The following is a 55,205-nucleotide window of genomic DNA, read 5'->3' on the forward strand; positions in this document are numbered from 1 at the left end:
TGCGTACCCTGGGCCCCAAGGCCGAACTCCAGGCCGGCCACCTGCAACCCTGCGACGCCCGCGAGCAGCTGCAACGGCTGTCACGCAACCTGCGCCAGCTGCACCTGCAGGCCGAGAAGCCGCTGGAAGCCTTGAAAGACGCCGAGCGGGTGCTGGAACTGGGCGTTGCCAACCTGGTGGACCACCTGGCCCGCGCCGATATCTACAAGCAGCTGGAGTGCCCCCAGGCCGAACGCTTCGACCTGCAACGCGCCCTGCTGCTCTGCGAAGACCCGGCCCAGCGCCTGCTGCTGACCCAGCGCCTGGAACAGCTGGGGCACGAGGCGACGCCGGCCTTGCATTGACGGCGGGCTGTCGCTTCGGGGTGATGGGTTTCGCTTCGCTCTACCCATCCTACGAACTGCATGCCGCTTGGCGACTGAAGTCGCCCCTACAGAAAGCAGCGGTGGGCTGAAGCCCACCCTACGCCCCCCTACTCCACCCTGTGCGCTGAGTAGGATGGGTAGAGCCCCATCTCCCTTCTCCAACGACCACGCGGCCGGGCTACATCAAGCCCATTGCCTTGGCGTGGGCAACCGCCTGGGTACGGCGCTTGACGCCGAGCTTGCCGTTGATGCGCCGGGCATGGGTCTTGACGGTGTGCAGGGAGATGAACAGGCGCTCGGCGATTTCCTGGTTGGAGCTGCCCTGGGCGATCAGCCCGAGCACTTCCAGCTCGCGCTGGCTCAACGGGCCACCGGCGAGGCTGTCGTCGGGCGCCTCGCCCGGGTCCATGTCCAGCGCCTTGAGCATGGCCGGCTGGCGCAACTGCAGCTCGCGCAGGGGCTGTTGCAGGTTGAACTGTTCGGCCAGGGTCAGGCCGTCGCGCAGGGTGGCGGCGGCCTGGGCCAGGTCGCCACCGAGGTATTCCGCCTCGGCCAGGGCCAGGTGGATTTCCACTTCCAGGGCGTGCATGCCGTTCTCCCGGGCCTTGTGCAACTGGCCCAGCAGGCGCTGGCGGGCGTTGAAGGCCTCGCCTTCGTAGAGCTCGGCCAGGGCCAGCTGCCACTCGATGCGCGGGATCAGGTCGAGGGTCGCCGGCGGTGGCTGCACCGCGTTCTCGCCACGGAAGTGCCGCAGCACCCGCAGCAGCGCGTGGCGGGCCTGGCCGGCACGGCCCTGCATCAGCAGCAGGCTGCTGCTGACCTGCAGGAGCACGGCACGGTAGACCCGCTCGGGGATGTGGCGCATCTGCATCAGCCGCTCGGCTTCGCGCAGGCGGTCGAAGGCGCGGTCGAACTCGCGGCGGTTGGCGTCCAGCGTGGCCAGGCCGAGGTAGCCGAACAGGGCACGGTAATCGCCGCAGTTGCGCGCTTCCTGCAGCCCGTACTGGTAGTGCTTGCGGGCCTCCTCGTCACGCCCCTGGCGCAGGGCCAGGCGCCCGCGACGCAAGGCCAGGCGGCCGAGCAGCGGGCTGGCGTTGCGGCCCTGCCCCATGAGGAATTCCTGGGCGCGTTCGAGTACCGCGTCGGCGCGCAGCAGGGCGCCGCGATGCTCCAGCAGCTGCGAGTGGTCCAGTTCGAGGAAGGCCTCCAGCAGCAGGCTGCCGTGGCTGCGCGCCAGCAGCAGGGCTTCGCGGCTCAGTTCCTGGGCGGCGTCCAGGTCGCCGGCCAGCAATGCCTGCTGGGTGAGGCCGGAATAGCAGATCAGCTTCTGCTCCCAGGCGTCGTCGCCCAGGGTCGCCAACGCCTCGGTCAGGTGCAGGCGCGCGCCGGGGCCGTCGCCCTGCAGGTGGGCGAGCAGGCCGTACTGGGCCTGCCAATAGGCCACCAGCTCGCGCTGCCGCTCGGCATCGGGCTGGGGCAGGAAGCGGCCCTGTTCGGCGATGCACTGGGCGGCCTCGTCGAGCTTGCCGGAGAACAGCAGCGCACCGGCCAAGAGGCGCAGGGAATGCGGGGAGACCAGCAGCAGCCCCTCCTCCACTTCCTTGTGCAGGCGCAGCAGCAGGGCGACGTTGCGCCCCTGGAACAGGTGCTGGACGCCGAAGTGCTGCAGCAGGCTCACGGCGGCTTCGGGCTGTTCGGCTTCCAGCGCATGCTCGGCGGCGGCCTGCCAGTCGCCTTCGGCGGCGAACCACTGGCAGGCGCGCAGGTGCCAGCCGCGCCCGGAGTGGGCGTCGCGGTTGCGCATCTGCATGGCCAGCGGGGCGAAGATGCGGAACCAGCCGGGGGCGTCGCCCAGGGGCTCGACGAAGCTGCCCAGGGCGTCGAGGTCGCGCAGCAGGCGGGCGCCTTCGCCGGGGCCGAAGAGGTGTTCGCACAGGGCGGCATTGAAGCGCGGCAGGTGCGCGAGGGCGAGCCAGGCCTCGGCCTGCTCGGGGCCGAGGCCGGCGAAGAGTTCGTGGTCGAGGTAGGCGGCCAGGGTGGCGGAATGGCCGCCGCGCTGCAGCGGGTCGGCGAAGCCCCAGTCCACCGGTTCCAGCAGCGCCATGCGCACCCCGGCGCACCAGCCGCCGGTGCTTTCCAGCAGGCGCGCCGGTGCATCGTTGGGCCAGCCGTGGCGCGACGGCTCCAGCAGCCGGGCCAGTTCCTCGGCCTCCAGCGCCAGGGCGGCGGCGTCCAGCTCCAGCAGCTCGCCGTCGATCAGGAGGCGCGGCAGGTTGCAGGCCGGGCGCCGCCGGCCGCTGATCCACCAGCGCAGCGCCGGGCTGCTGGTGGTCAGCAGGCGGTCGAGGCAGGCATCGAGTTCGGGGTTGGGCTGGCGGCAATAGTCGTCGAGGATGATCCAGCCGGGCGTCGTCCACTGGGCCAGGGCGCGCTGCACGCTGGTCTCGTCCGACTCCTCCAGCCCCATGACCGCCGCGAGGCCGGCACACAAGCCCGCCGGCGAGAGGGCCACGCCTCCGAGCGGCAACCAGTGCACCGAATGATCGGCTGGGCAGCGCTGCACGCATTCCATCAGCAACACGCTCTTGCCACTGCCGGCGGGGGCGCAGAGCAGGCGCAGGCGCGCCGAGGAGGCGACCAGGGCGTCGCACAGGCGCGGCCGCGGGACATGCAGCGCAGGCAGGCGCGGCAGGTAGGCGTGGGAATCGAAACGGGTCATGGCGGACATGCGGCACGCCTCAGTTGTTCTTGTTCGGGCTGCTCGGGGCGCCAGCCTAGGCCTCTGCGGCGCGCACCTTGAAGGATCATTCAGGGCACTGATCCACGCTCATAAAAAAGGCGGCCAAAGGCCGCCTCGCAAGGGAGCGTCACGACAACAAGATAGGAACACGCACATCCCTGTGCGTGTGGGGCATCAGCGCACGCCGGCGTTGCGCAGGGCGGCCGGGGTGTAGTCGGCGGCCTTGCCGACGAAGCCGAATTCGAAGCTGTGCTTCTCTTCGTTCTTCATGCCCAGGGCCAGGTAGCGGCCGGCGATGATGTCGTACAGGGCTTCCAGGGTGTAGGCCGGCACCTGCTGGTTGTAATAGAACTGGGCGTGCCCCTCGGCGACGCGCCACAGCTGGCCACGGCCGTCGTAATGGTCGACCAGGGCGACCTGCCAGCTGTCTTCGTCGATGTACATGTGGCGCTTGGCGTAGATGTGGCGCTCGCCGCTCTTCACGGTGGCGACCACTTCCCAGACGCGATGCAGCTCGTAGCGGGTCAGGTCCTGGTTGATATGGCCGGCCTTGATCACGTCGTCGTACTTGAGCGAGGGCGAGTCCAGCTTGTAGCTGTTGTAGGGGATGTACATCTCCTTCTTGCCCACCAGCTTCCAGTCGTAGCGATCCGGGGCGCCGGAGAACATGTCGAAGTTGTCGGAGGTGCGCAGGCCGTCGGAGGCGGTGCCCGGGCCGTCGTAGGCGACCTGGGGCGCACGGCGCACGCGGCGCTGGCCGGCGTTGTAGATCCACGCCAGGCGCGGTTCCTTCACCTGGTCCAGGGTCTCGTGCACCAGAAGGACGTTACCGGCCAGGCGCGACGGCGCGGTCACCTGCTGCTTGAAGAACAGCAGCACGTTCTCGCCCTTGCCTGCCGGCAGGTCCGGCATCTCCTGGGGCACGGCCACTTCTTCCTCGAAGCGGATCGGCGTGTAGGAGCCGTTCACCTGGGGCGTGGCCTGGGTGATGATCCGGCGCAGGTTGCCGCCACGGTAGCGGGTGATGTGGTTCCAGATCACTTCCACGCCGTTCTTCGGGATCGGGAAGGCGTAGTAGCGGCTGTCGGCGAAGTTGGCCAGGCCGTTGCCGTCGTTGATCGGCTGCACGGTGACGGCGCTTTTCTTCGCCGCCTCGTTGACCGCGGCGGGTACGGCGACGGTGCGGTGGGTCGGGTAGACCGGGATCTTGTAGGTCTCGGGGTAGCGCTTGAACATCGCCACCTGGCCGTCGGACAGCTTGTCCTTGTACTGGTCGAGGTTGGCGGCGGTGATGGTGAACAGCGGTTTCTCGCTGGCGAAGGGGTCGGCGAGGAAGCCCTTGGCGTCCACCGCGCCGGCGTCCCTGCCGATGCCACCGGTCCACTCGGGAATGCTGCCGTCGGCGTTGCCGGCCTTCTCCGCACCCAGCGGGGTGAGGCTGGTGCCGAGCTTGGCCGCTTCATCGGCGGACACGGCGGCCATCACATTGGCGGCGAGCAGGCTGAGGACCAGGGCGGTGCTGTGCAGGATCGTCTTACGCATAGTCATGTTCTCTGTTCACTCAGAAGTTCATGCCGAAGCTGAGGGCGAGGAAGTCGCGGTCGACCAGGGTGTTGTACTTGCCACCGAAGAAGTCCGTGTAGCTGAGGCTGGCGGTGTAGGTGTTCTGGTAGTCGGCATCGACACCGATGCTGAGCGCCTTGGCACCCTCGTTGAACAGGCCGTTGGGGCCGTAGCCGTCGACGTCATGGGACCAGGCCACGTTCGGCTTCAGGTTGATGCCGGCGATGACGTTGCTGTAGTCGAGGATGGCGCGGGTGCGGTAGCCCCAGGAGGTGCTGGTGACGAAGCCGTGGGTGTCGCCGCCGAAGCCGTAGGCGCCATACACCGAGTCGCGGCCGTAGCGCAGCTCGCGGGCGTTCTCCAGGCCGCCGACGTGCACCACGCCGACCTCGCCCACCAGGGTCAGGCGCTCGGCACCCAGGACCTGGTCGATGAAGTGGGTCAGGGTGGTCTGGGCCTGGGTGATTTCCTTGCGCTTGTAGCCGGTGTTGTCGGCGCCCGGCGCAGTGGCGATGGGCGACGCGGTGCCGCCGGCGATCGGGTTGACCAGGGCCAGGGTCACGTCGTTGGTGTTGAGCTGGATCGGCGCGTTCGGGCGGTAGCTGATCTCGCCGCTCCAGGCCGTGCCGGTGGGCAGGGTGGTGGAGAAGCTCAGGCCGTAGAGCTGGATGTCCTCGGGGTATTCCAGGTAGTAGCGGCCATTGCCCAGCATGGTGCTCTGCGCCAGGCCCGCACCGGAGCCGGGGACGATGCCGTTGGCGGTGCCGATGATGCCGGGCAACGCGGCGAGGGTCGCGGCGCCAGCCGTCTTGGTGCCCACGAACGGCGTGCGGCTGTGGTAGTTCATGAAGTACAGGCCGTACTCGGTCTCGTCGCCCAGCCAGCGCAGGGCCGCGCCGAACTGGCCGCTGTCACGGGCGTCGCGGTCGCCGGCCCGGGGCAGGATCACGCCCTCGGAGGTGACGTCGAAGCCCTGGCCGAAGGCGGCGGCGATGGGTTGCAGCGGGGCGATGGCCGGGGAGCCCACGGTGTAGCCGGTTTCGCAGCCGTCGGCAGCCACGTCGCCACCGAAGAAGGTGCCGCAGTTGTCCAGGACGGTCTGGTCCCATTCCAGTTGGTAGAAGGCCTCGACGCTGAGCTGGTCGGTCAGGGTCTGGGACAGGTAGAACATGTTGACCGGGATCAGGCCCTCCTTGATCTCCGCGCCGGGGCGGCGGAAGGCGGAGACGTCGACCGGGTTGATCGAGTTGATGCTGTTGCCGATGAAGGTGCTCTCGCCCCAGCTCACCACCTGCTTGCCCACGCGCACGTTACCCGGCAGGTCGGCGATGCTGTAGTTGTGGTAGACGAAGGCGTCGAGCAGTTGGGCGCCGGCGGATTTGGAGCCTTCCTTGCGGTTGTGGTCGCTGATGTCCTTGAACTGGCGGTTCTCGTCCTTCAGCTCGAAGTCGTACCAGTACTTGCCACGGACGAAGACGCCGGTGTCGCCGTACTTCAGCTCCAGGTCGTGGATGCCCTTGAAGATCTTCGAGAAGGTCTCGCCCTTCTTGAAGTTGAGGCGGCCATCGTCACCGGTGGACGACTGGCCCTTGCCGCCGTTCACGGTGCTGACCAGATCCGGGTCGGCGCCGCGCATGGACCAGCTGGCACCCACCGACAGCGAGGAGTCGAACTGCCCTTCGATCTCGCCGATGTTGAAGTTGACGGCGTGGGCCTGGGTGGCAAATCCCATGGCTACGGCGGCGGCCAGCGCGTGCGGCCGGAAAACTGCGCGCATTGTTGTTTTTGTCATGCGGCTTTCCTGGTTGGTGAAGGAGGAGCACACCCTAACCAGTCACCCGCACAGGCGATAAGCGCACCAAGGAGGGATTCATCCTGTAGCTCGAAAGAGTGAATCCACGCTCTGGAACACTCCTTGCCGGCCCATTATCCGGCGGCGCTATGGCGCACCATCGAGAGCATGGATGGAACTTCGGTCTCCCCCTACCCTCGCGGCCAGCGCTTTGGCATCCTGAGCCACTTGCCGATTCCCGAACGACCATGACCGAGCACGATCACGAAACCGCCGCCACCCGCGAAGTGGTGATGCGTTACCACCTCAGCTGGAAGGACCGCGACATCGATGCGGTGCTGGCGCTCTATCACCCCAACGTGGAATACAACGACTACTTCCAGAACCGCTGCCTGCACCTGGCGGAGCTCGGCGACTATGTGCGCGCCACCATGCCCAGCGGGCCGGACGAGTTCCTGGTGCACAGCGACCGCATCCGTGTCGACGGCGACACCGCGTTCATCCAGTACAGCCTGCGCCTGGGCCATAGCGGTACCTTTCGTACCAGCGAGGCCATTACCGTGCGTGACGGCCTGATCTGGCGGATCAACGAATACGCCCTGCTGATCCAGGCCAAGGCCGAGCCCGGCGACCGCGTGCAACGCCCCGCTGCCAGCCGCCTGGGGCTCTCGGCCCGCCAACTGAGCCTGCTGGCGCGGGACCTGGAGGACTACTTCCAGCACAGCCAGCCCTACCTCGACCCGGCGCTGGACCTGCACCAGGTGGCCGCCGCCACCGGCTATACGCGCAACCAGATCTCCTACCTGCTCAACCAGATGCTCGGCCAGAGCTTCTACCAGTACGTCAACCAGGCACGCCTGCAGCATCTGCTGGCGCAGCTGGAGCAGGGGCCGGCCTCGCCGCGCATCGACGAGATGGCCTTCGCCGCCGGGTTCAACTCGCTGTCGGCCTTCTACCGTTGCTTCCGCCAGCACACGGGGCTGTCGCCGAAGGCCTACCTCAAGCAGCTGCGCGAGGACGGCTAGGCGCCGCTCGCCGCACCGTGCGCCATTCGCCTGCGCATCGAGTCCCGGCGTGCACGCACGCACGACAACGCCCGCGCCAGCTTCTAGTCTTGCCGCCATCCGAACCTTTCCAACTGGGAGCCCCGCTATGCCGGCCTGGCAATCGATCAGCCTGTGGATGGACCAGCTCGACGAGCCGCTCACCCCACGCCCCGCCCTGGGCGGCAGCCTGGAGGTGGATGTCGCCATCATCGGCGCCGGCTACACCGGCCTGTGGACCGCCTACTACCTCAAGCGCCAGGCCCCCGAGCTGCGCATCGCCATCCTCGAGGCCGAGATCGCCGGCTTCGGCGCCAGCGGGCGCAACGGCGGCTGGCTGATGGGCAACCTGCTGGGCGAGGACCGCGCCCTGGCCAAGCTCTCCCGCGAGGAGCGCCGCGCGTCCTTCGACCTGCTCCACGGCATCCCCGACGAAGTGGCCGAGGTGCTGCAGCGCGAAGGCATCGACTGCGACTACCGCAAGGGCGGCGTGCTCTATTGCGCAGCCCGCTACCCCGAGCAGGAAGTGCGCCTGCGCCAGCAACTGCGCGACCTGCACGCCGAAGGCCTGGGCGAGGACGACTACCGCTGGCTGACGCCGCCCGAACTGGGCCGGCAGATCCGCGTGGCCGGCGCCCTGGGCGGCATCTTCACGCCCCATTGCGCCACCATCCAGCCGGCACGCCTGGTGCGCGGCCTGGCCCGCACCGTCGAGCGCATGGGCGTGCAACTGTTCGAGCAGAGCCGCGTCACCGACTGGCAGCCCGGGCGCATCACCACCCTGCAGGGCGAGGTGAAGGCCCACTGGGTGGTGCCCGCCATCGAAGGCTATGCCGCCGCCCTGCCCCCCCTCGGTCGCTACCAGTTGCCGGTGCAGAGCCTGCTGGTGGGCACCGAGCCGTTGCCGGAATCCACCTGGGCCGAGATCGGCCTGGAACAGGGCCAGGCCTTCAGCGAGAACAGCCGGCAGGTGACCTACGGCCAGCGCACCGCCGACAACCGCCTGGTCTTCGGCGCCCGTGGCGGCTACCGCTTCGGCGGCAAGCTTCGGGAGAACTTCCAGCTCGACGACGACGAGATCGCCCTGCGCCGCTACCTGTTCGGCGAACTGTTCCCGATGCTGCGCAACGTGCGCCTGACCCACAGCTGGGGCGGCAACCTGGGCATGGCGCGGCGCTTCCAGCCGCACATGCTGGTGGACCGCGCCAGCGGCATCGCCCTCTCCGGCGGCTACGGCGGCGAAGGCGTGGGGGCGACCAACCTCGGCGGTCGCACCCTGGCCGACCTGATCCTCGGCCGCGAGACCCAACTCACCCGCCAGCCCTGGGTGCTGGGCGACGGGCCGCTGACGCGCCTGTCCGCCTGGGAACCGGAGCCCTGCCGCTGGCTCGGCTACAACGCCATCATCCGCAGCTTCGTCCACGAGGACCGGGTGCTGGCCAACCCCCAGAGCGCCCCCTGGCGCCGCGCCCTGGCCAGCCGCCTGGCCGGGTTCATGGAAAGCCTGATGCGCTGAGCCCGGCAATGCCGGCCCCCGCGCACCGAAACGACCACCAGACTGGAAGCCCTTGCATGAAAGCCACCCTGCTGAAGAACACCCACGACCTGCAACTCTCCGCACCGGCGCCGGTACCCGTGCCGGTCGGCGAGCCCGTGCCGCACACCCGCGTGCACTCGGTGGAGCGCACCGACGGCGTGGAAACCGGCGTCTGGGAATGCAGCCCCGGCCAGTTCCGCCGGCAGATCCTCGAGCAGGAGTTCTGCCACTTCACCCACGGCAGCTGCACCTTCACCCCGGACGGCGGCGAGCCCATCGAGATCAAGGCCGGCGACGCCCTGCTGCTGCCCGCCAACAGCCTGGGCATCTGGGACGTGAAGGAAACCCTGCGCAAGACCTACGTGATCATCAGCCGCTGAGCCTGGCGGCGTGGCCCGGGAGTGCTGCGCGCTCCCGGGCGAATGAATTCGCCCCGACAGGGGAAGCGCCGTGGCAGATGCCAGGCGTAGAGTGGGCAGGTCGCTCTTTACCTCCACCAAGCGAATGCCATCGGTCACACCGAGCCTGCCAATTCGCGGTTGAAACCGCTCCCACGGACGGTGTTCAGCGAACGGATCCGTGCCCACAACCCGCCGTCAGGAAAACTGCCCGTGGCGCCCCTTGCCGCCGCTGAACGCCTGGGCGCCAGCGCGGGTTTCGCCGCTGTGGATAACCGCGAGGCCGCCTTCGAACTCATTGGCGATGGCCGCCTCGAACGGCAGTTGCCACTGGGCATAGGCGCTGGCGCGGTCGGCGAGCATGCAGCGCTGCGGGAAGGCGGCGATCTCCAGGGCCAGCCGCTGCGCCGCCTCCCGTGCCGAGCCAGGCGGCACCACGCGGTTGGCCAGGCCCATGGCGAGCGCTTCATCGGCCAGGACCGGGCGACCGGTGAGGATCAGATCCAGCGCCCGCCCCTGGCCGACGATGCGCGGCAGGCGCACGGTGCCGCCGTCGATCAGCGGCACGCCGAAGCGCCGGCAGAACACGCCGAGCACCGCGTCCTCGGCCACCACCCGCATGTCCGCCAGCAGCGCCAGCTCCAGGCCGCCGGCCACGGCATGGCCCTCGATGGCCGCGATCAGCGGCTTGGCCAGCTGCATGCGGCTCGGCCCCATGGGCCCGTCGCCGTCCGCTTCAAGGCGGTTGCGCCGCTCGCCGTCCTCGGCCACCGCGCCCAGGTCCGCGCCGGCGCAGAAGGTGCCGCCCGCACCGGTGAGCACCGCCACACGCGCCTCGTCGTCCGCCTCGAAGGCACGCAGGGCATCGGCCAGCGCCTCGGCGGTGGGGCGGTCGACGGCGTTGCGCACCTGGGGGCGGTCGATGGTCAGGGTGGTGACGGGGCCGTTCTTCTCGACTCGGATGCTCATCGGGACTCCTCGGGTTGGAACGCGGGCATGAAAAAGGCCGGCAAGGTTGCCGGCCTTCAACATAGTGCGTCCCCCGGGAGATGTTCAGCCCGCTGGCGGAACTCCCAAGGAGTCTGGCGGGATCAACCCACGTATTTCTGCAGGTTGGCCATCATTTCCTTCAGCGCCTCGACGTTGTCAGCCGGGTGGGCGGCGCCTTCGAAGTCGCAGATCTGCTTCCAGCTGGCAGCCACGTCTTCGACGCTGAAGCCCTGGCGCGGGTCGAAGCCGGCGCCCAGGCTGCGTTCCCAGCGCACCTTGCCGATCCAGCCGCCGCCCACTTCGAACAGGCCGGAGGTTTCCTGGCACTGCTCGCTGCCGAGGTAGACCACCAGCGGGCTGACCAGCTCGGGCTTGAGCTGCTCGAACACCTGCGGCGGGATCAGGCCTTCGGTCATGCGGGTGCCGCCGGTGGGGGCGATGGCGTTGACCAGGATGTTGTTCTTGCGGCCCTCGATTGCCAGGGTGCGGGTCAGGCCGTAGAGGCCGAGCTTGGCCATGCCGTAGTTGGACTGGCCGAAGTTGCCGTAGATGCCGGAGGTGGACGAGGTGAAGATCACCCGGCCGAAGCCCTGCTCGCGCAGGTGCGGCCAGGCGGCGCGGGTCACCTTGTAGGCGCCTTCGACGTGGACCTTGTAGACCAGGTCCCAGTCGGCGTCGTCCATCTTGTGGAAGGTCTTGTCGCGCAGGATGCCGGCGTTGTTCACCACCACGTCGATGCGGCCGAAGCTGTCGAGGGCGGTCTGCACGATCTTGTCGCCGTCGGTGACCGAGTCATGGTTGGCCACGGCGGTGCCACCCGCTTCGCGGATCTCGGCCACCACGCGGTCGGCGGCGGAGGCATTGGCGCCTTCTCCGTGGGTGCTGCCGCCCAGGTCGTTCACCACCACCTTGGCGCCGTGCCTGGCGAACAGCAGCGCATGGGCGCGGCCAAGACCGCCACCGGCGCCGGTGACTATGACCACTTTGTCTTCGAAACGGATCGACTCGCTCATGCAATGGACTCCAGGGCAGTTTTTGGTATCGGCCGAGTTTCCTGCAGCCCGGCCCCGCCCCACAAGGAAGGCAGCGGGCATGAATGGTGGCTGATAACGCCAGGGGATGACTCCGGGGCCGTCACTCGAAGGGCATGAAGATCCGCCCCCGCGGCCGCAGCTTGAACAGCCACCAGCCATGAAAGGTGCAAAGCAGCGTCAGCGCCAGGCAGGACACGAACGCGCCCGCCGCCGCCCACCAGATGCGCGGGCTGCTCTCGTGGTAGCAGCCGTAGAACACCAGGCCGATGCTGCCGAGCAGCAGAAGCAGCGCGAGGGGCCGCCCAGGGCCCTGGACGAAGGGGTGCAGCAACACCAGCAGCCTGTACAGCATGTCGATCTCCAGACGCCGGGCACGGGCCCGGCGAAACGTCGTTGAATGGAGTCGCGATGCTAGGAAACCCGGCCAGCCGCGGCTGCCGGGGGATTCCGACAGGGGCTGACGGATGCCTCGGATAATCGACCGCCCTACGCCGGTCGGATCAGGCTCAGGTGGTCGTAGAGGTGCATCACATGGGCCCGGGCGTAGTCCGCAGGGTCCAGCGCGCCATAGGCGAAGTGGTCCTTGAGCTCGCCCCGGTAGCTGGCGAAATCGGCGAAGGCCCGTTGCAGCCGGGCCAGCGCCTGGGCCTGGGATGCGGGCTGGTCGAGGGGCCGGGCCCCCGGAATCGCCTCGTCCAGCGCGTGGCGCATGGCGCCGCGTGTCGCGAACACGCCGAAGGCCAGGGGCCCGACGCTGCCCCGGAACCAGGCCGGCTTGAGTTCGGGGTAGCCGCTCATGGAGTACTCGATGCTCTGCGCGCAGTGGTTGAACACCTCGGCCGGGCTCCAGCCGCGAACGCTCACCAGCGCCCTGTCGGCCAGGCCCGCCAATACCCGCTGGGCGTCGGCCAGGTCGGTGGCGCCGGGCTGCGGTCCGCGGGGCAGCGCCCAGAAGCCGGCTCCGACACCGGCCACGCCGGCGGCGGCGGTCAGTTTCAGCAGTTGCCGGCGCTTCACGAACGCACCTCCAGCCCCTGGCGGAAGGCCAGGTAGTGCTCCAGCACCGCTTCGGGTGCCTCGGTCTGCGGGTAGTGGCCGATGCCGTCGAGCAGCACGGTGTCCGGTTGCGGGATCAGCTCGCGGTAACGCGCCACCATGTGCGCCCCGGAGATCGGGTCCACCGCGCCGTCGATCACCCGCAGCGGCAGACCGCCCTTCTGCATGGCGGCCACCCAGCGGTCGCGCTGCTCGCGCCGTTCGGGGATGTAGCGGATCAGCCGGTGCATGACGCGCGGCCCCTGCTGCTGGGCGATCAGGCTCCAGAAGTCGTCGAGCTCCGCCTCCGAAGGCTGGGTCGCGGGGCCGAACACCTTGCCGAAGTTGGCCCCCAGCTTGGCGCGGGAGAACCCCCGGCCGATCAGCGGCCCCAGGGGGCTGAGCAAGAGCTTCTGCACCAGCACCGGGCGGTGCGTCTCGGGGAACAGGCCGCCGTTGAGGAACACGCAACTGCCGAGCACGCAGCGCCCCTCGTGGTGCCGCGCCACCAGCTCCTGGGCGACGCTGTCGCCATAGTCGTGGGCCAGCAGGTGCACCGGCCCGGTGATGCCCAGGTGGCGCAGCAGCGCCAGTTGCAGGTCGGCCTGCTCCAGCAGCCGGTAGTCGTGGCCACGGGGCTTGTCGGAGTCGCCGAAGCCGAGCATGTCGCAGGCGATCACCCGGTAGCGCTCGGCCAGCGGCCCCCAGATGTAGTGCCAGTCCCAGGAGGCCGTGGGGAAGCCATGGATCAGCAGCAGCGGTTCGCCCTGCCCGGCCTCCCAGTAGCGGATGCGGTGGCGGTGGAACAGCAGGTCGCGTCCCTGGGCGCGCCAGTCGCCCAGGGGGATGCCCGGCAGGGCCATCAGTCGCGGTACCCGGGGTTCTGCAGGTCCAGCTTGCGCAGCAACGCCGGCCAGGGCAGCGCGCCGCCCATGCCGGAGGAGGTCTTCATCACGCCGGCGATCATCGCCCGGGCGCCGTCGAGGATCTGCTGCGGGATGTGGATGAGCTCGGCGCCGCCACTCTGGGCCATCACCTGGATCTCGCAGGCGCGCTGCAGGGTGAACATGCCGAGGAAGGCGTCGGCGATGCTGCCGAAGGCGGTGAGCAGGCCGTGGTTGGGCAGGATCAGGAAGTTGGCGTTGCCCAGGTCGGCCTGCAGGCGGGCCTTCTCCTCGTGGTTCAGCGCCACGCCTTCGTACTGGTGGTAGGCCAGGCTGGCGAGCACGAACAGCGACTGCTGGGACAGGGGCAGCAGGCCCTGCTTCTGTGCCGATACGGCGATGCCGGCGGGGGTGTGGATGTGCAGCACGCAGGCGGCGTCGTGGCGCACCTCGTGCACGGCGCTGTGGATGGTGTAGCCGGCCGGGTTGATGTCGTAGGGGCTGTCCATCAGCTTGTTGCCGGCCAGGTCTACCTTCACCAGGCTGGAGGCGGTGATCTCGTGGAACATCAGCCCGTAGGGGTTGATCAGGAAGTCCTCGGTGCCCGGCACCTTGGCGGAGATGTGGGTGAAGATCAGGTCGTCCCAGCCGTACAGGGCGATGAGCCGGTAGCAGGCGGCGAGGTCGACGCGGGTCTGCCACTCGGCGGCGGAGACCTGGTCCTTGACGGAGTTCGGGTGCAGGGGTTGGGCAGCGGTCACGGCGATCACCTCGGTTCTTGTTGTGTGCGATGACCCAGGAGTCTAGCGAGGGTGCGGCGATCCGATAGTCGCCTTGGCAGCCAACCGAATGACCGCAGGAGTCAGAGCAGCCACGCCACCACAGGCGCGGCGAAGAGGTTGAGCAGGCCCATCAGCACCATCACCAGGCCGGCCACGGTGCCCTCCTCGCGGCCCACCTCCTGGGCCCGGCTGACGCCCGCGCCGTGGGCGCCGACGCCCAGCAGCGCACCCCGCGCCAGCGCGCTGCGCAGGGGCAGCCAGCGGATCAGCAGGCTGCCGGCCAGGGCGCCGAAGACGCCGGTGATCATCACGAACACCGCGGTGAGTTCCGGCACGCCACCCAGCCCCTGGGCCAGCGGCATGGCGAAGGGCGTGGTGATCGAGCGCGGCACCAGCGACAGGCTCACCGAGCTCTCCAGGGCCAGCGCGTGGGCCAGCCACCAGGAACTGGCGATGGCGACGCTGCTGCCCATGAGCATGCCCAGGGACAACGCCGGCCAGTGCCGCGCCAGCAGGGCGCGCTGCTGCCAGATGGGCACGGCGAAGGCCACGGTGGCCGGGCCGAGCAGCAGCATCAGCCAGTGGGTGGCGCCGGAATACTCGGCGTAGCCGGTGTGCAGCGGCACCGCCAGGGCGAGCAGCAACGCCGGCACCAGGATCAGCGGCGACAGCAGATAGCGCCCGCTGCGCCGGTACAGCCAACGGCTGAGCAGGTAGCCGCCCAGGGTCAGCGCCAGCCAGAACCAGGACATGGGCTCAATGTTCACGGCTGTCGCTCCAGCGGCAGACGAATTCGACGGTCAGCGCGGTGGCGAGCATCACCAGCAGGGTGCTGACGCCTATCACCAGGAGGATGCGCCAGCCCTCGCTGCGCAGCAGGGCGCCGTAGTCCAGCAGGCTCATCAGGGCGGGGATGAAGAACAGCAGCATCTCCGCCATCAGCAGGCCGGCGCCCAGTTGCAGCGCGGCAGGCTGCACCCGGCCGCTGGCGAAGGCGGCGAGCAAGAGGCCGAGGCCGATCACCCCGCCCGGAATCGGCCAGGCGAGCCAGGCGGCGATCTGGCAACCGAGGACGTAGAGGCCGATGAGCACGGCGAGCTGCAGGCAAAGGCGGGAAAGGTGCACGAGACGAGGCATGGCGGGCGACTCCGGGACTGGTCACCAGCTTAGGGCGGCGCCTATCATCCCAAAAGCGAATTGTTCGACTTGCAGCCATTCGAAACTGGAATACTTAAATGGAATTCAACCAGCTCCGCAGCTTCGTCGAGGTCGTCCGCCAGGGCGGCTTCACCCAGGCCGGGCGTGCCCTGCATGCCACCCAGTCGACCATCAGCAAGCAGGTCGCGCAGCTGGAACAGCGCCTCGACGTGCAACTGCTCGAGCGCAACGGCCCGCACCTGCGCCTCACCGAGGCCGGCGCACTGGTGCTGCGCCGCGCCGAGGAGATGCTGCGCCTGCGCCAGGACCTGCAGAGCGAGCTGCACGACCTCAGCCAGCTGAAACGCGGCGAGTTGCGCCTGGGCCTGCCGCTGCTGGGGGGCGAGGTGCTGTTCGCCGAGCTGTTCAGCGAATACCGGCGGCGCTACCCGAACATCAACGTGCACCTCGCCGAGGGCGGCAGCAAGCTGCTGGAGCAGGCCATCCTGCAGGGCGAGCTGGAGCTCAGCGGCAGCCTCACGCCCACCGATCCGGCGTTCGATCACCAGCCGTTCTGCAACGAGCCGCTGGACGTGCTGCTGCCAGCCGACCACCCGCTGCACGACCAGCAAAGCCTGGCCCTGGCGCAGCTCGCCGACTCGGCCTTCCTGCTCTACCAGCAGAGCTTCACCCTCAACGACCGCCTGCTGCAGGCCTGCAAGCAGGCCGGCTTCACCCCGCGCGAGGCCGGGCGCAGCGGCCAGGCGGACTTCCTCGCCGCGCTGGTGGCGGCCGGCCAGGGGGTGGTGCTGCTGCCGCGCATCGTCGCCCGCCAGCTGGAACGGCCGGGGATCATCCGGCTGCCCCTGCGCGAACCGGACCTGCGCTGGGACATCGCCTTCGTCTGGCGACGCGGCGGCTACCTGTCGAAGGCGGCGCAGGCCTGGCTGGCGTTGTTGCGGGAGAAGGGACCGCTGGCCCGGCCCTGAGCGGGCCGCAGCCGGGGCAGGATCAGGCGCCGCGCAGGGCCTGGATGAGCCCGGCGATCCAGGGCTCGGCGTCGACTTCGGGGGTCACGGTCTCGCTGGAGTCCACACGCAGCATCTCCACGACTTCACGGATGCCCAGCTCGGCGTAGAGCTCGCGCACCTGCTCGCCACCGCCGCAGAACAGGTCGTAGCTGGAGTCGCCCAGGGCCAGCACGGCGCCGGGGCGGCCGCGCCAGTCGGGGAGCTGGTCGCGGATGCTGTGGTAGAGCGGCAGCAGGTTGTCCGGCAGTTCGCCCATGCCGGTGGTCGAGGTCACGGTGAGGAAGGCGTCCGGGGCGAAGGCCTTGAGCTCGTCGAGCCCCATGTGGGCCTTGTGCCAGGCCTCGAAACCGGCGGCCTTGAGCAGGCGCTCGGCATGGCGGGCAACTTCTTCGGCGGTGCCATAGACCGACCCGGAGAGAATGGCGACTTTCATGACAACTCCTGAAACGTTGGCAAACGGCGCGCATTATGCCGCAAGTGGAAAGCCTGGGCCGATGTCTTAGAATCTCGGAGCCACCGAACCGAGAGCCACTACATGATCAACGCCAAGCTGCTGCAACTGGTGATCGACGCGTCCAACGACGGCATCGTCGTCGCCGAGCAGGAGGGCGAGGACAACATCCTCATCTACGCCAACCGCGCCTTCGAACAACTCACCGGCTACGCCCGCGACGACATCCTCTATCAGGACTGCCGTTTCCTGCAGGGCGAGGACCGCGACCAGGTCGCCCTCGCCGCCATCCGCCAGGCGATTCGCAAGGGCGAACCGTGCCGGCAGATCGTGCGCAACTACCGCAAGGACGGCAGCCCCTTCTGGAACGAGCTGTCGATCACCCCCGTGTTCAACGAGGGTGACCAGTTGACCTATTTCATCGGCATCCAGAAGAACGTCACGCCCGAGATCGAGGCACGGCAGCGGGTCCGCGAGCTGGAGGCGGAAGTGGCGGCCCTGAAGGCGGAGCTGGCGGCCAAGGGCTGAACTGCCGAGCCGGAACGAGACGCCCCGCGCGAGGCGGGGCGTCTTGTGGGAATAAAAGACCGGCGGCCGAAGAGGAACAAGGAGGGGGACGCGTTGGCGGCCGGTTGCGCAGTTGGAAGGCTCACCACCAATTCTTGTACATAAAATAGATTTGTACAGGAATCGCATCGAAAATTTTTAGACCCGCGTCAAATCAGGTGTCCAGGTGCCCCGCGAGGAACTGCGCCAGGCGCCGCTGCATCGAGCGACCGTCGCTGCCCAGGCAGGCGACGGGCGAGCCATCGAGGCTGTCCCCCAGGAGGTCCGCCGCCTCGCCGGCCAGGGCCAGGGGGCAGTCGAGCGTCAGGGCCAGACGTGACAGGCGGCTGGCCGCATCGTCCTGCGGCGGGTGGTTGGAGAACAGCACCAGCGCCTGGGGCCGCATCTTCTCGCAGACCAGCGCCAGCTCCTGGAGGGGTTGCTCGAGCCCCAGGACGCTGACCGCCACCTCATCGCTGCCCATCAACAGGCCGGCCACCAGCAGCTCGAGTTCGCGGCATTCGCCGGGAATGGGCGCCAGCAGCACACGGTCATCGGCGAGATTGCGCGCCAGCTGCAGGCGCTGCAGCACCCGCGCGCGCAGGAAGGCGTCGAGGAAGGCCCATTCGCTGGCCGCGCCGTATTCGTCCTGGCGCAGCAACAGGTCGCGCCACACCGGCATGAGGACATCCTGGAACGCCACCGGGACCGGGTAGGTGGAGAACACCTGGCCGTAGAGACGCTCCACGCCCGCTTCGTCGAAGCCCGCCAGGACCCGGCGCAGCTGCGCCTGGAGCTCGACCCACTCGGCGCTCGCCACGCCCTGGTAGGCCGGCACCGCCGGGGCCTTGGCCTGGGCGCTGCGGGCCAGGATGGTGCCCACCTTGCTCACCGCCACGCCGCGGTCCATCCAGGCGAGGATGTTGCGCACCGCCTCGATGTCGGCGAAGGAATAGAGGCGATGGCCGCTGTCGGTGCGGGTCGGCTTGATCAGGCCATAGCGTCGCTCCCACGCACGCAGGGTGACCGGGTTGACGCCAGTGAGGCGGGAAACCTCGCGGATGGGGAACAGTTCTTCCTGCTGCATGGCGATATCGGCCTGAGGGGCGGCGGCGGGTTCGATCATGATCGGCTGCGGTGGATGGACGATGCGGCTGAGTTTAACCCAGCACGGGCCTCGCGCTCGAATGCATGTCTGACGGGCGGGCGCACCAGCCTGGTGCGATGTGCGCCAGCCGACGCGGCGCCAGCGACCGGCTGTCCGCCTGCAACCCGCGAGAAGACGTACCCCTGGAGATTTTTGGCGAATCCGGAATAATCCTTGCCTCTTCGAATACGCAGCCCATCACCCCGGGCTGCGTTTCGCGCCCCGCCTACCCGGCCGGGTGCCCGTTCAGTGGAGATACACGATGTCTGCCGACCCCGTCACCCTCATGGTGGCGCGCCGCGTTTCCCGCGAGCGCTATTCCGATTTCATGGCCTGGCTGCGCGAAGGCGAGCAACTGGCTGCCGACTTCCCCGGCTACCTCGGCTCCGGCGTGCTCGCGCCGCCTCCTGAAGACGACGAATTCCAGATGATCTTCCGCTTTGCGGACGAGTCGACCCTGTCGGCCTGGGAGCACTCCGCTTCGCGCCGCGCCTGGCTGGAGCGCGGCGCCGGCCTCTTCGAGCAGCCCCATGAACACCGCGCCCTGGGCCTGGACGCCTGGTTCGGCAGTGCCGATCGCCGCCCGCCACGCTGGAAGCAGAGCGTGGCCATCTGGCTGGCGTTCTTCCCGGTGTCGCTGGGTTTCAACCTGTGCTTCGGCCCCTGGCTGGCCGACCTGCCGCTGGTCCTGCGCATCCTCCTGAGCACCCTGGCGCTGACGCCGTTGATGACCTACTGGTTCATCCCGCTGTCCACCCGCCTGCTGGCCCTCTGGCTCAACGCACCGGCGCCAAGCACCCGCCGCCCGGGCGCCACCGCGCCCTCGCGATAACGTCACAAAGGTTGTACAGGCACGACACCTGTACAACCACAAAACGCGCCCACCCCCTCTATAACCCCACACAAATCAAGGCCTTGGCTGAAATCGAAGTCGGAATCCGTATTTTTGCGGCGCCAACAATTGTACAAATACGGGCATCTGGTATAAGTTTTCAGCATTCCGCCCCTCCCCGGGCATCGTCCTGCCTCGAGGCCCCCCCATGAGCCCTTCGGCCGCTCCCATCCTGATCACCGGCGCCAGCCAGCGCGTGGGCCTGCATTGCGCCGAGCGCCTGCTGGACGACGGCCAGCCGGTGATCATCAGCTACCGCACCGAGCGCGATGGCGTACACCGCCTGCGTGAGCGCGGGGCCTGCGTGATCGCGGCGGACTTCTCGGATGAAGCCGGGATCCTCGCCTTCATCGAACGCCTCAAGGCCGCCACCCCGCACCTACGGGCCATCGTGCACAACGCCTCCGACTGGCTCACCGAAGCCCCCGGCCACGAGGCCGAGGCCTTCCAGCGGATGTTCAGCGTGCACATGCTGGCGCCCTACCTGATCAACCTGCACGCCGAGCCGCTGCTGCGCCACGGCGGCCCGGCCGACATCGTCCACATCAGCGACGACGTGGCGCGCAAGGGCAGCGAGAAGCGCATCGCCTACTGCGCCAGCAAGGCCGGGCTGGACAACCTCACCCTCTCCTTCGCCGCGCGCTACGCCCCGGCCATCAAGGTCAACGGCATCGCGCCGGCGCTGGTGATGTTCAACGACAACGACGACGCGGCGTACCGCGAGAAGACCCTGGCCAAATCCGCGCTGGGCATCGAGCCGGGCGCCGAGGTGGTCTACCAGGGCCTGCGCTACCTGCTGGACAACCCCTACGTCACCGGCACCACCCTGACACTGAACGGTGGCCGTCACCTCATATGAGGCGGCCGCGAGGAAACCATCGATGAGCGAACAACTGCCCCACCATTACCGGGAAATCCTTCTCGGCCTGGGCGAAGACCCGCAGCGCGAAGGCCTGCTGGACACCCCCAAGCGCGCCGCAAAGGCCATGCGCTACCTGTGCCACGGCTATGAACAATCGCTGGACGAGATCGTCAACGGCGCGCTGTTCGCGTCCGACAACGACGAGATGGTCATCGTGCGGGACATCGAGCTCTATTCACTCTGCGAGCACCACCTGCTGCCCTTCATCGGCAAGGCCCATGTGGCGTACATTCCCACCGGCAAGGTGCTGGGGCTGTCCAAGGTGGCGCGCATCGTCGACATGTTCGCGCGCCGGCTGCAGATCCAGGAGAACCTGACCCGGCAGATCGCCGAGGCGATCCGCGACGTGACCGGCGCGTCAGGTGTGGCCGTGGTCATCGAGGCCCAGCACATGTGCATGATGATGCGTGGCGTGGAGAAGCAGAATTCGCAGATGCTCACCTCGGTGATGCTCGGCGCCTTCCGTGAGAGCTCGACGACCCGTCACGAATTCCTGCAACTGATTGGACGGAGCAAGTAACAATGCCGCGACTGGAGCCCGGAATGGCGCGAATCCGCGTCAAGGACCTGCGCCTGCGCACCTTCATCGGGATCAAGGAAGAGGAGATCCTCAACAAGCAGGACGTGCTGATCAACCTGACCATCCTCTACCCCGCCGTGGAGGCCGTGGAAGGCAACGACATCGAGCACGCGCTCAACTACCGCACCATCACCAAGGCGATCATCCGCCACGTCGAGGAGAACCGCTTCGCCCTGCTGGAGCGCCTGACCCAGGAGATCCTCGACCTGGTCATGGCCAACCCCAGCGTGCGCTACGCCGAGGTGGAAGTGGACAAGCCCCACGCCCTGCGTTTCGCCGAGTCGGTGTCCATCACCCTCGCCGGCCACCGCTGAGGCAATCCCTTGATGCCCGGCCGCTCGCCGGGCATTGCCGCAGCCGCGAGCCACTCTTATCATCCCGGCGCACCCGCCACCCGAGCCCAGGAGTACTGCGATGAACGAGCAAGAACGCCTCGAACTCGAAGCCGCCGCCTTCCGCCAACTGGTCCAGCACCTGCGCAGCCGCCCGGACGTGCAGAACATCGACCTGATGAACCTCGCCGGCTTCTGCCGCAACTGCCTGTCCAAGTGGTACAAGGCCGCCGCCGACGACCTCGGCGTCGAAGTCACCCCCGACCAGGCCCGCGAAGAGGTCTACGGCATGCCCTATGCCGACTGGAAGGCCAAGTACCAGAAAGAAGCCAGCGCCGAGCAGCAAGCGGCCTTCAACAAAGCGAACAAAGAATGACCCTGATCGATTTCCGCGCCCGCCTGCGCAGCGGCCAGCACGCCTTCGCCGACACCCTGGCGTTCATCGCCGCAGGCTACGACTACCAACCCACCGCCTTCGCCAACGGCAAGGTGGAGAACGCCGCCGGGCAGAACGAGGGCTCCTGCAAGACCCTCGGCCTGGCCCTGCTCGAAGGCCTCGCCCTGGAAGAGGCGCTGCTGGCCTTCGGCGAGCACTACCGCGCCGTCCTTGCCACGCCGCAAGGCAGAGACCACGGCAACATCCGCGCCCTCATGGAAACCGGCCTGGCCGGTGTTCGCTTCGACGGCGAGCCGCTCAAGCGCAAGGCCTGAGGCGGTGCCGGGCAGCGCTCCGGGCTGCTGCTCATCTGTCAGAGAAAGCTGACATACGTCACAAAGGGAACAACGTATCCTGCGCGACGTAACGGGAACACCAGGGACGGTGTCCTACGCATATACGCCCGTTGTGCGTTCCCCTTCCCGTGCAGTTTCGGAGTCGCATGGATGCAACAGACCCTCGTTTGGAAACCCTGGACCAACCCCGGCATCGAGAACCTGCGCCTGCATGTCGACAGCGCCGGCATCCACGCCAGCAGCCACCTCATGCTCAGTGCCGGCGGACAGAGCTTCGCCGCCACCTACGTGCTCGACTACGACCCCTGCTGGCGCTTCCGCAGCCTGTGGATAAAGGTCGACAACCATGGCCAGGCCAGCCTGCGCCTGCAGCGCGACATCCGAGGCCAGTGGCGCCTGGACGGCCAGCCGCGCGGTGACCTCGACGCCTGCCAGCAGGTGATGCTCTCCGCCAGCCCCTTCACCCATACGCCGATCCTGCAGCGCAGCGCCCTTGAGTGCGGCCAGAGCGAGGAGGTGCAGATCGCCTTCATCGACCTGCCCAGCCTCGCCGTGCAGGCTCGCAGCCAGCGCTATCAATGCCTGCGCAGGCAAGCGGAACAGACCCTCTACCGTTGCGAACCCCAGGGCCGGCACAGCACTGAACTTGCCCTCGACCCCAACGGCCTGGTGCTCAAGGCCAGCGACCAGTTCCTGCGCATCAGCGCCCGCACCCTGAGCCTGGACGAATTGCCCATCAGCACCCTGGTGTGAATCCCGCACCATGGAAAAGCCCCGCCGAAGCGGGGCTTTTTGTTCACGAGGATGACGTGCACCGCAGGTTGGCGCCGAGCGCAGCGAGGCCCGACACCTGGACAGTCACATTCCTCGGACCTCGTCGAGATACCGCTCCACATCCAGCGCCGCCATGCACCCGGCACCCGCCGAGGTGATGGCCTGGCGGTACACGTGATCGGCCACATCGCCCGCCGCGAACACGCCGGGGATATTGGTGGCGGTGGCATTGCCGTCGCGGCCGCCGTTGACCACCAGGTAGCCGTCGCGCAGGGCCAACTGGCCGTCGAACAGCGAGGTGTTGGGCGTATGGCCGATGGCGACGAACAGGCCGTCCACCTTGAGTTCGTCGGCACTGCCGTCGTTGTTGCGCAGGCGCACGCCGGTGACACCCATGTCGTCGCCCAGCACCTCCTCCACCTGGGCGTTGAGCTTGAGCACGATGCGGCCTTCGGCGATGCGTGCCTTGAGCTTGTCCTGGAGGATCTTCTCGGCACGGAAGGTCTCGCGGCGATGCACCAGGGTCACCTTGCTGGCGATGTTGGCCAGGTACAGCGCCTCCTCCACGGCGGTGTTGCCACCGCCCACCACCGCCACCTCGCGGTTGCGGTAGAAGAAGCCGTCGCAGGTGGCACAGGCGGACACGCCCTTGCCCATGAAGCGCTCCTCCGACGACAGCCCCAGGTAACGGGCGCTGGCGCCGGTGGCGATGATCAGCGCGTCACAGGTGTATGTACCGCTGTCACCGCGCAGGGTGAAGGGCCTGCCGGCGAGGTCCACGGCATTGATGTGGTCGAAGACGATCTCGGTCTCGAAGCGCTCGGCGTGCGCCTGCATGCGCTGCATCAGCGCCGGGCCGGTGAGGCCGTGGGGGTCGCCGGGCCAGTTGTCGACTTCGGTGGTGGTGGTCAGCTGGCCGCCGGCCTGCATGCCGGTGATCAGCAGCGGCTTGAGGTTGGCACGCGCGGCATAGACGGCCGCGCTGTAACCGGCGGGGCCGGAGCCGAGGATGATGACCCGTGAATGGCGCGTGGCGGACATGACTGACACCTCGTGAAATAAAAGGAGGTCACTGCGGGCACTTGGGGAAGGCTTTGGAAGTGCAGCGACCTCGCGAACCGTCGGGGCCGGCGGGATGAGCGCCCGGGCCCCGAAATTGCTGGCAAGGCTATCGGGCGCCACCCGGGCACGGAAATACGCATTCCTTATCCCGACCATAGGGCGGTCCTATCGCTGGATGGGAAGCGCGACGCAGCCGCTTTTACCGGTCACGCAAAGCCGGTAAGGTCGCGCCATGTCCACCCTCTGGAGTCCTCGATGCCCGCCCCCGCCCTGTCCGGCCCGCAATACCTCGGCGAAGGCCTGAAACTCATCCTCAGCCCCGGCCTGCGCCTGTTCGTGCTGCTGCCGCTGACGCTCAACCTGGTGCTGTTCATCGCCCTGATCGGCTTCGCCATGCAGCAGTTCAGCGGCTGGGTCGATGCCTTCATGCCCAGCCTGCCGAGCTGGGCGAGCTTCCTCGAATACCTGATCTGGCCGCTGTTCGTGATCCTGGTACTGCTGTTGGTGTTCTTCAGCTTCACCATGATCGCCAACATCATCGCCGCGCCGTTCAACGGCTTCCTTGCCGAGAAGGTGGAGGTGGTGGTGCGCGGCCAGGACGACTTCCCCCCCTTCAGCTGGGCCGAACTCACCGCCATGGTGCCGCGCACCGTGGGCCGCGAGCTGCGCAAGCTGGGCTACTTCCTGCCACGGGCCATCGGCCTTCTGGTCCTCAGCTTCATCCCCGGGGTGAACCTGGTGGCGACGCCGCTGTGGTTCCTCTTCGGCGTGTGGATGATGGCCGTGCAGTACATCGACTACCCGGCGGACAACCACAAGCTCGGCTGGAACGAGATGCTCGCCTGGCTGCGCGAGAAGCGCTGGCAGAGCCTGGGCTTCGGCGGCTCGGTGTACCTGGCGCTGCTGATCCCCTTCGTCAACATCGTGATGATGCCCGCCGCCGTGGCCGGGGCCACCCTGTTCTGGGTCCGCGAAGGCGGCGAAAAGGCCCTGCCGCAGGCCTGAACCACCCCGCCCCGGCCACTCGCGCCGGGGCTGTCACCCAGCCGTCATACAAATTTCACACTGGCTACATGGCGCTGATCGACACTGCATCCATGAGCCTGCTGCCCCTGAACATCTCGCTGATCAGCGAAACCTTCCTGCCGGAGATCAACGGCGTCGCCAATACCCTGGCGCGCCTGTGCGACGGCTTGCGCGCCCGTGGCCACCGCCTGCAACTGGTGCGCCCGCGCCAGGCCTGCGACCAGGGGGTCAAGAGCAGCGACGAGCTGCTGCTGGTGCGCGGCTGGCCACTGCCCGGCTACCCCGGCCTGCAATGGGGCCAGTCGAGCCTGCACAAGCTGCTCGCGCGCTGGAAGCGCAAGCGCCCGGACGTGCTCTACATCGCCACCGAAGGCCCGCTCGGCCTCTCCGCCCTGCGCGCCGCGCGGCGCCTGGGCATCCCGGCGATCAGCGGCTTCCACACCAACTTCCAGCAGTACACCGGGCACTACGGCGTCGGCCTGCTGACCCGCCTGATGACCAACTACCTGCGCTGGTTCCACAACGCCTCGCAACTGACCCTGGTGCCCAGCGCCAGCCAGAGCGAGGAGTTGCGCCGTCGCGGCTTCGAGCGCCTGGCGCTGCTCTCGCGCGGCGTCGACGGCCAGCTGTTCAACCCGGCCCGGCGCTGCGCCGCATTACGTGAATCCTGGGGCCTGGGGGCGGACGACATCGCCGTGCTGCACGTCGGTCGCCTGGCGCCGGAGAAGAACCTCAAGCTGCTCGGCCCGACCTTCCGTGCCCTGCAGCAGGCTTATCCACAGAAGACCATGAAGCTGATCCTGGTGGGCGACGGGCCGCAGCGTGCGCAACTCCAGGCGGAACTGCCGGACGCCCTGTTCCGTGGCCTGCAGCGGGGCGAGGAGCTGGCCAGGCACTACGCCTCCAGCGACCTGTTCCTGTTCCCCAGCCTCTCCGAGACCTTCGGCAACGTGGTGCTCGAAGCCCTCGCCTCCGGGCTCGGCGTGGTGGCCTTCGACCAGGCCGCGGCGGCGCAGCATATCCGCCACGGGCACAACGGCGCACTGGCGATGCCGGACGTGCCGGTGACCTTCAGCGATGCCGCCTGCTGGCTGCTGGAAGACAGCGAGACCCTGCGCCGGGTGCGCCTGAACGCGCGCCAGCATGCGGGCCGCCAGGGCTGGGAAGCGATCATCCAGCAGTTCGAACAGCACCTGCACAGCGTCCACAAGGCGCCGCCCGAGCCCCAGCCGGCGCCGGGGCTGGACCGCCTGCAGCGCTGATCAGCCGAAGGGACGGGGCGGGGCGGCGAAGGCCAGGCTCAGGGCGCCCTTGCCCAGGTTGATGGCCCCGGTGGGGCTGAGCATCGCCACCTGCAGGTTCACCTCGCGCTGGGCGCAGGTCGCCTCCAGTTGGGCGAACCCCGGCAGGTCGCGTACCACCGACAGGTCACCCGCATAGCTCAGGCACAGCTGCGGGGCCAGCAGCTCGCCCGCCAGCACCTGGGCGGTGGCGTGGGCCAGCAGCTTCTGTGCCGCGCGCTCGAAGCTGGGCGCCAGCGAAACGGGCTTGTCCTCGCCCTGCTGCACGCTGATCACAGGTTTCACCTCCAGCAGCGAGCCCAGCCCCAGCGCCGCGCCGCGCATGCGGTCGAGCAGGCCGCCGCGCTCGCCCTTCTGGAAGCCGCGCCGGCGCAGGTGGCCGAGGTCGTCGGCGATGAGGAAGGTGCAGACGCTTTCCGACAACTGCTCCAGGCGCGCACGCACGGCGCTCGGGTGGGCGCCACCGGCGATCAGCCGGGCCGCCTCGGCAGCGAGCACGGCACTGCCGGCGAACATGCTGCGGCCATCCACCACGCGCATGGCGAAGGGGCTGTTGAGGCCGGCCTCGGCACGGCGCTCGCGGTAATGCTGGAGCAGGCCGAAGGAGGCCTGGGTGGCGTGCTCGAAGATCGGGCTGCGCAGGCTGGAGATGGTCAGGCAGATGACGTGGTCGTAGGCGGTCACCAGCTCTTCGAGGAACCACTGCTGCATCTCCGCCACCGACAGCGCGTCGCTGTGGTCCTCGGGGGCGACGCTGGCCAGTTGCTCGGCATAGAACTGCCGCGTGGCTTCCGGCACGCGACGGTCCACCAGGGCGTCCCGCCCCAGGTGGATACGGATCGGCAGCACACGGATGCCGTGGGCGGCGAGGAATTCCTGAGGCAGGTCACAAGTGGCATCCACTACCAGTCCAGTGCGCATGACGACTACTCCTTCGGCCGGTGAACCGGCGCTTGTTGTGATGTTCGCGACCATGCGCCTTCCACCCGGCCAAGTCAGCCCAACCGATTGAGGGTTCGACGGGATATCGCGAGGCATAAAAAAGCCCCGCACGAGACGGGGCTGGAAATGGGTGCGCCGGCCAGGCCGGCGCACCGGGGGTCATGCTCAGACCAGGCTGGTCAGGGCGTCGCGGCTGAACGGCAGGATGTCCTGCATGCGGCCTTCGCGGACCTTGGTCGCCCAGTCCGGGTCCACCAGCAGGGCGCGGCCCACAGCCACCAGGTCGAACTCCTCCTTATTCAGGCGCTCCAGCAGGCCTTCGATGTTGGCCGGCTGGGCGACCTTGTCGGTCTTGACCATGAACTGCAGGAACTCGCCATCCAGGCCGACGCTGCCGACGGTGATGGTGGGCTTGCCAGTGAGCTTGCGGGTCCAGCCGGCCAGGTTGAGGTCGGAGCCTTCGAACTCCGGCTCCCAGAAGCGGCGGGTGGAGCAGTGGAAGATGTCCACGCCGGCCTCAGACAGCGGCTTGAGGAAGCCTTCCAGCTCTTCCGGGGTCTGCACCAGTCGGGCGGTGTAGTCCTGCTGCTTCCATTGGGAGAAGCGGAAGATGATCGGGTAGTCGGGGCCGACGGCCTCGCGCACGGCCTTGATCACTTCGATGGCGAAGCGCGAGCGGTTGGCCAGGCTGCCGCCGTAGCCGTCGGTGCGCTGGTTGGTGCCTTCCCAGAAGAACTGGTCGATCAGGTAGCCGTGGGCACCGTGCAGCTCGACGCCGTCCATGCCGATGGCCTTGGCGTCACGGGCGGCCTGGGCGTAGGCGGCGACGACCTCGTCGATGTCCTGCTGGGTCATGCCGTGGACCACCACCTGGCCGTCCTTGAGCTTCTCGCTGGGGCCGTAGCCGGGGACGCTGGCGTCCGGCTCGGTGCCCAGGCGGCGGACGTTACCGACGTGCCACAGCTGCGGGACGATCTTGCCGCCTTCGGCGTGCACGGCCTCGACCACCTGCTTCCAGCCGGCCAGGGCGTCCTCGCCGTAGAAGCGCGGGACGTGGGGGTAACCGTTGGCGGCCTGGTGGCCGATGGTGGTGCCTTCGGTGACGATCAGGCCGACACCGGCTGCGGCACGGCGGCGGTAGTACTCGACCACCTGCTCGGTGGGCACGCCGCCCGGGGAGAAGGAACGGGTCATGGGCGCCATCACCACGCGGGTCGGCAGCTCCAGGGCGCCGAGGCGGAAGGGGGCGAACAGGGCGTCTACGGATGCGGTCATCGGGGTCTCCTGATTCCGGCCAAGTGACCGGTCGTCTCGTTAATGGGCTTTTTAGGGGGTCACACCCGCAGCAGGCGCTGCAGGCGGGTCATGAAATCCAGCAGCGGCCGGGCGCCGGCACCGACTTTGAGGCGGGTGAGCACGCCCTGCCAGGCGTTGGCGATGAAGCCGGCGAGGTTGGCGCAGTCTTCGTCGGCCGGTAGCTCACCGGCACGCTGGGCCTCTTCCAGGCAGGCCTGGAGGATGTCCGCCGAGCGCTGCAGGATGGCGTCCACCTGGGCACCGATGGCCGGCGACAGTTCGGCCATCTCGAAGCTAAGGCTGCCGATGAAGCAGTGGTATTCCAGCTTCTCGTGGCGGGTGAAGTGGCTGACCAGTTCACCGTAGTAGTCGAGCACCCGCTGGCATGGGCTCTTCACCGGGTCGGACAGGGCCTGGGCATAGCGCTCGAGGCGCGGCGAGTAAAGGTAGTCCAGCGCCTGCAGGGCGAAATCCTCCTTGCTGGCGAAGTAGTGGTAGAAGGACCCCTTGGGAATCCCCGCCGCCTGGACGATCTCCTGCACACCGGTGCCGTGGTAGCCCGAGCGGGTCATCACGCCGGTGCCCTTGGCCAGGATCAGGTCACGCTTGTCGAGTCGGATGCTGTTCATGGCGGCGAGCATATGACCGGTCGTCTCGCCCGGCACAGCACTATTGATCAGGGTGATTTTGGGTCAGAAAGCAGGCGCGGCTTACCCGAGGGTAATGGCCTGTCGTTGAGGTAATCAGGTGCGGGCCGATCGCGAATGAATTCGCTCCCACAAGGGCGGCGGCACTGCGCACCGCTTGGCGACTGAAGTCGCTCCTACAAAGCCCCCCAGCCGTCACGGACATGACCGATGTGTAGGGTGGAAGTCGCTTTTTACTTCCACCAGGCGGAGTTGGGGGATGCGCCGTGGATTGGCCGTAGGGCGGGTAAAACCCGCGAAGAAGTGGGCAAGGAGTCGTCGGGTTGCACCCGACCTACGCACTGGGCCAGAAGAGCGGTGGGCTGAAGCCCACCCTACGAAGAGCGTCGCAGCCCTGGCTCGGAGACCGGGAAATGGTGGATGAGAGGAGCGCCATCCACCCTTACCGCCGTCGAGCAGGGGGAGCGACTCAGCCCAGCGCCTTCTCGATGGCCAGCACCAGCGCGGGATCGTCCGGGGCGGTACGCGGGGAGAAGCGTGCCAGCACGCGGCCGTCCTGCCCGACGAGGAACTTCTCGAAGTTCCAGGTGATGTCGCCGGGGAACTCGGCGCCCTCTCCCGCCAGCAGGCGATACAGCGGATGACGCCCCGGCCCGTTGACCTCCAGCTTGCTGCCCAGCGGGAAGCTGACGCCGTAGTTGAGGCTGCAGAACTCGCGGATCTCGTCCTCGCTACCCGGCTCCTGACCGGCGAACTGGTTGCAGGGCAGGCCGAGCACGGTAAAGCCCTTGTCGCGGTACTGCTGGTAGAGCTTTTCCAGCCCGGCGTATTGCGGTGTCAGCCCGCACTTGGAGGCGACGTTGACCACCAGGACCACCTGCCCCTTGTAGGGCGCCAGAGGCAGCTCCTGACCGTCGAGGGCACGCAGGTTGAGGTCGTGGAATGCACTCATGACAAACTCCTGGATCGTCGCAAGGGGAACAACGCAGCGGGACAAAAAAGGCGCCCGTAGGCGCCTTTTCGGTTGATCAGAGCTTAGCAGCCCGATGGCGACAGAGCGTTGCCGCAAGTCGCCTGGCCGCCCGCCGATCAGTGGTGGTGACCACCTTCGCCATGGATATGCCCGTGGGCGATCTCTTCGGCGTTGGCTTCACGCACGTTGACCACTTTCACGTCGAAGTTCAGGCGCTGGCCGGCCAGCGGGTGGTTGCCGTCGACGGTCACGTCGTCGCCGTCGATGTCGCGGATGGTGACGATCTGCATGCCGCCGTCCGGGCCCGACGCATGGAACTGCATGCCGACTTCCAGTTGATCGACGCCTTCGAACATGGCGCGGCTGAGGGTGGCGACCAGCTCGGCGCTGTATTCGCCGTAGGCTTCCTCGGGCTCGATGGCGACCTTGATCGCATCACCGGCCTGCTTGCCTTCCAGGGCCTTTTCCAGGCCGACGATGATGTTGCCGGAACCGTGCAGATACACCAGCGGCGCGCCGCCAGCGGAGCTGTCGATGACCTCACCGGCATCATTGGTGAGCGTATAGTCGATGGAGACAGCCTTGTTGGCGGCAATCAGCATGGTGCGAGACCTTTTGGAGAAGATTGAAGAACGTGCAAGTCTAACTGCCAAGACGGCCGATTGCGACCCGAAGGCTGACGGACGGATCGTACGCTTGCTTGACTTCCGCCAGGATGACGAAGGCCATTGGGTGGCAGTCTTGACCTGCGGCCACACCCAGCACCTGCGCCACCAGCCGCCCTGGCAATCGCGCGCCTGGGTGCTGGACCCGGCACAACGCGAAGCACGGCGCGGTCAGCCTTTTTCCTGTGGCTGGTGCGCCCGTGGCGCGGCCCCCGAAACTACCAAGGAGCAATGATGCCCTCACGCAACATTCTGGTGATCAACTGTGGCAGCTCGTCGATCAAGTTCGCCCTGGTCAGCGAGGCCCATTCGCAATTCCCCCTGTTCGGCATCGCCGAGCGCCTGGGCAGCCGTGACGCCGAGCTGCGCTGGCAACGCGGCGGCGACAAGGACAGCCTGATGATCCCCAATGGCGACTACCGCGTCGCCCTCTCGCAGTTGCTCCCCCTGGTGCAGGCGGCCACCGGCGGCAAGCTGCACGGCATCGGCCACCGCGTGGTGCACGGTGGTGAACGCTTCACCTCGGCACATCGCCTGAACAGCGAGGTGATCGCCGCGATCCGCGCCATCGCCCCCCTCGCCCCGTTGCACAACCCGGCGGCATTGCAAGGCATCGAAGCGGCCATGAGCGTCTACCCGCAACTCCCCCAGGTGGCGGTGTTCGACACCTCCTTCCACCAGAGCCTGCCCGAGCACGCCTACCGCTACGCCGTGCCGGAACAGCTCTATCGCGATCATGGCGTGCGCCGCTACGGTTTCCACGGCACCAGCCACCGCTACGTCAGTCACCGTGCGGCCGAAATTGCCGGGCTGTCCATCGGCGACAGCAGCTGGCTCTCGGCGCACCTGGGCAACGGCTGCTCCACCTGCGCCATCGTCGACGGCCAGAGCCGCGACACCAGCATGGGCCTGACGCCCCTCGAAGGCCTGGCGATGGGCACGCGCAGCGGCGACATCGATCCCAATCTGCACAGCCACCTGGCCAGCACCCTGGGCTGGAGCCTCGAAGAGATCACCCGCGTGCTCAACAGCGAGAGCGGTCTCAAGGGACTGTCCGGGCTCTCCAACGACATGCGTGCCCTTGAACAGGCGCGCGAGCAGGGCCACCCCGGCGCCACCCTGGCCATCGAGGTGTTCTGCTACCGCCTGGCGAAGAGCCTGGCGGCCATGAGCTGTGCCCTGCCGCAGCTGGACGGCCTGATCTTCACCGGCGGCATCGGCGAGAACTCGCCGCTGATCCGCAGCAAGACGGTGGCGCACCTGAAGCTCTTCGACCTGGCCATCGACAAGGAGGCCAACGCCCGCTGCATCCGTGGCATCGCCGGGCCAATCCACAAGTACGGTCACACGCGCATCCTCGTGGTACCGACCAACGAGGAGCGGCAGATCGCCCTCGATACCCTCGCCCTGCTCAACTAAGGCGGCTCCATGCATACATTCTTCATCGCCCCCACCGGTTTCGGCGTCGGCCTCACCTCCATCAGCCTGGGCCTGGTGCGTGCCCTGGAACTGGCCGGCCTCAAGGTCGGTTTCTACAAGCCCATCGCCCAGCCCCACCCGGGTGATCGCGGGCCCGAGCGCTCCAGCGAACTGATCGCCCGCACCCACGGCCTCACGCCCCCCAAGGCGCTGGAGCTGTCACAGGTCGAGCGCATGCTCGGCGACGGCCACCTCGACGAACTGCTTGAGGAAATCGTCAGTCGCTACCAGCAGGCCGCCGAAGGCAAGGACGTGGTGATAGTCGAGGGCATGGTGCCCACCCGCCACGCCAGCTATGCCGCACGGGTCAACTTCCACCTGGCCAAGAGCCTCGACGCCGAGGTGATCCTGGTTTCCGCGCCGGAGAACGAGACCATCACCGAGCTCTCCGACCGCATCGAGATCCAGGCCCAGCTGTTCGGCGGGCCGCGCGATCCGAAGGTGCTCGGGGTGATCCTCAATAAGGTGCGCGAGGCCGACTTCGCCACGCAGATCCGCGAGAACTCCTCGCTCCTGCGCAGTGACGACTTCCGCCTGCTCGGCTGCATCCCCTGGGAGGACGAACTGAACGCCGCGCGCACCCGCGACGTGGCCGACCTGCTCGGCGCCCGGGTGATCAACGCCGGCGACTACGACCAGCGCCGCGTGCAGACCATCGTCCTCTGCGCCCGCGCCGTGCCCAACACCGTGCCGCTGCTCAAGCCCGGCGTGCTGGTGGTGACCCCGGGCGATCGCGACGACATCATCCTCGCCGCCAGCCTCGCCGCCATGAACGGCGTGCCGCTGGCCGGCCTGCTGCTGTGCAGCGACTTCCCGCCGGACCCGCGCATCATGGAGCTGTGCCGTGGCGCCCTGCAGGGCGGCCTGCCGGTGCTCGCCGTGGCCACCGGCTCCTACGACACGGCCACCAACCTCAACCGCATGAACAAGGAAATCCCGGTGGACGACCGCGAGCGCGCCGAGAAGGTCACTGCCTTCGTCGCCCGCTTCCTCGACCAGGACTGGCTGCGCGACCGCTGCGGCACCCCGCGCGAGCTGCGCCTCTCGCCACCGGCCTTCCGCCACCAGTTGGTCAAGCGCGCGCAACTGGCCGGCAAGCGCATCGTCCTGCCCGAGGGCGCCGAACCCCGCACCGTGCAGGCCGCCGCCATCTGCCAGGCCCGCGGCATCGCCCGCTGCGTGCTGCTGGCCAAGCCCGAGGACGTGCAGGCAGTCGCCGCCGCCCAGGGCATCGTCCTGCCAGAGGGGCTGGAGATCCTCGACCCCGACCTGATCCGTCCACGCTACGTCGAACCCATGGTCGAACTGCGCCAGGGCAAGGGCCTCAACGCGCCCATGGCCGCCGCGCAACTGGAGGACAGCGTGGTTCTGGGCACCATGATGCTGGCCCTGGACGAGGTCGACGGCCTGGTCTCCGGCGCCGTGCACACCACCGCCAACACCATTCGCCCGGCCCTGCAGCTGATCAAGACCGCGCCCGGCTACAAGCTGGTGTCCTCGGTGTTCTTCATGCTGCTGCCGGAGCAGGTGGTGGTCTACGGCGACTGCGCGGTGAACCCCGACCCGAGTGCCGCCGAACTGGCCGAGATCGCCCTGCAGAGCGCCGACTCCGCCGCCGCCTTCGGCATCGAACCCAAGGTGGCGATGATCAGCTACTCCACCGGCGACTCCGGCAGCGGCGAGGAAGTGGAAAAGGTCCGCGAGGCCACCCGCATCGCCCGTGCCGCGCGCCCCGACCTGCTGATAGACGGCCCGCTGCAATACGACGCCGCCGCCATCGACAGCGTCGGCCGGCAGAAGGCGCCCAACAGCCCGGTGGCCGGCCACGCCACGGTGTTCGTGTTCCCCGACCTGAACACCGGCAACACCACCTACAAGGCGGTGCAGCGCAGCGCCCAGGTGATCAGCGTCGGGCCGATGCTGCAGGGCCTGCGCAAACCGGTGAACGACCTCTCCCGCGGCGCCCTGGTGGACGACATCGTCTACACCATCGCCCTCACTGCCATCCAGGCGGCGACCCGCGGCTGAGTACCGCGCCTGGCGGGTGGCCGTGCCGCCCGACCAGGCGGTCACCCTTGCCGCTTGCAGTTCAGTGAACAGGCGTTAACCTGTGCCACCACTGGCCCCGCCGCGTGCGCGGCATCCCCTCAACAGGGCGGCACAGACCGCCCGGAAACGAGGTCACGACCTTCATGCTGAGCTTTCTTCCCGCCTTCGTTCGCGGCGTACTCGCCTCCCTGCTGCTGGCGCTCAACACCCTGTTCTGGTGCTGGCCGCTGTTCGCCGTCACCCTGCTCAAGCTGATCCTGCCGTTCCGCCCGGCGCGCCTGGCGCTGAACTGGGTGGTGAACTTTATCCACGAAGCCTGGGTGACCTGCAACAAGGGCTGGATGAACCTGGTGCGCGATACCCGCTGGAAGGTGGAGGGCCTCGACGGCCTCGACTACCAGCACTCCTACCTGGTCACCAGCAACCACCAGAGCTGGGTGGACATCCTGGTGTTGCAGTACGTGCTCAACCGCCGCATCCGCCCGCTGAAGTTCTTCCTCAAGCAGGAACTGATCTGGGTCCCGGTGATCGGCCTGTGCTGGTGGGCGCTGGAATTCCCCTTCATGAAGCGCTACTCCAAGGCCTACCTGGCCAAGCACCCGGAGAAGAAGGGCAAGGACCTGGAAACCACCCGCCGCACCTGCGACAAGTTCCGTGACAACCCGGTGGGCATCTTCAACTTCCTCGAAGGCACGCGCTTCACCGAGGGCAAGCACCGCGAACAGGCCTCGCCCTTCAAGTACCTGCTCAAGCCCAAGGCGGGCGGCATCGCCTTCGTCCTCGACGCCATGGGCGAGCAGATGCAGGCGCTGCTCAACGTCACCATCCACTACCCGGAAGGCAACCCGAGCTTCTGGACGCTGATGGCCGGCGACATCCCCGAGATGATCGTGCGCATCCAGGCGATGCCGATTCCCCAGGAGTTCATCGGCCGCAGCTACGACCAGGACGAGAACTACCGCAAGACCTTCCAGCTCTGGGTCAACCAGCTGTGGGAAACCAAGGACGCCGAGCTGGAGCAGCTGCACCGGCAGTTCCCGCCGAGCCGCTGAGGCATCGCCCCGGAACGCGAAAGCCCGCCTATCGGCGGGCTTTTTCATGGGGGCAGACTGCAATGATCGCCCCGTAGGGCGGGTGAAACCCGCAATGTACCGCGCCCAGACGCGTCTGGTTACACCCGACCTGCATCATCCTCACATCGCACCCTAGTAGGTTGGGCTGAGGCACGAAGCCCAACACAGCGATGCCGAATCTCGCACCGTCGGGCCTCGCTGCGCTCGGCACCAACCTACGGTGTTCCCTTTCAGCACGACAGCACCTCGTCCACCTGCAGCAGCGGGGCGATGTTGGTGTAGCGCGGGATGTCCTCGTTGATCGCCTGGCCGTTCTTGCGCAGCGTCGCCTGCAGGCTGTCGATGGACTTGATCCAGATGTTGGCCAGGCACAGGAAGGGCGCGGCCGAGCCATCGCCGGAAGCGAGCCCCTTGCGCACTTCGACCTTGACCAGGTTGTCCCCCAGCATCTCGCTCACCATTGGGATGTGCGTCTTGAGGTAGTAATCGAAATCGAAGGTGCCGCCCTCGTTGTTCGGATAGGCCACAAACAGGCAATACATGGGAAAACTCCTTGGGTTGGCCGGCTGCACGGGCGCGCCGTGGGGCAAGTGTAGGACGCCCCATGAGGGGCGCTTGCCATCATTTGGTCGTAGTCGCGGATGAGCATGTGGGCGACGCCCGCGCCGGGCGCCGCGCCTCGGCTTCAGCTCTGCGGCTTGAAGCTCGCCCAGTCCACCTGCAGCGGGAAGTTCTCCGCCTTGGCCACCGGCAGCCCGGGGGAGACCAAAAAGCCCTGCATGATCGAGCAGCCATGGTCGATCAGCCAGTCGCGCTGGGCCAGGGTTTCCACCCCCTCGGCGATGACCTCCAGGCCCAGGTGGCTGCCCAGGTCGATGATGGTGCTGACCACGGCGGCGTCGCGCGGCGACTCCAGCATGTTGGAGATGAACAGCCGGTCGATCTTCAGCGTGTCCAGCTCGAAGTGGCGCAGGTAGGCGAGCGACGAGTAGCCCGTGCCGAAGTCGTCGATGGCGATGCGCACGCCCAGCTCGCGCAGCTGGCGCAACTGCTCGCGGGTGTTGTCCAGGTCCTGCATCAGCGCGCTCTCGGTGACCTCCACTTCGATCTGCGACGGCTTCAGCCCGTGGGTCGCCAGCACCTCGCGCAGGGCGTCCACCAGCGTCGGCATGCCGAACTGCACCGGGCTGAAGTTGATGCTGATCACCAGGTCCTCGCCGAAACGCTCGCGCCACTGGGTGCACTGGCTGACCCCCTGTTCGAGGATCCAGTCGCCCAGGCGGTTGATCAGCCGGGTCTCCTCCAGCAGCGGGATGAACACGTTCGGGGCGACCGTACCGGCGACCCGGTGCTCCCAGCGCAGCAGCGCCTCGAAACCACGCAGTCGGCCGCTGTCGAGGTAGATCTGCGGCTGGTAGACGAGCACGAAATCATCCTGCTCGATGGCGTTGCGCAGGCTTTCCTCCAGCATCAGCCGCGACCGGGCGCGGCCATTCATTTCCGGGGAGAAGAAGCGGTACTGCTGGCGCCCGGCGCGCTTGGCCTCGTACATGGCGATGTCCGCGGCGCGCAGCAGGCCGTCCACCGTCTGCCCGCACTCGGGGAAGCAGGCGATACCGACGCTGGCACCCAGGGTGATGTCGATGCCGTCGATGCGGTAGCGCACCGAGACCAGTTCGATCAGCTTCTCGGCCACCCGCGCCGCGTCCTCCGGATGCTCCAGCGAATCGATCAGCGCGGTGAATTCGTCGCCCCCCATGCGCGCGAGGATGTCGTAGGGGCGCAGGCAGGTCTTGAGCTGTTCGGAGACTCGCCGCAGCACCTGGTCGCCAGCGTCATGGCCGAGCGAGTCGTTGATGCGCTTGAAACCGTCGAGATCAAGGTAGAGCACCGCCATGCGCTTGCCGCTGCGCTCGATACGAGCCAGAGCGGCATCCAGGGACTGGTGGAAACCACGCCGGTTGAGCAGACCGGTGAGCGCGTCTGTGATGGCCTGGGACTCCAGCTGCGCATGCAACTGCCGCACGGTCGACATGTCCAGGCTGATCACCACCATCGAGCGCTGCGCCCGTGGCAGCGGCGCGCAGGACAGCGTCACCGGCAGGGTGCTGCCGTTGAGGGTGTTGAGCACCGCGTCGTGCAGGCGATAGGGCTCGCCGCGCTTCCAGTGGCGATAGAACTCGGAGAGGCGCCAGTCGCCGGCGATCTCGGGGCTGGCGATCAGCGAGAGGAAGCTGCCGCCCTCCAGGTCGGTGACCGAGCCCTGCAGCATCAGCGCCATGGCCGGGTTGGCGAAGTTGACGATACCGTCCTCGCCGACCACGAGGATGCCCTCGGCGGCGTTCTCCAGCACCGAGGCGTTGAAGGCGCGCGCGCTGTCCAGCTGCTGGGTCAGCTGCAGCAGGTCACGGCGGTTGCGCTCGTGCTCCAGCAGGGACTGCACCTTGTGCCGCAGCACCTGCGGGTCGAAGGGCTTGAGGATGAAGTCCACCGCGCCGCTGGCGTAGCCGCGCAGCACGGCTTCCTGGGTATGGGCGATGGCGGAGATGAAGATGATCGGGGTGTAGCGCGTGTGCGGGCTGCCGCGCATCAACCGGGCGACCTCGAAGCCGTCCATCTTCGGCATCTGCACGTCGAGCAGCACCAGCCCCACCTGCTCCTCCAGCAGCACCTGCAGGGCCGCCTCGCCGGAATCGACGGTGCGCACGTCCCAGGTGGAGTCTTCCAGCACCGCCTCCATGGCGGCCAGGTTCTCGTGGCGGTCATCGACCACCAGGAGGATGTTCTCGGGCCCCTTGAGCTTAGGCAGTGGCTGCGTCATTGCCGCCTCCGGACACTTCCAGCCAGCGATGGAGCAGGTCGATCAGTTCCTGGCGGCTCACGGGCTTGGCCAGATAGTCGTCAGCACCTGCGGTAATGCACTTTTCCCGGTCCCCCTTCATCGCATGGGCCGTGAGCGCGATGATCGGGATGTTGCAGCCGTGCTCGTCCTTGAGCAGGCGGGTTGCGGTGTATCCGTCCATGTTGGGCATCGCCATATCCATCAGAATCAGGTCGAAGGGTTCACGCTGGTAACACTCGATGGCCTCCAGGCCATCCCGCGCGGCGCTGACTTCGAGGCCGACCTCGTCCAGCAGCGCACTGAGCGCATAGATATTGCGCACGTCGTCATCCACCAGCAGCACCCGCAGCCCCTGCAACGAGGTGCGCCCTGTACCGCCCGGCACCTCGCCGGCCTGGGCACGGACGCTGCCGAGGAATCCCTGGACGGCCGAACTGAGCTCCTGCAGGTCGTCGCCCGACTTGCGCACCACCACCGCCGAATAGCGGCGCAGGCGCTGCAGGGTCTGCAAGGTGACGTCCACCCCAGTGTTGATCACCACACGCGAGTCAGCCAGCGGGCGCTGTCGATCGAGGCTGTCGAGCAGGTCGAAACCGTCCTGGTCGGGCAGGTCCAGGTCCACCACCAGTGCGGAGAAACGCCCGTCCGCATAGGCCTGGCGCGCGCCCTCGGCGCTGCTGGTGGCCGTCACGGAGAAGCCCAGCTCCTCCAGGTGGTCGCGGTAATGATCACGTTCGATGGCGACGTCCTCCACCAGCAGCAGGCGATGTGGCTCCGGCGGCACGCTGGCCTCCAGGTCATCGAAGACCCGCTCCAGGTCCTCGCGTCCGATGGGTTTGACCAGGTAACGGGTGGAATCGTCCAACCAATCCGTCGGCTGGGGTACGCAGGAGATGATGTGCACAGGCGTGGTGCGATGCAGCGGCTGGCTGCGCAGGCGACGGAATATCTGCCAGCCGCTGACATCGGGCAGGAGGATGTCGAGGATCACCGCCGCGAAGCGCTCCTGCTGCAGCAGGGTGACGGCCTGGCGACCACTGCTGCAGAGCACCGTGGCGTAACCGTGGCCCTGGGCGGCCTCGGCGATGACGCTGGCGAAGTCGCCGTCGTCCTCGACGATGAGCACCGCCGGCCCCTCGCCGGCGCGCACCGGCCCGTGCTCGCCGGGAACCTCCTTCTCCACCTCGATGGCGACCGCCACCGGCAGCTCGACGATGAAGCTCGAACCCTGCCCCGGCTGGCTGACGATGCGGATCTCGCCATCGAGCGCGAGCACCAGCTGACGGGTGATGGCCAGGCCCAGCCCGGTGCCGCCGAAGCGCCGGCTGGTGGAGCCGTCGATCTGCTGGAAGGCCTGGAAGATGCGCTCGTGCTGTTCGGGCGGGATGCCGATGCCGGTGTCGCGCACGGTGAAGCGGAGGATCTCGCGACCATCACCGTCGGTCCTGTCGACCAGCCCGATGCTGAGCTCGACCTCGCCCTGTTCGGTGAACTTGAGGGCGTTGGACAGCAGGTTGCGCAGGATCTGGTGCAGCCGCACACGGTCGCTGTGGATGACCCGCGGTACGCCCGCCTCCACTTGGGTGATCAGGCGCAGGGCCTTGATCTCGGCCATCGGCCGCAGGCTGGCATCCAGCTCTACCAGCATGTCCTGGACGTTGAGCGGTTCAAGCTTGAGCTGCATGCGCCCGGCCTCGACCTTGGCCAGGTCGAGCACGTCGTTGATCAGTTGCAACAGGTCGCTGCCGGCGCGGTGGACGATATCGGCGTGGCGGGACTGTTTCTCGGTGAGGTTGCCGGCGCTGTTCTGACGCAACTGGTCGCTGAGGATGAGGATGCTGTTGAGCGGCGTGCGCAGCTCGTGGGACATGTTGGCGAGGAACTCGGACTTGTAGCGGTTGGCCAGGATCAGTTGCTCGGCCTGGTCACGCAGGCGCTGCTCGGCGGCCTTGCGCTCGCTGATGTCGATGACCACCGCCTGCACCCAGGTCTCGCGGCCACTGCGGATCGGCGACAGGCCGACCTCGAGGGGGATCATGCGGCCATCGCGGTGCTGGCCGAACAGCTCGCGGTTGTTGCCCATGCGGCGCGGCTCGGGGTTGCGCTGGAAGCCCTCGCGCAGCCCTACGTGGGCCTCGCGCAGGGCCTCGGGCAGCAGGCGTTCGACGGTGGCGCCGAGCAGCTCCTGGCGGCTGTAGCCGAACATGTGCTCGGCCTGGCGGTTGACCATGACGATGCTGCCGCGCAGGTCCACCAGGATGATGGCGTTGGGTGCCGCCTCAACCACCAGGCGGAAGCGCTCCTCGGCGGTGCGGCGCGCCTGCAGGTCCACCAGGTTGATCAGGTAGCGCGTGCCGTCGCGCTGCTGTAGCGAGGTCAGGCTCAGGGCCACCAGCCCCTGGCTGCCATCGTCCCGCTGGGTGACGAACTCGGCGGCACCATCACCATCTCCCTCTCCCCGCAGGCGCTCATCATCGAGCGTCTCGAGACGCGGCAGGAAACGGCGCACACGCTGCCCGCAAAGCAGCTCCGACTCGCAACCGAGCAGCTCGCCGGCGCTGCGGTTGGCCATTTCGATGCGCCCCTGCATATCGCACAGCAAGGTCGCCACCGGCAGGCGTTCCACCAGAACGCGCAGGCGCTCCTCACGCTCGCGCAAGAGACCCGAGGCCTGGTCGCTGGCGCTCAGCTCACGCTCGCGCAGGTAGAGATACCCGCCCACCAGCAGGGACAGCAGCACCACGGCAGCCAACCCCGTCCACAGGCTGTAGCTGAGCCGGCCGTCAACCAGCAGCGCCTCGTACTCGGGGGTACTGCTCACGGTCAGCATCCAGGTGCGGCCGAACAACTGGAGCTGGCGCTGCTCCTCGAAACGCGCCGGCCGGCCGTTGTCGTCGGGCAGTGCGAGCAAGGGGATCTGTACTTCGTTGTCGATCAGGCCGACGCGGTACAGGCGCCCCCGGTTGCCGAGGATGCCCTCCATCAGATCGTGCAGGCGGAAGGCCCCGGCCACGGCACCGATGAAGGCTTCGCGCCGCTCCTCGACCGTGGTGGCCGGCGCGTCGGGACGATACACGGGCATGTAGAGCAGCACGCCGCTCTGCTGGTCCTGTTCGGTTTCCTGCTTCAGCCGCAGGGGACCGGTGAGGCGCGCCTCGCCACTCTCCCGGGCCGACTGGATGGCCTGTGCACGCACCGGCTCGCTGAGCATGTCGAAACCCAGGGTACGGCGGTTGCGCCAATCCAGCGGGCTGGTGTAATCGACGACCAGGTACTCGTCGCGCTGGCCGGGTGGGAATACGCGGAAATCGCGGCGACCGGCGGCCTGGGTGGAACCGACGAAGTCGTTCAGCTCATCGCGCCTGAGGAAGCTGCTCCAGGCCAGGGCCTGGATACCGGGGTAGCGGTCCTGGAGATGCAACTGGTCGGCCGCCTTCGCCCACTCGTCCGGTTGGACGTCGGAGCTGCCCACCAGCAGGCCGGACATCCCCCGCAGCACCATTTCGTAGGCGCCCATGCGGGTTGCGAGACGCTCGGCGATCTCTTCGCTTTCCAGGCTGAAACGCCGTTGGTAATCGGCCTGGTTGCTGCTCTCAAGGGATATCCATTGCCACAAGACCAGGCCCCCGAGCCCCACCAGCAGCGCCAGCGCAACAGCCAGGGGCAGCCAGGGTTTTCTCGCGGAGGTGCCGGTTCGCTCGTCCATGCGTGCTCCTGTCCGTTCCTTCTCCGGAGGCTGGCTTTTCTCAAGCCTCCGACCGGCTATACGGGGCGCGTGAGGCACCCTGTTTCGGCAGTCTAGTCAGGAATCTGCAGCATGGCCTTGCGCCAGCAGAGAGACGACGGACGGCATGAAACGACAAGGCCCCCGAACGGGGGCCCTTTACGCGAGCGATGGGGTCAGTAGCCCTGTTGCTGGGGCACCTGGGCGTTGGGCAGCGGGGTCAGCTTGATCTCCACGCGGCGGTTCTGCGAACGGCCGGCCTCGGTGGCGTTGCTCGCCACCGGCTGGTCCGGCCCCATGCCGCGCGAGCTCAGGCGCGCACCGTTGACGCCCTGGGCCATCAGGTAGTTGGCCACGCTCTGCGCCCGCAACTGCGAGAGGTTGACGTTGTACTGGTGGCTGCCGGTGCTGTCGGTGTGGCCGACGATCTCGATGTTGTTCTGGTCGTACTGCTTGAAGGAGTTGGCCAGGTTGTTCAGCGGGGTATAGAAGTTGCTGGCGATGTCCGCCGAGTTGGTGGCGAAGGTGATGTTGCCGGGCATCACCAGGTTGATGGTGTCGCCCTGGCGCTGCACCTGCACGCCGGTGCCCTCCATGCTGCGACGCAGCTCCGCTTCCTGCTTGTCGGCGTAGTAGCCGTAGCCCGCACCGGCGGCGCCGGCCACGGCCGCACCGATCAGTGCGCCCTTGCCACGGTTGTCGTGGTTGATGGCGGCGCCGGCGATGGCACCGGCGACCGCGCCCAGGCCGCCATAGGTGGCGGTCTTGCTCACGCCCTGGCGCGGGCCCTGGTTTTCATAGGGGTTCTGCGAAGCACAGCCTGACAGCAAGGCGACGGCGGTAGCGGCGATGATCAGGCGACGCGTGGTGAACATGGACTTTCTACTCCTGAATGCTCGTCAGTCCCGGTGGACTGACGACGATTAGAGCATGGCCCATTCTGGAAATTCCGTGGCCTCAGGCACGGATAAACGGGTTTTCGCGCATCTCGTCGCCCAGGCGGGTATCGGGTCCATGGCCGGTGACCACCGTGGCCTCCTCGTCCAGGCTGTACAGGCGCTGGCGGATGGAACGTTCGATGGTGGCGTAGTCGCCGCCCCACAGGTCGGTGCGGCCGATGCCACGGCGGAACAGGGTGTCGCCGGCGATCAGCAGGCGCGCCTCGGGGAACCAGAAGCTCATCGAGCCGGGCGTGTGCCCAGGGGTGTGCAGGGCCACGCCGCAGCCGCAGGCCAGTTCCTCGTCGTCGGCCAGCCACTGGTCGGGCGCCGGCACCGGCTTGTAGGGCACGCCGAACATGCGGCACTGCATCTCCAGGCTGTCCCAGAGGAACTGGTCGTCCTTGTGCAGGTGCAGGGTGGCGCCGGTGGCCTTCTTCAGCTCGCCGGAGGCGAGGAAGTGATCCAGGTGCGCGTGGGTGTGGATGATGCTGACCAGTTTCAGGCCGTGGGCCTCCAGCCGCGCGATGATCTGCTCGTGGTTGCCGCCCGGGTCGACCACGATGGCCTTCTTGCTGATGGGGTCGCCGATCAGCGTGCAGTTGCACTGCAACGGGCCGACGGGGAAGGTCTCGCGGATCAGGGTGGGTTGCGCTGCGGTCATTGCCGGTCCTCCAGGCCAGGTCGCCGGCCTCTGTGCGGGTCGGTCGGATCAGGGGTCAGCACGATAATCGCTGGGCAGCTTGCCCGTCCATTTCTTGAAGGCGCGGCGGAAGTTGGAGGGGTCGCTGAAGCCCAGCAGGCTGGCGATCTCGAACAGCGGCAGGTGGGTGGTGGTGAGGTACTGCAGGGCCAGGCCCTTGCGCACCTCGTCCTGCACCTGCTGGTAGCTGGTGCCCATTGACGCCAGGTGGCGGCGCAGGCTGCGCCCGCTGGTGTGCAGCGAGCGCGCGGCGCTGTCGAGGTCGGGGAAGTCGCCGGGGCGGGCCAGCAGCAGGCGGCGTACGCGGGTGAGCAGGGCGTCCTGCACGTCGAGGGTGGCCAGCAGCGCCTCGCATTGCTGCTCGCACATCTGCACCGTCGCCGGGTTGGCCAGGGCCATGGGGCGGTCTAGGTAGTGCTTGGGCAGGGTCATCCAGTGGTAGGGCTGCTCGAACTCCACCGGGGCGCCGAACACCTCGGCGTAGCGCGCCGCGTGGGTCGGAGCCGGGTGCGCGAAACCCACACGCAGGCCACGCAGCTCCTCGCCCAGGAGAAAGCGGGCGATGGTGCAGAAGCTGGTCATCAGCCCCTCCCCGGCGAAACGCCCGAGGGGGCCCATGGGGAAGGATTCGACGGCACGCATCTGCAGGTCCTCGCCCTGCTCTACCAGCTCCAGCTCATAGGCCAGCCCCAGCACCCGGTAGTACTTCATGGCGAACTGCAGCGCACGCCCCAGATTGGCACTGGAGAGCACCGCGTAGCCGAGGATGCCATGGGTGGAGACGTTCAGCCGCTGGCCGAGCACCAGTCCCAACGCCGGCTCGTTGCACAGCATCAGGGCCGCGCTGGCCAGGAGGTTGAAGTCGATGAAGGACAGGCGGCCATTGGGGCTCTGGAGGATTTCCGCCCGCACCCGGGCCTGGGCGAGCAGGGTTTCGCGGGCGACGCCCAGCTCTTCGGCGAGGGCCAGCAGCGCCTCGGCATAGGCGACGGGCACCAGTTCGGCAGAGAAGGTCAGCGGTTGCTTCATGAGTATTCTTGTTGTCGGCCGTGGCCAGATATGACCCGATGATTGGCAGAAGATAACCTTGTCCGACAAAACCCGGCAAGCCAAAGTTGGAGCGTGGTTTCTGCATAGACTCAGGGAGTCCCCATGACCAGCACGACCCCAGAAGGATTGGTAATCCGACCGCGACACATGGATTTCGACCTACCCAATCCGCTACCGCGCCACTGGCACAGTGGCAATGCCTTCAAGACCCACCTGTTCGACGCCATGTCGGTGCTTTTCCCCGATGGCGAACGCTTCTTCATCGACTCGGTGCGCAACTTCCGCGAGGAGATCACCGACCCGGTGCTCAAGGAGCAGATCCGCGGCTTCATCGGCCAGGAAGGCCACCACAGCCGCGAGCACCTGGAATACAGCAACCGCCTGCGCGACCTCGGCTACGACATCGGCCGCATCGAGCGCCGCGCCCAGGCGCGCATCCGCTACACCCAGAAGAAGTTCTCCAAGCGCCGCCAGCTGGCCGCCACCGCCGCCCTGGAGCACATCACCGCGATCATGGCCGACGGCCTGCTGAAGAACCCCGAGCACATCGCCGGCGCCCACCCGACCCTGGCCCGCCTGTGGCGCTGGCACGCGCTGGAGGAAACCGAGCACAAGGCGGTGGCCTTCGACGTCTACAACCAGGTCTGCGGCAGCCGCACGCTGCTGCGCCGGGCGATGATCATGGGCACCTTCTTCTTCATGCTCGACACCCACCGCGGCCTCATCCACATGCTCAAGCGCGACGGCCTGCTGTGGAACTGGCGCGTCTGGCGCGATGGCCTGAGCTGGATGTGGGGCAAGAACGGCATGTTCCGCCAGTTGATCCCGGCGTACATGGACTTCTTCAAGAAAGGCTTCCACCCCTGGCAGCACGACAACCTCGAACTGCTGCACAAGACCCGCGAGGAATTCGACGGCGTGCCTGCGGCGGCGTGATTCCTCGGTGTTAACGCTACGGCCCTTCGGGGCCGTTTTCGCTTTGGAGGTGGAAGGGCTTCGCGAGCAGAGCTCGCTCCTACGGGTAGGCCGTGCCTACAAAAAGCTCGAAGCCCCGTCGTAGGGTGTGCTGCGCGCACCGGGAAGGTGGAGCGCACATTCATCCAGAACCTGGCGAAGACGTTGGAGCAGAGAGAGCGGTGGGCTGAAGCCCACCCTACGCCCACCCCGCCCACCCCACACCATCCTGCGATTCTGCGCCCACGCAAAAACGCTGCTCACCGGGAAGTTATCCACAGCCGGGAGCAGCGCTCGGTAGAGCCTTCGCTAGCGGGCGTCAACCCTGCAGGAAGCGCAGCGCATCCGCGGCCGTCTGCTCGGGGATCTCCTCCATGGGGATGTGCCCGACGCCGGGGTAGGTACGCACCTGGATGCCCGGCAGGTCGCGCTGCCACAGCGGTACATGCTTGGGCGAGATCCAGCGGTCGCGCTCGCCCCACATCAGCAGGGTCGGCGCCTTGATCGCGGCGACGCGCTGGCCGGTGCCTTCCAGTTCGTCCTTGTTCACCTTCAGCAGCACGCGGAAGATTTCCATCATCGCGCGGCGGTTGCCCGGGCGGCGGCTCAGGTCGTAGTAGCGATCGACGACGCCGGGCTTGATCCGCCCGGGCTCGCCATAGACTTCCTTGATGCCCTGGGCGATCAGCGCGCGCGGCATCCACATCGGCATGGCCACGGTGGAACCGGGCAGCGCGGCGGAGGCGATCATCCAGGGCACCTTGCGCATCTGGTAGCCGGCCGGGTCGATCAGCACCAGTTTTTCCACCCGCGAAGGCTGTGCCAGGGCGAAGTTCCAGGCGATGTAGCCGCCCAGGGAGTTGCCGGCGATGGAGGCCTTGTCGATGCGCAGGTGGTCCAGCAGCAGGCCGAAGATGCGGATCATCCGCTCGCCGGAATAATCGCCATTGCGCTTGGGACCGGTGAGGCCGAAGCCGGGCACGTCGAAGCGGATGATGCGGTAGTGCGGGGCGAAGGCCTGCACCCAGCCGTCCCAGGTGTGCAGGGACGCGACCACGCCATGGATCATCACCAGCACCGGCTTGTCGCGGCTGCCTTCGTCGCGGTAGTGGACGTTGAAGCCGTCCAGCTCGATGAAGCGCGAGCCGCTGTCGGGGCTGGCGTAGCGCGCCTTCAGGCGATCCAGGGGCAGGGAGCCGAAGCCCAGGCGGGAGAACCCGACCGCGAGCGGTGGCGACATCGGCAGGCTGGTAGCGGACATGCGGGCACCTCGTGATTGTTATTGTCGAGGGCCTTATCAGATCACGGGGTCGCGCGCCCCGCGCCCCAACCTAGGTAGAGCGTGGATGCAGGGCGGCGATCAGGAGGTCGCCCAGCACCGTGCGGGCGTGTTCGATGCGCTGGCGGCTGGCGGCACCGCCGAGCAGGTCCATGGAAGCGGCCTCCAGGGCCCAGATCAGTGCGCGGAAGGTCAGCGGGTCCACCACCTGGCCGGTGGCCTGGAGGCGTTCGGCGAGCAGCGCGGCCATTTCCAGGTGAGCGCGCTGGCGGTGGGCGGCCAGGGGCGAGTCGGTGCGCATGGCCTCTTCCTGCATGAGGCGGATGATCGGCCCCACGGCCAGGTGGTAGTCGAAGAAGCAGCGCACCATGTCGCGCAGCCAGGCCTCGTCGCTGCCAGCGGCGGCGCGCATGCCGCGGAAGCGGTTGAGCAGCAGCACCACGGCGGTCTGGTAGATGCTTTCCAGCACATCCATCTTGTTGGAGAAATGCTTGTAGAAGGTGCGCCGCGATACCTGCGCGGCTTCCAGCAGGTCGCTCACCGTGGTCTCGCCGATGCCCTTGCGGGCGAACACCGGGATGGCCGCCAACTGGATATTGGTGCGCAGCAGGTGCCCCACCAGCGGGCCTTCCGCCTCGGCCTGCTGGCGCGCCACGGCGCCATAGCCGCCGAGGTCCTCGAACACCGCGAAGATCGCCCCGCGCTCGCTCTCGTCCATCACCCTCACCCCAACCAAGGCGCGGGTGACGGCACGCCACGGCCCCGTTACTCTTGGCGCGCCCCTTCCCGCTGGAATCTTCCGTGCCGATGAAGCTATCACGCCGCCTGCCGTGGCCGCTGGCCATCCTTTTGCTGGTCCTGGCGCTGCCCGCGTCGGCCGCCGAGCTGTTTTACCTGGGGCAGAAGATTCCCGACATCCAGCGCCCCTGGAGCAGCCACGACTACCAGCAACTGATCGAAGCCCTGGACAAGGTCGACCGCACCCAGGTCAACGCCCTGCCCCGGCGCAGCGGCGAATTCACGGGGCCCATCTACACGCGCATGGTCAGCGAGGAGAACTTCAAGCCGCAGCTGAACATCTACGCGCCCCTGGAGCTGCGCCAGAACGAGGCGCGCGAGGTGCTGTTCCGGCTCAAGGAGCTGATGCGCCTGTACTTCGACTTCAAGGCCGCGCAGCAACCCTACGGCGCCGAGGCGCTGGGGCTGATGAGCTATTCGATGCGCCAGCAGGCCATCCTCTTCACCCTCACGGTGGAGTTCTGGATGACCCTGTCGGAGAGCGAGCAGAGCAAGCCGGTGCGCCTGCAGGGCCTGCAGGAAACCAAGGAGGCGGCGGCGATGCTGACGTCCAGCGCGCTGGACTACCTGGGGCTGACCAGGCAGTTCAACCGCGAGGACCTGGTGCTCTATGCCGCCGAGCTGGGCAAGCAGATGCCGGAGCTGTTCATCCACCTGCGCAGCGATGTGCGCGCGCAACTGATGGCGCGCGTGGGTGAGCTGGCGGAAAAGCACCCCTATGCGGAGGTGCGCAGCAGCATGGCCGACCTGCTGCCGGTTCTGGCTGCCATCCAGCAGGACGTCGAGCAGCAGTTGGCCAAACCCGTGCCGGCCGGCAAGCCGAAGCCGGCCCTGGATCTCTCCGCGCCGGCGCCGCTGCAGTAGCGGTTCAGCGCAACAGGCCGAGGGCCTTGGCCCGTGCCACCGCCTGGGTGCGCCGCTCCACCCCGAGCTTGCCGTTGATGTGGCGTGCGTGGGTCTTGACCGTGTGCAGGGAGATGAACAGCCGCTCGCTGATCTCCTGGTTGGAACAGCCCTGGGCGATCAGTTGCAGCACCGCCAGCTCACGGGTGCTCAACGCATCACCGCCGGCCAGTGGCGCCTCGCTGGCAGCCGGCGCCTGCGCTTCCGGCAACAACGCCAGCAATGCCGCGGCCTCAGGGGCCGAGCGCACCAGCAGTTGCTCGCGCAGCCAGGGCCCCTGGTGCGACAACAGCTCATGGAAGGGCAGCAAGGCGCCACCGGGCAGCGACTCCAGGGCACTGCCCAGCAATGCGAGGGCGTCCTTGTCGCGCCCTCCGACACGCAGCAATTGCGCCAGGTGCAATTGCGCCACCTGTGCCATGAGCGCGCCGCCACTTTCCTTGGCCCGCTGCACCAACGCACGCAGACGCCGTTCGGCCTCGCCGCTGCGCCCTTCGATCCGGGCCAGGGCGGCCTGCTGCAATTGGATGTGCAGCGGCAGCTGCGGATGGAATTCGGGGGCCGCGGCGGCCTGCTCGCCGCTGTAGGTTTCCGCCAGGCGCGAAAGCCAGGCCGAGGCGAGCTCCACCTGCCCCTGCACCAGCCAGAGCTCGCACTTCACCAGGGTGACCATCGCCAGGTAGTACACCGGTGGCACGTCCCAGATGTGCATAAGCCGCTCCGCCTCGGCGAGCAGGGCGAAGGCTGCCGACAGGCGCCCTTCACGGCCCTCCAGGCTGGCCAGCACGCTGTAGCCGATCAGCAGGCTGATGTCGCGGCAGGCACGCGCCTCGGCGATCCCGGCCAGCAGGCGGCTGCGCGCGGCCTGGGGTTGCAGGCGTACGCAGAGCAGGTAGCCCTCGTAGATCATCAGCCGCGCACGGGCGGCGTAGAAGCGCTGGGACGGTAGGCCACGCAGGCGCTCCTGGCCCTGGTGCACTTCCTCCAGCGCGCGAAGAATCTCGCCACGGGCCTGCAGCACCCGAGCACGGTCGTAGTGGGCCAGGGCCTCGAACAGCGGGTTGCCGATGCGCTGCGCCAGCTCCAGCGCCTCGCGATTGAGGCCACGGGCGCGCCACAGGTCACCCCGGGCGACGGCGATGTTGGCGAGGGTGGACAGGCACAGCAGGCGCTGGCCGTAGCGCTCCTGGGACAGGGCGGTGAGCGCCTCGGCGCAATGCCGCTCGGCGAGGACGATGTCGCCACGGCCCCGGGCGATGACGCCGCTCAGGGCCAGCCACTGGGCGATCAGGCCCTGCTGCGTCTGGGCGTTGGGCGCCGGCAGGAAGCGCGCGAGCTGGGCACCCAGCTCCTCGGCGGCGTCCAGCTGGCAGGCCAGGGCCAGGGCCATGCTGTAGAGCATGATCAGGCGCGGCGTGCTGACCAGCAGGCTGTCGGGCAGGTCCATCTTCCAGCGCAGCAGCATGGCGATGTTCTGCTCGGCCAGCAGCTGCTCCTCGGAGAGGTTCTGCACCAGGCTGGCGGCAACGTCCGGCTGGCCGGCGCGCAGGGCCTGCTCGATGGCTTCGTCCAGCAGGCCCTGCGCGCTGAACCAGCGGCAGGCACGCAGGTGCAGGCTGGCCAGGGGAATGGTCGCGGCGTGGGCCGGGCGGGCCCGCAGCAGGTCTGAAAACAGGTGGTGGTAGCGGAACCAGTGGCCGTGCTCGTCCAGCGGCACCAGGAACACCTGGTGGGCCTGCAGGTGCTGGAGGATGCCGGCGCTGCCGTGCCCGTCGCGCACCGCGTCGCACAGCTCGGCGCAGAAGCGGTCGAGGCAGGCGGTCTCATAGAGGAAGGCCTGCACCTCGGCACTCTGCCGGTCGATCACCTCTTCCAGCAGGTATTCGCGGATCAGCCCCTCGTCACCGTGGGGGCCGCGCGCCAGGGCATGGGTGTCGCCCTCGTCCTGGCTCGCCAGCAGCCACAGGCGCAGGCCGGCGGCCCAGCCCTCGCTGCGCTGCAACAGGTTCTCCAGGTGCGCACCATCCAGGCGGGCGCCCTGGGCCTGGAGCAACGCGGTGCTCTCGGCGTCAGTCAGGCGCAGGTCGTGTTCGTTGAGTTCCACCAGTTGCCGCGACAGGCGCAGGCGCGCCAGGTGCCAGTCGGGACGCTGGCGGCTGGTGACCAGCAGCACCAGGCCCTCGGGCAGGTGGTTGAGGAAGAATTGCAGGCAACGGTCGAGCACCGCGCCCTGGGCCAGGTGGTAGTCGTCGAGCACCAGCAGCAGCGGTTGCCGGCGATCCAGGCGCTGGCCGAGCTCGTCGAGCAGGCCGTCGAGCCATTCCTCGAAGGCGAAGGGCTGGTGGCGCTGGCGCATCTTCAGCAGGCCCATGGCCTCCTCGCCCATGCCCGGGAAGAACTGGCGCAAGCCGTCGAGCAGCCGCTCGAGGAAGCGCCCGGGGTCGATGTCGCGTCGCCCCAACCCCAGCCAGAGCGCCTGCCAGCCATCCGGCAGGCCCTCGCAGAACTCGATGGCGAGCGAGCTCTTGCCGAACCCCGCGGGCGCGCTCACCAGCAGCAGGCGCCCCCCCAGGCCGGCGGCCAGGCGATCGCACAGGCGCGGGCGCGAAAGGTGCCCGGCCGGCAGCGGGGGACGGAAAAAGCGTTCGCCGGCTACCGGGACGGCAGCGGGCGCGAAGGAACGCGAACTGGATAGATCGGTCATCAACCCGGCTTCTAGGAATGGTTATGCCGCGGGGGCGTGAGCGCTGAGGCAGCCTAGCCTTTCGGTCCGCCCATTTGTAGTCCCTTGGGAAAGTACAGACAAGAAAAAGCCGGCCCGAAGGCCGGCTTGTTTACGCGGTATTACAGGATCAACGCACGCCAGCCTGACGCAGGGCCGCCGGGGTGTAATCGCTTTCCGAAGCGCTGTAGTTGAAGTCGTAGGACTGTTTCTCCTCGTTCTTCATGCCCAGGGCCAGGTAGCGACCGGACAGCAGGTCGTACAGGGTTTCCACGGCGTACCAAGGCACCTGCTTGTCGTAGTAGAACTCCGAGTGGGCCTCGGCTACGCGCCACAGGGTGCCACGGCCGTCGTAGTGGTCGATGGCGGCAGCTTGCCAGGTGTCTTCGTCGATGTAGAAGTCACGCTTGGCGTAGATGTGGCGCTCGCCGGCCTTCAGGGTCGCGACAACGTGCCACACGCGGTGCAGCTCGTAGCGGGTCAGGTCCTGGTTGATGTGACCGGCCTTGATGATGTCGGCGTACTTCAGCTTCGGCGAGTCCAGGCGGTAGCTGTTGTAGGGGATGTAGATCTCCTTCTTGCCTTCCAGCTTCCAGTCGTAGCGGTCCGGCGCACCGTTGTACATGTCGAAGTTGTCGGAGGTACGCAGGCCGTCGGCGGCGGTACCCGGGCCGTCGTAGGACACCTGCGGGGCGCGGCGGACGCGACGCTGGCCGGCGTTGTACAGCCACGCCAGGCGCGGCTCCTTCACCTGGTTGAGGGTCTCGTGCACCAGCAGCACGTTACCGGCCAGGCGCGACGGAGCGGTCACGCGCTGCTTGAAGTAGAACAGCACGTTGCTCGGCTTGCTCGGGTCGTAGTCCTTCAGCTTGTCGCGGAAGGTGAACTCGTCCTGGAAGTACACCAGGCTGTAGGAGCCGTTCGGCTGCGGGGTCGCCTGGGTCACCAGGCGACGCACGCTGCCGCCGCGGTAGCGGGTGATGTGGTTCCAGATCGCTTCCAGGCCGTTCTGCGGGATCGGGAAGGGGTTGGCGGTCTTGAAGTTCTCGAGGCCGTTACCACCCTCCACCAGCTTGGTGTTGGCCGCGTTCTCCTTGGCCGCCGCGATCACGTCCGCCGGTACGGTGGCCGTACGGTGGGTGGTGAACACCGGCATCTTGTAGGTTTCCGGGTAGCGCTTGAACATCGCGTACTGGCCGGGGGTCAGCTTGTCCTTGTACTGCTCGACGTTCTGCGCGGTGATGGTGAACAGCGGCTTCTCGCTGGCGAAGGGATCGGAAACGAAGCCCTTGTCGTCCACCGGGCCGGCGTTCTGCGGCAGGCCGCCGGTCCACTCGGGGATGGTGCCATCGGCATTGCCGGCCTTCTCGGCACCCAGGGGGGTCAGGGTGGTGCCGATCTTGGCCACCTGGTCGGCCGGGGCCGCCGCCATGACGGCGGTGGCCAGCAGGGACAGCGCCAGCGCACCGGTTTGCAGCAGGTTCTTTGTTGTTTTCATAGGTGATTCCTTAATTCCGGGCCGCTTAGAAGTTCACGCCAAAGCTGAGCGCGAGGAAGTCGCGATCGATCAGGGTGTTGTAGTCGCCACCGAAGAAGTCGGTATAGGACAGGCTGGCGGTGTAGGTGTTCTGGTACTCGGCGTCCAGACCCAGGCTGATGGCCTTGGCGCCCTCGGTGAAGGTGCCGTTGGGGCCGTAGCCATTGACGTCGTGCGACCAGGCGATGTTCGGCTTGAGGTTCACACCGGCGAAGGCGTCGTTGTAGTCCCAGATTGCGCGAGCACGATAACCCCAGGAGTTGCTGGTCACGAAGCCGTCGTCTTCGCAGTACTTGCGCTGGTTCTCCCCGGCACCGTTAAGCGCTGCGCAAGTGTTCCCACCCAGTGCAGCGGTCGGCGGCAGCGGACCAGGACCATAGATCGGGTCACGGCCGTAGCGAACCTTGCTGGTGCTTTCCAGCCCACCTACGTGGGTGAAGCCCACTTCACCGACCAAAGTCAGACGCTCAGCACCCATCACCTGATCGAAGAAATGAGTGAAGGTCGTCTGGAATTGGGTGATTTCCTTGCGGTTATAACCATGCAAATCCTGGCCAGGGCGGCCGTTGAGCAGCGAAGCGTTCGCGTAGGCACCACCCAGCAGCTTGACGCCGCCGTACAGAACGTCGGTGGAGTTGATCTGCACTGGGGCATTCGGACGATAGCTGACCTCGCCCGACCAGGCCGTGCCGGTGGGCAGTGTGGTGGAGAAGCTCAAGCCATAGAGGCGAATGTCTTCGGGGTATTCGATGAAATACTTGGAGTTGGCGGCCACGACCAGGGGAGCGGCAGCGCCAAAACCTGGAGCGGCGGTATAGACACCACTGCCGGCGGCTGTAGCGCTGAAGATCGGCGCACGGCTGTGGTAGTTCATGAAATAGGCACCGAACTCGGTGTCCAGTTCTTCAGAGAAGTAACGCAGCGCGGTCCCCCACTGGCCGCCATCACGAGCATCGCGGTCCCCGCTGCGAGGAACGATCACGCCTTCGCTGGTGGCGGTGACGGGCGAAACGCCCAAGAATGCCGGCAGGCCCGCGATACCGCCATTGATGGTGGCAAGTTGTAAGGCGCTGGGCGGGGTCAGAACCGCAAGGTTACCGTTGCAGCCGTCGGCAACGATATCCGGCTGGGCGAAGAAGGTGCCGCAGTTATCGGTGACGGTCTGATCCCACTCCAATTGATAGAAGGCTTCTGCGGAAAGGTTGTCGGTCAGGCTCTGCGAGACGTAGAACATGTTGACCGGGATCAGGCCTTCCTTCACTTCGGCGCCGGGACGGCGGAAGGCGGAGACGTCGATCGGGTTGATCGAGTTGATCCCGCCCTGGATGAAGGTGCTCTCACCCCAACTTACGACCTGCTTGCCCAGGCGCACAGAGCCCGGTTTATCTGCGATGTCGTAGTTGTGGTAGATGAAGGCGTCGAGGATCTGAGCGCCGGACGACTGGGCGGCCTCCTTGCGGTTGTGATCGTCGATGTCCTTGAACAGGCGGCTCTCGTCCTTCAGCTCGAAGTCATACCAGTACTTGCCACGGACGAAGACACCGGTGTCGCCGTATTTCAGCTCGAGGTCGTGGATGCCCTTGAAGATCTTCGAGAAGGTCTCGCCTTTCTTGAAGTTCAGGTGGGAATCATCGGAGGTCTGCGACAACCCCTGACCACCATTGTTCTTGCCTATCAGATCCGCATCCGCGCCGCGCATGGACCAACTTGCACCGACGGACAACGAGGAATCGAACTGCCCCTCGATCTCGCCGATATTGAACGTTACGCCGAATGCCGGGGCGGCGAGAGTGGATGCGAGGCTGACGGCCATTGGCAGTCGGGCCAGGCGCCAGAACGGTTTTCTTGTTGTCATCGACGCTACTCCATGTGTGTTTTTTTGTTATGGATTGGTGCGGACTATAGCCAGGAGGTAGTAGTGCTTGATCCCTCTAAAGTGTGATTTGCAGTCCGGCGAGCACTCTGGCCCGCAGGTTTGCAGACTAGCCCGATCTGGCGATTGGTAAAGCCGGGGTGAGCTGGCGCGGAGCCAGCAATAAACAAGCCAAGCGTTTGCTTGGTAGACAGGCCGGGCCTTGTAGGACCCGGCCTACAGCGGCTCAAAGAGCGGAGAGGAAGGTACTGCCCGTGGCCTGCCACTGAGCGATATCGACGCGGATGCGTTTCTTGTCCAGTTTGCCGACGCTGGTCTTGGGAATTTCAGTAACAACGGCGATCTGGCTGGGAATGGCCCACTTATTGATGTGACCTTGCTCTACGAAAGGCTTGAGGTGCTCCTTGAGTGCCTTGGCGTCCAGGGTCTGGCCTTCACGCAGCACCAACAGGGCGAAGGGGCGTTCGCCCCACTGCGGATCGGGCACGCCGACCACCGCCACTTCGCGCACCGCCGGGTGCCGGCTGACCAGGTCCTCCAGCTCCAGGGAGGAGATCCACTCGCCGCCGGTCTTGATCACGTCCTTGATGCGATCGCGGATGTCGATGAACCCCATGCCGTCGATGGTGGCGACATCGCCGGTGTGCAGCCAGCCGCCTTCC

General features: G+C 67.4%; 52 protein-coding genes (2 of these 52 cut by a window edge). 21 read left to right on the forward strand and 31 right to left on the reverse strand.

What is annotated here, in order from left to right; translation table 11 throughout:
- Positions 1-344 carry the 3' portion of a SirB1 family protein gene (locus WFQ67_RS14430; protein WP_337057273.1) on the forward strand. The gene continues 466 nt to the left of window position 1, outside the view, so only the last 344 of its 810 coding nucleotides appear in the window; its start codon lies beyond the left edge, outside the window; its stop codon occupies positions 342-344.
- Between the two features lie 199 nt (positions 345-543).
- On the opposite strand, the gene WFQ67_RS14435 is transcribed toward WFQ67_RS14430, so the two are convergent.
- The 3 genes from WFQ67_RS14435 to WFQ67_RS14445 all read right to left on the reverse strand — a co-directional run bounded on the left by WFQ67_RS14435 (position 544) and on the right by WFQ67_RS14445 (position 6,460).
- Complete coding sequence (locus WFQ67_RS14435; RefSeq protein ID WP_337057275.1) at positions 544-3,093, reverse strand: LuxR C-terminal-related transcriptional regulator; 2,550 nt, start codon at positions 3,091-3,093, stop codon at positions 544-546.
- A 186-nt stretch (positions 3,094-3,279) separates the two neighbouring features.
- The gene (locus WFQ67_RS14440) at positions 3,280-4,647 is read right to left on the reverse strand and encodes a DUF1329 domain-containing protein (protein WP_337057276.1); all 1,368 of its coding nucleotides are present in this window, start codon (positions 4,645-4,647) and stop codon (positions 3,280-3,282) included.
- 19 nt (positions 4,648-4,666) lie between these two features.
- Entirely contained in the window at positions 4,667-6,460 is a 1,794-nt protein-coding gene (locus tag WFQ67_RS14445; protein WP_337057277.1) for a DUF1302 domain-containing protein, read from the reverse strand.
- Positions 6,461-6,753: 293 nt separating this feature from the next.
- Here WFQ67_RS14445 and WFQ67_RS14450 point away from each other — a divergent pair, with 293 nt between their 5' ends.
- From WFQ67_RS14450 to WFQ67_RS14460, 3 genes are all read left to right on the forward strand, one after another.
- Positions 6,754-7,485: a helix-turn-helix domain-containing protein gene (locus WFQ67_RS14450; RefSeq protein ID WP_337057369.1), complete on the forward strand. Its 732-nt coding sequence runs from the start codon at positions 6,754-6,756 to the stop codon at positions 7,483-7,485.
- A gap of 127 nt (positions 7,486-7,612) precedes the next feature.
- On the forward strand, positions 7,613-9,019 hold the full coding sequence (locus WFQ67_RS14455) for an NAD(P)/FAD-dependent oxidoreductase (RefSeq protein ID WP_337057278.1): 1,407 nt from the start codon (positions 7,613-7,615) through the stop codon (positions 9,017-9,019).
- 56 nt (positions 9,020-9,075) lie between these two features.
- Positions 9,076-9,420, forward strand: coding sequence for a cupin domain-containing protein (locus WFQ67_RS14460; RefSeq protein ID WP_213626196.1), 345 nt, complete (start codon positions 9,076-9,078; stop codon positions 9,418-9,420).
- 216 nt (positions 9,421-9,636) lie between these two features.
- Here the strand turns inward: WFQ67_RS14460 and WFQ67_RS14465 are convergent, their stop codons facing one another.
- The 8 genes from WFQ67_RS14465 to WFQ67_RS14500 all read right to left on the reverse strand — a co-directional run bounded on the left by WFQ67_RS14465 (position 9,637) and on the right by WFQ67_RS14500 (position 15,300).
- Positions 9,637-10,407, reverse strand: coding sequence for a crotonase/enoyl-CoA hydratase family protein (locus WFQ67_RS14465; protein WP_337057279.1), 771 nt, complete (start codon positions 10,405-10,407; stop codon positions 9,637-9,639).
- Between the two features lie 122 nt (positions 10,408-10,529).
- A complete protein-coding gene (locus WFQ67_RS14470) occupies positions 10,530-11,441 on the reverse strand; it encodes an SDR family oxidoreductase (protein WP_213626198.1) in 912 nt (303 codons plus the stop codon).
- A gap of 121 nt (positions 11,442-11,562) precedes the next feature.
- The gene (locus WFQ67_RS14475; RefSeq protein WP_213626199.1) at positions 11,563-11,814 is read right to left on the reverse strand and encodes a hypothetical protein; all 252 of its coding nucleotides are present in this window, start codon (positions 11,812-11,814) and stop codon (positions 11,563-11,565) included.
- A 134-nt stretch (positions 11,815-11,948) separates the two neighbouring features.
- Positions 11,949-12,479: a DUF1569 domain-containing protein gene (locus WFQ67_RS14480; protein WP_213626200.1), complete on the reverse strand. Its 531-nt coding sequence runs from the start codon at positions 12,477-12,479 to the stop codon at positions 11,949-11,951.
- Complete coding sequence (locus WFQ67_RS14485) at positions 12,476-13,360, reverse strand: alpha/beta fold hydrolase (protein WP_213626201.1); 885 nt, start codon at positions 13,358-13,360, stop codon at positions 12,476-12,478. The genes WFQ67_RS14480 and WFQ67_RS14485 overlap by 4 nt, the downstream gene beginning before the upstream one ends.
- Positions 13,360-14,124, reverse strand: a complete 765-nt coding sequence (locus tag WFQ67_RS14490; RefSeq protein ID WP_213630678.1) for a class II aldolase/adducin family protein — start codon at positions 14,122-14,124, stop codon at positions 13,360-13,362. Before WFQ67_RS14490 ends, WFQ67_RS14485 begins: the two co-directional genes overlap by 1 nt.
- Before the next feature lie 119 nt (positions 14,125-14,243).
- The gene (locus WFQ67_RS14495) at positions 14,244-14,930 is read right to left on the reverse strand and encodes an LrgB family protein (RefSeq protein WP_213626202.1); all 687 of its coding nucleotides are present in this window, start codon (positions 14,928-14,930) and stop codon (positions 14,244-14,246) included.
- Positions 14,920-15,300, reverse strand: a complete 381-nt coding sequence (locus WFQ67_RS14500; protein ID WP_263151137.1) for a CidA/LrgA family protein — start codon at positions 15,298-15,300, stop codon at positions 14,920-14,922. The genes WFQ67_RS14495 and WFQ67_RS14500 overlap by 11 nt, the downstream gene beginning before the upstream one ends.
- Before the next feature lie 98 nt (positions 15,301-15,398).
- On the opposite strand from WFQ67_RS14500, the gene WFQ67_RS14505 reads away from it, so the two are divergent.
- Positions 15,399-16,289, forward strand: a complete 891-nt coding sequence (locus WFQ67_RS14505) for a LysR family transcriptional regulator (RefSeq protein ID WP_213626204.1) — start codon at positions 15,399-15,401, stop codon at positions 16,287-16,289.
- A gap of 22 nt (positions 16,290-16,311) precedes the next feature.
- On the opposite strand, the gene WFQ67_RS14510 is transcribed toward WFQ67_RS14505, so the two are convergent.
- Positions 16,312-16,764, reverse strand: a complete 453-nt coding sequence (locus WFQ67_RS14510; protein ID WP_173172678.1) for a flavodoxin — start codon at positions 16,762-16,764, stop codon at positions 16,312-16,314.
- A 102-nt stretch (positions 16,765-16,866) separates the two neighbouring features.
- Between WFQ67_RS14510 and WFQ67_RS14515 the strand changes: the two genes are divergently transcribed.
- Positions 16,867-17,310 carry a PAS sensor domain-containing protein gene (locus WFQ67_RS14515; RefSeq protein WP_021217027.1) on the forward strand — a complete coding sequence of 148 codons (444 nt, stop codon included), beginning with the start codon at positions 16,867-16,869 and terminating at the stop codon, positions 17,308-17,310.
- A gap of 193 nt (positions 17,311-17,503) precedes the next feature.
- On the opposite strand, the gene WFQ67_RS14520 is transcribed toward WFQ67_RS14515, so the two are convergent.
- Complete coding sequence (locus WFQ67_RS14520) at positions 17,504-18,454, reverse strand: MerR family transcriptional regulator (RefSeq protein ID WP_213626205.1); 951 nt, start codon at positions 18,452-18,454, stop codon at positions 17,504-17,506.
- 283 nt (positions 18,455-18,737) lie between these two features.
- On the opposite strand from WFQ67_RS14520, the gene WFQ67_RS14525 reads away from it, so the two are divergent.
- The 7 genes from WFQ67_RS14525 to WFQ67_RS14555 all read left to right on the forward strand — a co-directional run bounded on the left by WFQ67_RS14525 (position 18,738) and on the right by WFQ67_RS14555 (position 22,686).
- Positions 18,738-19,307, forward strand: coding sequence for an antibiotic biosynthesis monooxygenase (locus WFQ67_RS14525; protein WP_337057282.1), 570 nt, complete (start codon positions 18,738-18,740; stop codon positions 19,305-19,307).
- Positions 19,308-19,515: 208 nt separating this feature from the next.
- Positions 19,516-20,226 (forward strand): dihydromonapterin reductase, encoded by a 711-nt coding sequence (gene folM / locus WFQ67_RS14530; RefSeq protein ID WP_213626207.1) that lies wholly within the window; start codon positions 19,516-19,518, stop codon positions 20,224-20,226.
- 22 nt (positions 20,227-20,248) lie between these two features.
- A complete protein-coding gene (folE, locus tag WFQ67_RS14535; protein WP_337057284.1) occupies positions 20,249-20,809 on the forward strand; it encodes a GTP cyclohydrolase I FolE in 561 nt (186 codons plus the stop codon).
- Positions 20,810-20,811: 2 nt separating this feature from the next.
- A complete protein-coding gene (folX, locus tag WFQ67_RS14540; protein WP_031286921.1) occupies positions 20,812-21,183 on the forward strand; it encodes a dihydroneopterin triphosphate 2'-epimerase in 372 nt (123 codons plus the stop codon).
- 100 nt (positions 21,184-21,283) lie between these two features.
- Positions 21,284-21,577, forward strand: a complete 294-nt coding sequence (locus tag WFQ67_RS14545) for a DUF1244 domain-containing protein (protein WP_111260030.1) — start codon at positions 21,284-21,286, stop codon at positions 21,575-21,577.
- On the forward strand, positions 21,574-21,912 hold the full coding sequence (locus WFQ67_RS14550) for a HopJ type III effector protein (RefSeq protein ID WP_337057285.1): 339 nt from the start codon (positions 21,574-21,576) through the stop codon (positions 21,910-21,912). Before WFQ67_RS14545 ends, WFQ67_RS14550 begins: the two co-directional genes overlap by 4 nt.
- A gap of 171 nt (positions 21,913-22,083) precedes the next feature.
- A complete protein-coding gene (locus WFQ67_RS14555; RefSeq protein ID WP_173172669.1) occupies positions 22,084-22,686 on the forward strand; it encodes a putative glycolipid-binding domain-containing protein in 603 nt (200 codons plus the stop codon).
- Positions 22,687-22,791: 105 nt separating this feature from the next.
- Here the strand turns inward: WFQ67_RS14555 and trxB are convergent, their stop codons facing one another.
- Complete coding sequence (gene trxB / locus WFQ67_RS14560; RefSeq protein ID WP_337057286.1) at positions 22,792-23,748, reverse strand: thioredoxin-disulfide reductase; 957 nt, start codon at positions 23,746-23,748, stop codon at positions 22,792-22,794.
- Between the two features lie 276 nt (positions 23,749-24,024).
- Between trxB and cysZ the strand changes: the two genes are divergently transcribed.
- Both cysZ and WFQ67_RS14570 read left to right on the forward strand, forming a co-directional pair.
- Complete coding sequence (gene cysZ, locus WFQ67_RS14565) at positions 24,025-24,774, forward strand: sulfate transporter CysZ (protein ID WP_337057287.1); 750 nt, start codon at positions 24,025-24,027, stop codon at positions 24,772-24,774.
- Positions 24,775-24,842: 68 nt separating this feature from the next.
- Positions 24,843-26,057 carry a glycosyltransferase family 4 protein gene (locus WFQ67_RS14570; RefSeq protein ID WP_337057288.1) on the forward strand — a complete coding sequence of 405 codons (1,215 nt, stop codon included), beginning with the start codon at positions 24,843-24,845 and terminating at the stop codon, positions 26,055-26,057.
- Here WFQ67_RS14570 and WFQ67_RS14575 read toward each other — a convergent pair whose 3' ends face one another.
- The 5 genes from WFQ67_RS14575 to WFQ67_RS14595 form a co-directional block, all read right to left on the reverse strand.
- Positions 26,058-27,017 (reverse strand): DegV family protein, encoded by a 960-nt coding sequence (locus tag WFQ67_RS14575; protein WP_337057289.1) that lies wholly within the window; start codon positions 27,015-27,017, stop codon positions 26,058-26,060.
- A gap of 186 nt (positions 27,018-27,203) precedes the next feature.
- The gene (locus tag WFQ67_RS14580; protein WP_337057291.1) at positions 27,204-28,313 is read right to left on the reverse strand and encodes an NADH:flavin oxidoreductase; all 1,110 of its coding nucleotides are present in this window, start codon (positions 28,311-28,313) and stop codon (positions 27,204-27,206) included.
- 59 nt (positions 28,314-28,372) lie between these two features.
- The gene (locus WFQ67_RS14585) at positions 28,373-28,963 is read right to left on the reverse strand and encodes a TetR/AcrR family transcriptional regulator (RefSeq protein WP_337057292.1); all 591 of its coding nucleotides are present in this window, start codon (positions 28,961-28,963) and stop codon (positions 28,373-28,375) included.
- Positions 28,964-29,450: 487 nt separating this feature from the next.
- Positions 29,451-29,933, reverse strand: coding sequence for a glutathione peroxidase (locus WFQ67_RS14590; RefSeq protein ID WP_173172655.1), 483 nt, complete (start codon positions 29,931-29,933; stop codon positions 29,451-29,453).
- A 137-nt stretch (positions 29,934-30,070) separates the two neighbouring features.
- Positions 30,071-30,556: an FKBP-type peptidyl-prolyl cis-trans isomerase gene (locus WFQ67_RS14595; protein WP_111260020.1), complete on the reverse strand. Its 486-nt coding sequence runs from the start codon at positions 30,554-30,556 to the stop codon at positions 30,071-30,073.
- Here WFQ67_RS14595 and WFQ67_RS14600 point away from each other — a divergent pair.
- The 4 genes from WFQ67_RS14600 to WFQ67_RS14615 all read left to right on the forward strand — a co-directional run bounded on the left by WFQ67_RS14600 (position 30,525) and on the right by WFQ67_RS14615 (position 35,199).
- Positions 30,525-30,854: a DUF3565 domain-containing protein gene (locus tag WFQ67_RS14600; protein WP_213626215.1), complete on the forward strand. Its 330-nt coding sequence runs from the start codon at positions 30,525-30,527 to the stop codon at positions 30,852-30,854. The two genes, WFQ67_RS14595 and WFQ67_RS14600, sit on opposite strands and share 32 nt — an antisense overlap.
- Positions 30,854-32,038 (forward strand): acetate kinase, encoded by a 1,185-nt coding sequence (locus WFQ67_RS14605; protein ID WP_337057294.1) that lies wholly within the window; start codon positions 30,854-30,856, stop codon positions 32,036-32,038. The genes WFQ67_RS14600 and WFQ67_RS14605 overlap by 1 nt, the downstream gene beginning before the upstream one ends.
- A 9-nt stretch (positions 32,039-32,047) precedes the next feature.
- Positions 32,048-34,126, forward strand: a complete 2,079-nt coding sequence (pta, locus tag WFQ67_RS14610) for a phosphate acetyltransferase (RefSeq protein WP_337057295.1) — start codon at positions 32,048-32,050, stop codon at positions 34,124-34,126.
- A 164-nt stretch (positions 34,127-34,290) separates the two neighbouring features.
- Entirely contained in the window at positions 34,291-35,199 is a 909-nt protein-coding gene (locus tag WFQ67_RS14615; protein WP_337057296.1) for an acyltransferase, read from the forward strand.
- A gap of 251 nt (positions 35,200-35,450) precedes the next feature.
- On the opposite strand, the gene WFQ67_RS14620 is transcribed toward WFQ67_RS14615, so the two are convergent.
- The 6 genes from WFQ67_RS14620 to WFQ67_RS14645 all read right to left on the reverse strand — a co-directional run bounded on the left by WFQ67_RS14620 (position 35,451) and on the right by WFQ67_RS14645 (position 44,456).
- On the reverse strand, positions 35,451-35,762 hold the full coding sequence (locus tag WFQ67_RS14620; protein WP_337057297.1) for an EthD family reductase: 312 nt from the start codon (positions 35,760-35,762) through the stop codon (positions 35,451-35,453).
- 143 nt (positions 35,763-35,905) lie between these two features.
- Positions 35,906-38,041, reverse strand: a complete 2,136-nt coding sequence (locus WFQ67_RS14625) for a putative bifunctional diguanylate cyclase/phosphodiesterase (RefSeq protein WP_213626218.1) — start codon at positions 38,039-38,041, stop codon at positions 35,906-35,908.
- Complete coding sequence (locus WFQ67_RS14630; protein ID WP_337057299.1) at positions 38,022-41,768, reverse strand: response regulator; 3,747 nt, start codon at positions 41,766-41,768, stop codon at positions 38,022-38,024. The genes WFQ67_RS14625 and WFQ67_RS14630 overlap by 20 nt, the downstream gene beginning before the upstream one ends.
- 194 nt (positions 41,769-41,962) lie before the next feature.
- A complete protein-coding gene (locus WFQ67_RS14635; protein WP_213626219.1) occupies positions 41,963-42,661 on the reverse strand; it encodes an OmpA family protein in 699 nt (232 codons plus the stop codon).
- 82 nt (positions 42,662-42,743) lie between these two features.
- Positions 42,744-43,388, reverse strand: a complete 645-nt coding sequence (locus WFQ67_RS14640) for an MBL fold metallo-hydrolase (protein ID WP_213626220.1) — start codon at positions 43,386-43,388, stop codon at positions 42,744-42,746.
- 48 nt (positions 43,389-43,436) lie between these two features.
- On the reverse strand, positions 43,437-44,456 hold the full coding sequence (locus WFQ67_RS14645) for an AraC family transcriptional regulator (protein WP_337057300.1): 1,020 nt from the start codon (positions 44,454-44,456) through the stop codon (positions 43,437-43,439).
- 123 nt (positions 44,457-44,579) lie between these two features.
- Here WFQ67_RS14645 and WFQ67_RS14650 point away from each other — a divergent pair, with 123 nt between their 5' ends.
- Positions 44,580-45,413, forward strand: a complete 834-nt coding sequence (locus tag WFQ67_RS14650; protein ID WP_043239880.1) for a metal-dependent hydrolase — start codon at positions 44,580-44,582, stop codon at positions 45,411-45,413.
- A 337-nt stretch (positions 45,414-45,750) separates the two neighbouring features.
- On the opposite strand, the gene WFQ67_RS14655 is transcribed toward WFQ67_RS14650, so the two are convergent.
- Positions 45,751-46,692, reverse strand: coding sequence for an alpha/beta fold hydrolase (locus tag WFQ67_RS14655; protein WP_213626222.1), 942 nt, complete (start codon positions 46,690-46,692; stop codon positions 45,751-45,753).
- 70 nt (positions 46,693-46,762) lie between these two features.
- Entirely contained in the window at positions 46,763-47,428 is a 666-nt protein-coding gene (locus tag WFQ67_RS14660; protein WP_337057303.1) for a TetR/AcrR family transcriptional regulator, read from the reverse strand.
- Between the two features lie 89 nt (positions 47,429-47,517).
- Here WFQ67_RS14660 and WFQ67_RS14665 point away from each other — a divergent pair, with 89 nt between their 5' ends.
- The gene (locus WFQ67_RS14665; RefSeq protein ID WP_442969591.1) at positions 47,518-48,372 is read left to right on the forward strand and encodes a hypothetical protein; all 855 of its coding nucleotides are present in this window, start codon (positions 47,518-47,520) and stop codon (positions 48,370-48,372) included.
- 4 nt (positions 48,373-48,376) lie between these two features.
- On the opposite strand, the gene WFQ67_RS14670 is transcribed toward WFQ67_RS14665, so the two are convergent.
- The 4 genes from WFQ67_RS14670 to WFQ67_RS14685 form a co-directional block, all read right to left on the reverse strand.
- Complete coding sequence (locus WFQ67_RS14670) at positions 48,377-51,115, reverse strand: LuxR C-terminal-related transcriptional regulator (RefSeq protein WP_337057304.1); 2,739 nt, start codon at positions 51,113-51,115, stop codon at positions 48,377-48,379.
- Positions 51,116-51,263: 148 nt separating this feature from the next.
- Complete coding sequence (locus tag WFQ67_RS14675) at positions 51,264-52,631, reverse strand: DUF1329 domain-containing protein (RefSeq protein WP_213626226.1); 1,368 nt, start codon at positions 52,629-52,631, stop codon at positions 51,264-51,266.
- A 25-nt stretch (positions 52,632-52,656) separates the two neighbouring features.
- Complete coding sequence (locus WFQ67_RS14680; RefSeq protein WP_337057305.1) at positions 52,657-54,525, reverse strand: DUF1302 domain-containing protein; 1,869 nt, start codon at positions 54,523-54,525, stop codon at positions 52,657-52,659.
- A 244-nt stretch (positions 54,526-54,769) separates the two neighbouring features.
- On the reverse strand, positions 54,770-55,205 hold the final stretch of the coding sequence (locus WFQ67_RS14685; RefSeq protein ID WP_337057307.1) for a fatty acid--CoA ligase. Its footprint extends 1,247 nt past the window's final position; only the last 436 of its 1,683 coding nucleotides appear in the window; its start codon lies off the right edge, out of view; the stop codon is at positions 54,770-54,772.

Origin of the sequence: Pseudomonas sp. USHLN015 (assembly GCF_037153275.1) — a bacterium.
Classification (GTDB): Bacteria; Pseudomonadota; Gammaproteobacteria; order Pseudomonadales; family Pseudomonadaceae; genus Metapseudomonas; species Metapseudomonas tohonis.

What these genes read in the sequence shown, in the direction of transcription:
- WFQ67_RS14640 (WP_213626220.1), bottom strand. Translation starts at nt 43,388, where the DNA reads ATGACCGCAGCGCAACCCACCCTGATCCGCGAGACCTTCCCCGTCGGC.
- WFQ67_RS14555 (WP_173172669.1), top strand. Translation starts at nt 22,084, where the DNA reads ATGCAACAGACCCTCGTTTGGAAACCCTGGACCAACCCCGGCATCGAG.
- WFQ67_RS14580 (WP_337057291.1), bottom strand. Translation starts at nt 28,313, where the DNA reads ATGACCGCATCCGTAGACGCCCTGTTCGCCCCCTTCCGCCTCGGCGCC.
- WFQ67_RS14680 (WP_337057305.1), bottom strand. Translation starts at nt 54,525, where the DNA reads ATGACAACAAGAAAACCGTTCTGGCGCCTGGCCCGACTGCCAATGGCC.
- WFQ67_RS14475 (WP_213626199.1), bottom strand. Translation starts at nt 11,814, where the DNA reads ATGCTGTACAGGCTGCTGGTGTTGCTGCACCCCTTCGTCCAGGGCCCT.
- WFQ67_RS14455 (WP_337057278.1), top strand. Translation starts at nt 7,613, where the DNA reads ATGCCGGCCTGGCAATCGATCAGCCTGTGGATGGACCAGCTCGACGAG.
- folM (WP_213626207.1), top strand. Translation starts at nt 19,516, where the DNA reads ATGAGCCCTTCGGCCGCTCCCATCCTGATCACCGGCGCCAGCCAGCGC.
- trxB (WP_337057286.1), bottom strand. Translation starts at nt 23,748, where the DNA reads ATGTCCGCCACGCGCCATTCACGGGTCATCATCCTCGGCTCCGGCCCC.
- WFQ67_RS14525 (WP_337057282.1), top strand. Translation starts at nt 18,738, where the DNA reads ATGTCTGCCGACCCCGTCACCCTCATGGTGGCGCGCCGCGTTTCCCGC.
- WFQ67_RS14665 (WP_442969591.1), top strand. Translation starts at nt 47,518, where the DNA reads ATGAAGCTATCACGCCGCCTGCCGTGGCCGCTGGCCATCCTTTTGCTG.
- WFQ67_RS14570 (WP_337057288.1), top strand. Translation starts at nt 24,843, where the DNA reads ATGGCGCTGATCGACACTGCATCCATGAGCCTGCTGCCCCTGAACATC.
- WFQ67_RS14600 (WP_213626215.1), top strand. Translation starts at nt 30,525, where the DNA reads ATGGAGACAGCCTTGTTGGCGGCAATCAGCATGGTGCGAGACCTTTTG.
- WFQ67_RS14550 (WP_337057285.1), top strand. Translation starts at nt 21,574, where the DNA reads ATGACCCTGATCGATTTCCGCGCCCGCCTGCGCAGCGGCCAGCACGCC.
- WFQ67_RS14505 (WP_213626204.1), top strand. Translation starts at nt 15,399, where the DNA reads ATGGAATTCAACCAGCTCCGCAGCTTCGTCGAGGTCGTCCGCCAGGGC.
- WFQ67_RS14450 (WP_337057369.1), top strand. Translation starts at nt 6,754, where the DNA reads ATGCGTTACCACCTCAGCTGGAAGGACCGCGACATCGATGCGGTGCTG.
- pta (WP_337057295.1), top strand. Translation starts at nt 32,048, where the DNA reads ATGCATACATTCTTCATCGCCCCCACCGGTTTCGGCGTCGGCCTCACC.
- WFQ67_RS14440 (WP_337057276.1), bottom strand. Translation starts at nt 4,647, where the DNA reads ATGCGTAAGACGATCCTGCACAGCACCGCCCTGGTCCTCAGCCTGCTC.
- WFQ67_RS14670 (WP_337057304.1), bottom strand. Translation starts at nt 51,115, where the DNA reads ATGACCGATCTATCCAGTTCGCGTTCCTTCGCGCCCGCTGCCGTCCCG.
- WFQ67_RS14510 (WP_173172678.1), bottom strand. Translation starts at nt 16,764, where the DNA reads ATGAAAGTCGCCATTCTCTCCGGGTCGGTCTATGGCACCGCCGAAGAA.
- folX (WP_031286921.1), top strand. Translation starts at nt 20,812, where the DNA reads ATGCCGCGACTGGAGCCCGGAATGGCGCGAATCCGCGTCAAGGACCTG.
- WFQ67_RS14515 (WP_021217027.1), top strand. Translation starts at nt 16,867, where the DNA reads ATGATCAACGCCAAGCTGCTGCAACTGGTGATCGACGCGTCCAACGAC.
- WFQ67_RS14625 (WP_213626218.1), bottom strand. Translation starts at nt 38,041, where the DNA reads ATGACGCAGCCACTGCCTAAGCTCAAGGGGCCCGAGAACATCCTCCTG.
- WFQ67_RS14630 (WP_337057299.1), bottom strand. Translation starts at nt 41,768, where the DNA reads ATGGACGAGCGAACCGGCACCTCCGCGAGAAAACCCTGGCTGCCCCTG.
- WFQ67_RS14645 (WP_337057300.1), bottom strand. Translation starts at nt 44,456, where the DNA reads ATGAAGCAACCGCTGACCTTCTCTGCCGAACTGGTGCCCGTCGCCTAT.
- folE (WP_337057284.1), top strand. Translation starts at nt 20,249, where the DNA reads ATGAGCGAACAACTGCCCCACCATTACCGGGAAATCCTTCTCGGCCTG.
- WFQ67_RS14545 (WP_111260030.1), top strand. Translation starts at nt 21,284, where the DNA reads ATGAACGAGCAAGAACGCCTCGAACTCGAAGCCGCCGCCTTCCGCCAA.
- WFQ67_RS14575 (WP_337057289.1), bottom strand. Translation starts at nt 27,017, where the DNA reads ATGCGCACTGGACTGGTAGTGGATGCCACTTGTGACCTGCCTCAGGAA.
- WFQ67_RS14465 (WP_337057279.1), bottom strand. Translation starts at nt 10,407, where the DNA reads ATGAGCATCCGAGTCGAGAAGAACGGCCCCGTCACCACCCTGACCATC.
- WFQ67_RS14595 (WP_111260020.1), bottom strand. Translation starts at nt 30,556, where the DNA reads ATGCTGATTGCCGCCAACAAGGCTGTCTCCATCGACTATACGCTCACC.
- WFQ67_RS14605 (WP_337057294.1), top strand. Translation starts at nt 30,854, where the DNA reads ATGCCCTCACGCAACATTCTGGTGATCAACTGTGGCAGCTCGTCGATC.
- WFQ67_RS14620 (WP_337057297.1), bottom strand. Translation starts at nt 35,762, where the DNA reads ATGTATTGCCTGTTTGTGGCCTATCCGAACAACGAGGGCGGCACCTTC.
- WFQ67_RS14585 (WP_337057292.1), bottom strand. Translation starts at nt 28,963, where the DNA reads ATGAACAGCATCCGACTCGACAAGCGTGACCTGATCCTGGCCAAGGGC.
- WFQ67_RS14520 (WP_213626205.1), bottom strand. Translation starts at nt 18,454, where the DNA reads ATGATCGAACCCGCCGCCGCCCCTCAGGCCGATATCGCCATGCAGCAG.
- WFQ67_RS14660 (WP_337057303.1), bottom strand. Translation starts at nt 47,428, where the DNA reads ATGGACGAGAGCGAGCGCGGGGCGATCTTCGCGGTGTTCGAGGACCTC.
- WFQ67_RS14635 (WP_213626219.1), bottom strand. Translation starts at nt 42,661, where the DNA reads ATGTTCACCACGCGTCGCCTGATCATCGCCGCTACCGCCGTCGCCTTG.
- WFQ67_RS14470 (WP_213626198.1), bottom strand. Translation starts at nt 11,441, where the DNA reads ATGAGCGAGTCGATCCGTTTCGAAGACAAAGTGGTCATAGTCACCGGC.
- WFQ67_RS14590 (WP_173172655.1), bottom strand. Translation starts at nt 29,933, where the DNA reads ATGAGTGCATTCCACGACCTCAACCTGCGTGCCCTCGACGGTCAGGAG.
- WFQ67_RS14445 (WP_337057277.1), bottom strand. Translation starts at nt 6,460, where the DNA reads ATGACAAAAACAACAATGCGCGCAGTTTTCCGGCCGCACGCGCTGGCC.
- WFQ67_RS14650 (WP_043239880.1), top strand. Translation starts at nt 44,580, where the DNA reads ATGACCAGCACGACCCCAGAAGGATTGGTAATCCGACCGCGACACATG.
- WFQ67_RS14675 (WP_213626226.1), bottom strand. Translation starts at nt 52,631, where the DNA reads ATGAAAACAACAAAGAACCTGCTGCAAACCGGTGCGCTGGCGCTGTCC.
- WFQ67_RS14655 (WP_213626222.1), bottom strand. Translation starts at nt 46,692, where the DNA reads ATGTCCGCTACCAGCCTGCCGATGTCGCCACCGCTCGCGGTCGGGTTC.
- WFQ67_RS14460 (WP_213626196.1), top strand. Translation starts at nt 9,076, where the DNA reads ATGAAAGCCACCCTGCTGAAGAACACCCACGACCTGCAACTCTCCGCA.
- WFQ67_RS14485 (WP_213626201.1), bottom strand. Translation starts at nt 13,360, where the DNA reads ATGGCCCTGCCGGGCATCCCCCTGGGCGACTGGCGCGCCCAGGGACGC.
- WFQ67_RS14435 (WP_337057275.1), bottom strand. Translation starts at nt 3,093, where the DNA reads ATGTCCGCCATGACCCGTTTCGATTCCCACGCCTACCTGCCGCGCCTG.
- WFQ67_RS14500 (WP_263151137.1), bottom strand. Translation starts at nt 15,300, where the DNA reads ATGCCTCGTCTCGTGCACCTTTCCCGCCTTTGCCTGCAGCTCGCCGTG.
- WFQ67_RS14615 (WP_337057296.1), top strand. Translation starts at nt 34,291, where the DNA reads ATGCTGAGCTTTCTTCCCGCCTTCGTTCGCGGCGTACTCGCCTCCCTG.
- cysZ (WP_337057287.1), top strand. Translation starts at nt 24,025, where the DNA reads ATGCCCGCCCCCGCCCTGTCCGGCCCGCAATACCTCGGCGAAGGCCTG.